The following is a 56,741-nucleotide window of genomic DNA, read 5'->3' as shown; positions in this document are numbered from 1 at the left end:
CGTAGGACGGATGTGCGCCGCCAGGTACATGGCACACGGCGGTCAGGGCCCAGGTCGGCAGCACGCAGCTGTTCATCGGCGCATTCAGGTCGTCGACGATTTCCTCGACGGTAACGATGCAGCGCTTGGCTGCCAGGGCCGCTTCCTTCTGCACACCGAGAATGCCCCAGAGCAGCACGTTGCCCTTGCGGTCGGCTTTCTGCGCATGAATCACCGTGATGTCCGGGCGCACCGAGGGCACCGCCGCCAGCACTTCGCCGGTAAATGGACAGGTCACGGTCTTGATCAGCGGGTTGACCTTGGGCAGGTCGGAACCGGCGTAGGCGCGCAGCACCGCGAAGGGCAGCCCGGAGGCTCCTGCAACGTAGGCGTTGGCGAGGTCTGCATGGCTGTGTTCTTCGATCTCCAGCGGCTGCGGCCACTGTTTTTCCACCGCGTCACGCAAGCGATGCAGAGAGCCCACACCCGGATTGCCGCCCCACGAGAAAATCAGCTTGCGCACACAGCCGGCACCGATCAACTGATCGTAGATCAGGTCGGGCGTCATGCGCACCAGCGTCAGGTCTTTCTTGCCCTGACGAATGATTTCATGGCCTGCGGCCGTAGGGATCAGGTGGGTGAAGCCTTCGAGAGCGACGGTGTCGCCGTCGTTCACGAAGCGCTTGACCGCATCACGCAGGGTGAGAATGTCAGCCATGGGGTGGGGCTCCCGGTGTGGATCGAAAAAGGCGCTGAGGTGGCGCCGAAGTGCCTGAAGATTAAGCCGAGGGCATGGCGCCAAACAATCCGATAATCGACTAACCGTTCGATAATCGAACATTTGTTAGCGAGCTAACTCAATCCAATGTGGGAGGGGGCTTGCTCCCGATAGGATTGTGTCAGCCCAGGATGTGCTGACTGATACACCGCTATCGGGAGCAAGCCCCCTCCCACATTTTTAAACGCCACCACCCCTCAGGTGGCATCCGCATGGCTGACCATGCCCTTGATGATCACGGCCGCAGTGGCCAGCGCGGCCGGGATCACCAGCGCAGTCAGCACCTGCTCGAAGTTCCAGCCCAGGCCCAGCAGCGTGGCGCCCATCCATGCACCGAGGATCGCGCCGAACCTGCCGATTCCGAGCATCCACGACACCCCCGTGGCGCGGCCCTGCGTCGGGTAGAAACGCGCGGCCAGAGACGGCATCGCCGATTGCGCGCCGTTGACGCACATCCCGGCAATCAGCACCAACGTCGCCAGCAGGGTGATATTGCCCAGGCTCTGCCCTACTGCGTAGGCGAAGACCCCCGCCAGCAGGTAAAACGTGCCGATGACCTTGTGCGGATTGAAGCGGTCCATCGCCCAGCCCACACCGACCGCACTCAACACGCCGCCGAACTGGAACAGCGCGCCGATGAAGGCGGCCTGCTCCATGCTGGCGCCGCTGTCGCGCATCAGGGTCGGCAGCCAGCTGGTGAGCAGGTACACAATCACCAGGCCCATGAAATAGGTAAGCCACAGCAACAAGGTGCCGGCGCTGTAGGTGCCGGAGAAGATCACCGCGAACACGTTGCGTGCCTTGACGGTTTTTTGCTCGGGCACACTGAAGGCGCTGGCCTGGGCGACCACCGTGGGCTCGATGGGAGACAGCGCTTCGCGCACCTTGTCGGTGCCGCGATTGCGCACCACCAGGTAGCGCGCCGATTCGGGCAGCCACAGTATCAGCGCCACCACCAGGACCAACGGCAGGATGCCGCCGATCATCAACAAGGCGTGCCAGCCGAACGCCGGAATCAGCTTGGCCGAGATAAACCCGCCACCGGCCATGCCCAGGTTGAAGCCGCAGAACATGCTGGTCACCAGCAAAGACTTGTGGCGCTCGGGGGTGTATTCGGACAGCAGGGTGGTGGCATTCGGCATGCCGGCGCCCAGGCCCAGCCCGGTCAGAAAGCGCAGCACCAGCAGTTGGTCGACATTCGAGCTGTAAGCCGACGCCAGGCTGAAGGCGCCGAACACCAGCACCGCCCCCACCAGCACAACCTTGCGTCCGAAGCGATCCGCCAGCGGCCCGGAGCCGAGGGCGCCGAACACCATGCCGATCAACGCGGCGCTCATCACCGGGCCGAGGCTGGCGCGATCAATACCCCAATCCTGGGACAGCGCCGGAGCGATAAAGCCCATGGCGGCAGTGTCGAGGCCATCAAGGAAGACAATCAGGAAACACAGGATCACCACACGCCACTGGTAGCGTGACAGTGGCTGGGCATTGATGAAGGACTGGACGTCCAGGGTGGAGCCGACAGAAGGTTGCGTCATTATTCTTATTCCACACCGATGGCGGGCCAACGACCTGAGGTCGTCATTATTATTGGGTGCGCCCGGAAGCGCTGCCGCACCTTAATCAGCGCGGGCAAAGACCGTCAATTCATCGCGCCCGGATCTGTGCGGTCACCGAACAGCTTAGGCAAACAGTTGGGTACTCAGCTCGCGACTGGCACTGAGCATGCTCGGCAGGAAACGCTGCTCCAGCTCGCTGCGACTGACCCGCCCGGCATGGGTGCTGACATTGAGCGCGGCCAATACCTGGCCGGAGGCGTCGTACACCGGCACGGCGATGGAACGCAGGCCCTGCTCGAGTTCCTGATCGACGATGCACCAGCCTTGCTGGCGCACCTGTTGCAGGCATTCGAACAGCGCTTGAGGAGTGGTCAGGGTGCGACTGGTCTTGGTGGGCAAGTCGGCATGGTCGAGGTAATCCTGCAGCGAAGCGTCGTCCAGCGCCGCCAGGAGGATGCGGCCCATGGAGGTGCAGTAGGCCGGCAGGCGCCCGCCCACCGACAGGTCTATCGAAATCAGGCGCTGCGTGGTGGCGGAACGGGCAATGTAGAGAATGTCGTCGCCTTCGAGCGTGGCCATGTTGCAGGCTTCGTGCAGTTGCTCGCTCATGCGGTCCAGGTACGGCTGGGCGGACACGGCCAACGGGGTCGACGACAGGTAGGCGTGGCCCAGGGTCAGGACTTTGGGCAACAGCGAATAGGTGCGCCCATCGGTGGTGGCGTAGCCGAGCTTGATCAGCGTGTGCAGACAACGGCGCACGGCGGCGCGGGGGATTTCGGTGCGATGGCTGATCTGGGCGATGGTCAGGTGGCGCTTGCGCTCCTGGAACGCCTGCACCACGGCCAGACCGCGGGCCAGGGAGGTCATGAAGTCCGGATCGCCGGTGAACGCCTGGATGCGCTTGGCCGGTGAAGCCACGATTGGCGGCGCCACCGATGCGAAGGCGTTACGCAATTGGTCGTTCATTTGGGGTCCTTTTTTCTTGTTCTGCAAGCGCAGGGAGGGCTGCTCGCCATTACAAACCGCACCGACCCGGCAGACAAGACGAGGCCGGCGTCATTGGGCGATTATCGGACGAGCAGTCGATTATCGCAATTTGTCCCGCTATAACGCCTTGAATTAATCTGTCTTCATCGGCGATGAAAACAACTAGTGATGACGTCAGCTTCTTCAGCCAATACTGACTCCCGTGTAACAAATCCCTCACACGAAGTTAGGGCTTTTTAACTTTATGCCAGTAGTGTTATTCAAATGCGCCGCTATAATGCAGGCTGTGCAGAGGTCAGCCCGGTATCAGTATCGGCTTTGGAGCTCGCCTGACGGCGCCCGTTGAGTGCTTCGTCGGTTACACGCAAGGTGTTAAACGAAGTCCTCTCGGGCATTAATGTTCCACTTGAACGGTTCAACTGTTCAATTCGAACCCTCGATCGCGAGTTTCTGCCTTATCGCTGCACATTAATTAAACTCAACTCAATTAGGTAACAACTGTGACGAAAGACGAACTGCGCGCGGAACTTGAGCGCCAGGAACAACGTTACAAGGACGTTTACGGCGGGGAAGTCACCACCTACGCCGCGCAGCCTGAGCCGGAGCGCAAGCCTTGGCGCAAGCGTGCCAGCTTGCTCGATCAGGCATTTGCTCAGGAAATCGAGAAGATTGAACAGGAACTCAAGGCCGAAGAGTCATAAGTCCTTCGGTGTGAGCGGCCAGGGTGTTGCGGTCTTTGCCGGTCGAGCGTCGGCTGAGAGCACCTGTCTTTTTCTGCATTTCAGTTAGCGGCCTACGGACCTCTGGGAAATTTCATACAAATATTTCAGAAGTGACGATTTTGTGACAAAACCGCGTCATTGCAGCCCCGCGCGTTATAAATCAACGACTTGTCAAAGCCCCGGAAACGCTGGGATGCGCGCGTTTCCCACAGATTTTTTCCGGGAAGATTGCTACCGATGAGCAGCTAGTGCATCGATTACCGAGGTTTTCTGGCATAATCGCGCCCCCTTACGACCGGGTCAGAAAACCTTCATGATCGATTTATTCAGCGGACTGGATGCGTGGGTGCTAGTGAGCCTGTTGCTCGCCCTGGCCTTTGTCCTCGCCTTCGAGTTCATCAACGGCTTTCATGACACTGCTAACGCGGTGGCCACAGTCATCTATACCAAAGCCATGCCGCCACACCTGGCCGTGTTCTTCTCCGGGGTGTTCAACTTCCTCGGCGTGCTGCTCGGGGGTGTGGGTGTCGCCTACGCCATCGTGCATCTGCTGCCGGTGGAGTTGCTGATCAATGTGAACACCGGCCACGGTCTGGCCATGGTCTTCTCCTTGTTGGCAGCGGCGATCACCTGGAACCTGGGCACCTGGTACTTCGGTATTCCGGCTTCCAGCTCCCACACGCTGATCGGCTCGATCCTCGGCGTCGGCCTGGCCAACGCCCTGATCAACGATATTCCGCTGGCGGACGGTGTGAACTGGCAGAAGGCAGTCGATATCGGCGCCTCGCTGGTGTTCTCGCCGATGGCCGGTTTCATCGTCGCAGCCCTGGTGCTGATCGGCCTGAAGTGGTGGCGTCCGCTGTCAAAGATGCACAAAACCCCGGACCAGCGCCGCAAGCTCGACGACAAGAAACACCCGCCATTCTGGAACCGCCTGGTGCTGGTGATCTCGGCCATGGCCGTGAGCTTCGTGCATGGCTCCAACGATGGTCAGAAAGGTATCGGCCTGATCATGCTGGTACTGATCGGCATCGTGCCGGCGCAGTTCGTTCTCGACCTGGGCAGCACCACCTACCAGATCGAACGCACCCGCGACGCCACCGTGCATTTGAGCCAGTTCTACCAGCGCAACAACGCCACCCTTGGCGAGTTCCTGGCACTGGGCAAAAGCGTGAAGGGCGACCTGCCGGGCAAGTTCCAGTGCAACCCGCAGCAGACCGAGCCGACCATCAATGCGCTGGTCGACACCTTGAAAGGCGTGTCCGACTATCATTCGCTGAGTGCCGACCACCGCATCGAAGTGCGTCGCTACCTGCTCTGCCTGGACGACACTGCGAAGAAAGTCGGCAAGTTGCCTGGCCTGGATGCGCGTGAGAAGTCCGACCTCGACAAGCTGCGCAAAGACCTGACCGCCACCACCGAATACGCGCCGTTCTGGGTGATTCTGGCAGTCGCCCTGGCCCTGGGCCTGGGCACCATGGTGGGCTGGAAGCGGGTGGTGCTGACCATCGGCGAAAAGATCGGCAAACAGGGCATGACCTACGCCCAGGGCATGTCGGCGCAGATCACCACCGCCACCATGATCGGCTTCGCCAACATCTTCGCCTTGCCGGTGTCGACCACCCACGTATTGTCGTCGGGCGTGGCGGGCACCATGGTCGCCAATAAAAGCGGCCTGCAAGGTGGCACGGTCAAGACCATCCTGATGGCCTGGATATTGACCCTGCCGGCAACCGTGGCCCTGTCGGCCGGGTTGTTCTGGCTGGCGTCCAAGGCGCTGGGCAGCTGATAAGCCGCCTGCAATAAAAAGGTGCGATCCGCGAGGGTCGCACCTTTTTTATTGGCTGCACCGAATCCTGTGTGCAGAGCGAACTCATTGTGGCGAGCGGGCTTGCCCCGCGTTGGGGTGCGAAGCGCCCCCAATCGAGCAAAACGCGGTGTACCTGATACGGCTCAGCGCCTGGCTTTGGGGCTGCTGCGCCGCCCAACGCAGGACAAGCCTGCTCGCCACAGGGAATCTGCGCTTCGACGATTCGACTTGCCCGCGAAAGCGGTGGGTCTTCAACATCAATGTTTGCTGGGCCGACGCCATCGGGAGCAAGCCCCCTCCCACATTTTGTACAGCGTTCGGCAGACCATTCCGGTCGGCTCTCAGGCCGCCGCGCTCTTGATCTTGATCTTAGGCGCCCCGTCAAACACGCTGGCCGAACGCAGGTTTTGGAGCGTGGCCCACGCTCCACAGCCTGCGTGAGGGCACACCGAGCCTGGGCGAGGTGCCGAGTGTTGGAGCAGGAGCGTTTTGCTTACTTTTGCGCTTTTCAAAAGTGAGCCGCCGTAAGGGCGGAACCCTAAGTCGTCGTTACCGCAGAAACAGATATGTACACCGAAAAGTCGCACCGCTCGTTGCTTCGAGCATCACGCTGGCTTAACTGAACGGCATTAGGGCTTGCCACAGGGATGGGGTCACCCCGCAAATACTCGGCAGCTGAATTTCAGGCAAAAAAAGGCGACCGAAGTCGCCCAAAATGCCTTGCGTGCCCTGTAATCCGCAAAGACCTTTGCGGATAAACATCAATAGGGCCACGTTAACGGAGACGGTGGAGCGAGGAATTGACCGGGGTCAATGGATGCACATTGTTTCAGCGCTTTTTCGGCTTGCCCTTCGGTTTTTTCTTCGGCTTTGCCAAAGGCATTGCCTGTTCAAACGCCTGGCGCACTTCATTCAAGCGCTTGTCATTGAGGTCATGCACGCGCTTGGCACGTTCGGCATTCAGATCGATCAGCTTGTCATCGTCACTCATGGCTTGGCTTACGTTGTGGCGGGGATGGCGCAATAATGCGGCCTGCCCCGCGTGACCGCAAATACACCTTCACACCTCGACGTCCACCCACAGCCCCTGACGTGGCTCATCCTCGATCAGAGGGATGACGGGAACGGTGTTGTCGGCGTTGAGCACATCGCCTGGAATCGCCAGATGCTGTTCCGGATCTTCATCGGCTTCGCGGCGGCGCTTCTGCTGTTCCTGCTGGCGGCGTTGTTCTTCACGCAGGAGGAAATTCGACTGCTCAGCGTCGCCCTTTTTCAGGTCGATGGTGCTTTCGTTGGAACTCGGCTGTACCGGCACCACGGGCGGGATATCCGGCTTGGGCCTTACCGGGTCCAGTTGCGACGTGACCGGTACGACGCTGACGGGCAACATGGGTGGCAGCATAATAATTACTCTCCTGATCTTCAGGCTGTCGGCGCGCTGCGCACCAACTTGAGCGCAGCATCGCCAACCTGTGACTCAGTCGACACTCACAAGTGCCCGCCACCCGTCGATTGAAGGCACGCGCGCCCACTCAAACGGAGTAGTTTTCGTCAGAGTCCTTGGGGGTCGGACCTTGTTCCGTTAAGATAGTCGGCTTTTTCACGGCGGGAGTCAGGCAGCATGTCGCAGCAGTATCAACCGGGGCAACGCTGGATTAGTGACAGCGAAGCAGAGCTGGGGTTAGGCACCGTTCTGGCACAGGACGGACGCTTGTTGACCGTGCTCTATCCGGCCACTGGCGACACACGCCAGTATGCGCTACGGAATGCGCCCCTCACTCGCGTGAGGTTTTCGCCGGGGGACTCCATCACCCATTTCGAAGGCTGGAAAATGACCGTACAGGAAGTCGACGACGTCGACGGCCTGCTGGTGTACCACGGCCTCAATGGGCAGAACGAGCAGGTCACCCTGCCGGAAACCCAACTGTCGAACTTCATTCAGTTCCGCCTCGCCAGCGACCGCCTGTTCGCCGGCCAGATCGACCCGCTGGCCTGGTTCTCGCTGCGCTACCACACCCTGGAACACACCAGCCGCCAATTGCAGTCCTCGCTGTGGGGCCTGGGCGGCGTGCGTGCGCAACCCATCGCGCACCAGTTGCACATCGCCCGTGAAGTCGCCGACCGCATCGCGCCACGGGTATTGCTGGCCGACGAAGTGGGCCTGGGCAAGACTATCGAAGCGGGCCTCGTCATCCATCGCCAGTTGCTGTCGGGCCGCGCCAGCCGCGTGCTGATCCTGGTACCGGAAAACCTGCAGCACCAGTGGCTGGTGGAAATGCGCCGCCGCTTCAACCTGCAGGTGGCCCTGTTCGACGAAGAGCGCTTTATCGAAAGCGATGCCTCCAACCCCTTCGAAGACACCCAGCTCGCGCTGGTGGCGCTGGAGTGGCTGGTGGACGACGAGAAGGCCCAGGACGCGCTGTTCGCCGCCGGCTGGGACCTGCTGGTGGTCGACGAAGCCCACCACCTGGTCTGGCACGAAGAAAAAGCCAGCCAGGAATATTCGCTGGTCGAACAACTCGCGCAAGTGATCCCGGGCGTGCTGCTGCTCACCGCCACCCCGGAGCAACTGGGCCAGGACAGCCACTTCGCGCGGCTGCGCCTGCTCGACCCGAACCGCTTCCACGACCTGCACGCCTTCCGCGCCGAGAGCGAGAACTATCGCCCGGTGGCCGAGGCCGTGCAGGAGTTGCTGGACAAGGGTCGTCTGTCACCCAAGGCGCACAAGACCATCCAGGGTTTCCTCGGCAACGAAGGCGAAGCGCTGCTGACCGCCGTCAACGATGGCGACAGCGAAGCCAGTGCGCGCCTGGTGCGTGAGCTGCTCGACCGTCACGGCACCGGCCGCGTGCTGTTTCGCAACACCCGCGCCGCCGTGCAGGGCTTCCCGGAGCGCAAGTTGCACGCCTACCCGCTGCCCAACCCGGACGAATACATGGAGCTGCCGCTGGGCGAACACGCCGAGCTGTACCCGGAAGTCAGCTTCCAATCGCAGCCGGACGTCGAGGAAGAACACCGCTGGTGGCGCTTCGACCCGCGCGTCGAGTGGCTGATCGACCAGCTCAAAATGCTCAAGCGCACCAAGGTCCTGGTGATCTGCGCCCACGCCGAAACCGCCATGGACCTGGAAGACGCCCTGCGCGTACGCTCCGGCATTCCGGCCACGGTGTTCCACGAGGGCATGAACATCCTCGAGCGCGACCGCGCCGCTGCCTACTTCGCCGATGAAGAATTCGGCGCGCAGGTGCTGATCTGCTCGGAAATCGGCAGCGAAGGCCGCAACTTCCAGTTCGCTCACCACCTGGTGCTGTTCGACCTGCCGTCCCACCCCGACCTGCTGGAGCAGCGCATCGGCCGTCTGGACCGGATCGGTCAGAAGCACATCATCGAACTGCACGTGCCGTACCTGGAAACCAGCCCGCAGGAACGTCTGTTCCAGTGGTACCACGAAGCGCTGAACGCCTTCCTCAACACCTGCCCCACCGGCAACGCCCTGCAGCATCAGTTCGGCCCGCGCCTGCTGCCGCTGCTGGAGAGCGCCGACGACAGCGAATGGCAGGCCCTGATCGACGAGGCCCGTGCCGAGCGCGAGCGTCTGGAGCAGGAACTGCACACCGGTCGCGACCGCCTGCTGGAGCTCAACTCCGGCGGCGCGGGTGAAGGCGATGCGCTGGTGGAGGACATTCTGGAACAGGACGATCAGTTCGCCCTGCCGATCTACATGGAAACCCTGTTCGACGCGTTCGGCATCGACAGCGAAGACCATTCGGAAAACGCGCTGATCCTCAAGCCCAGCGAGAAAATGCTCGACGCCAGCTTCCCCCTGGGCGACGACGAAGGCGTGACCATCACCTACGACCGTAACCAGGCACTGTCGCGCGAAGACATGCAGTTCATCACCTGGGAACACCCGATGGTGCAGGGCGGCATGGACCTGGTGCTGTCGGGCTCCATGGGCAACACGGCGGTGGCGCTGATCAAGAACAAGGCACTCAAGCCGGGCACCGTGCTGCTGGAACTGCTCTACGTGAGTGAAGTGGTCGCGCCGCGTGCGCTGCAACTGGGGCGCTACCTGCCGCCGGCGGCGCTGCGCTGCCTGCTGGACCCCAACGGCAACGACCTGTCCGGGCGCGTGTCGTTCGAGACCCTCAACGACCAGCTCGAAAGCGTGCCACGGGCCAGCGCCAACAAGTTCATCCAGGCCCAGCGCGATCAACTCACCCCGCGTATCAACGCCGGCGAAGAGAAGATCAGCCCGCGTCATGCCGAGCGTGTGGCCGAAGCCAAGCGCCGCCTGGCGGCGGACACCGACGAAGAACTGGGGCGTCTGACCGCGCTGCAGGCGGTCAACCCGACGGTGCGGGACAGCGAGCTGGTGGCGCTGCGCAATCAGCGCGAGCAAGGCCTGGCGATGCTGGACAAGGCGGCGCTGCGACTCGAAGCGATCCGGGTGCTGGTGGCGGGTTGATTGCCACCCTGCCCTGCTGACAGGAAGGCCCGCACCGTGCGGGCCTTTTTTATTCACTTGGGAATATCAGGGACTTTGACGGCCGCATCGGGAGCAAGCCGCCTCCCACATTTTTTGCAGGTGTTCACCGTTCAACCTGTGGGAGGGGGCTTGCTCCCGATAGAGTCAACCCGGCCTCAAGCCACCACTGCATCCGGCACCCCAACAGCTCCCAGCCCCTCCTTCATCTTCCTGGTATCGCGCACAAAACTGCGCGACGCCTGAAACAGAAACAGCATGGTCAGAAACAGCGCCACCGGAATCAGGTACATGGCGTCATGCAACCCAACTGCCTTGTAAGCCTCGGTCATCTGCTGCGCCCCCGCCGCATACATCGCTGAATGCGCAAAGTGATCGGACAGCCCGCCCACCACAATCGGCCCCATCCCACCGCCCAGCAGGTACAGTCCGGCGAAAAACAACGCCATCGCCGTAGCGCGCAAACGCGGTTCGACCACGTCCTGGATCGCCGTGTACACGCAGGTGTAGAAGTTATACGCAAACAGCCAGCCCACACTGAACAGCGCCACGAACACGCCAATCTCGATGCGCCCGGCGTGCAAGGCCCAGGCGGTGGTGACGGTGGAAATGATCAGGCTGAACGCCGCAAACAACAACCGCCCGTTGGCGACCCGCTGGTGAATCTTGTCGGCCACCCAGCCCCCCAGCGTCAGACCCACCAGCCCCGTCAGGCCGACGATTACGCCGGTGGCCACTGCAGCCTCCTGCAGCGGCAGCAGAAAATAGCGCTGCAGCATCGGCACCAGAAACGAGTTGCACGCATAGGTGGCGAAGTTAAAGCACAGCCCGGCCAGCACCAGCCAGAGGAAGGTCGGCACCGCCAGCACGCGGCGAATCGGGCGGTCGATATGTTCCTGAGAGACTTGCACGGTTTCCGCCGCGCCGCGCTTGGGTTCCTTGATGTAAAACATGAACACCGCAAGGATCATCCCCGGTACCGCCGCAATAAAGAACGGCGCGCGCCAGCTGTCGAACGCCTTGACCATCCAGCCGATGGTAAAAAACGCCAGCAACAGGCCCAGCGGCAGGCCGAGCATGAAAATGCCCATGGCCCGCGCCCGGCGGTGCGCCGGAAACAGGTCGCCAATCAGCGAGTTGGCGGCCGGCGCATAACTGGCTTCGCCGATGCCGATGCCCATGCGCACCAGCAGGAAGGTCCAGAAACTACCGACCAGACCGTTGACGGCGGTCAGCCCGCTCCAGGCAAACAGGCCCCAGCCCATCAGTTTGCTGCGTGAGCCGGTGTCGGCCAGGCGTCCGAGTGGCAGGCCGGCAATGGCATACACAAGGGTGAACGCGGTGCCGATGATGCCGAGCTGGAAGTCGCTGAGGTGCCATTCCATACGAATGGGCTCGATGATGATCGCCGGAATGGTGCGATCGAAGAAGTTGAACAGGTTGGCCAGGAACAGCAGGAACAGAATGCGCCAGGCATTCGCCGCTTGGGTCGAGTTCTGCATGGGGTCCGTCTCTTTTTATTGTTATGAGCGCAGCGATGCCCGATGCATCCTGCTCAGGTCACTGCAACATAGTCAGGCAAGCGGCGCTTGTCTGTAATGATTCGTAAAGCTGATAGGGCATGATGTGACCCGGCGTTCCGGGACTTTTCCTACAAAAAATATAAGTGCGTCCCCTCTTCCCAACGGCCACGGCCCGGATAGAATGGCGAGCCTTCCCGTTGTACCTCCCCCTTACCTTTCTTATCGATGACGCCCATGTCCGAAGCCAGTCCGTGTCTGAATTGCGGTGCCTGCTGTTCATACTTTCGTGTGTCTTTCTTCTGGGGTGAGTGCGCCTCATCCGGCGGCACGGTGCCCGATGACCTGGTGGTACAGATCAACCCGACCCGCGTGGCGATGATCGGCACCGACCAGAAACCCGCGCGTTGCTGCAGCCTGGAGGGTGAAGTGGGCAAAGGCACCAGCTGTTCGATTTATGAACTGCGCTCGAGCCCGTGCCGCGAGTTTGACGCGTCGTGGAGCCAGGGCGAGCAGAACGTCGATTGCGATGCGGCCCGCGCGGCGTTCGGCCTGTTGCCACTGGAAGCGCCCCCCTTCGAACTGGCGTTGCCCATCAGCGCTTAGCACCAAACGTTATGCCCGGCATGCCAAAATCAAATGAAAGCAATATGCCATTACGCCTTGCGAATTCCATGAGCCTTCTATACTCGTCTCCATAGGTCATCGCCGTAGGCCGTGACGCAACTACGCAATGACGGGACATGCTATGGAATGGCTGGGTCTGCACTTTTTCACCGACCTACCGCACAACGGTCACTTATTACTCAATTGCAGCCATAACCCTTTTCTGGTGCTGCTGTCCTACCTCGTCGCCTGTGCGGCCGGTTTCGGCACGCTGGACATGGCCGAGCGCGTCGGCCACGTCGAAGACCCCACCGCGCGTCGCCACTGGCGCTGGCTGGGTGCCGGGTGCCTGGCGGGCGGCATCTGGTCCACCCACTTCATCAGCATGCTGGCCTTTCAGGTGCCGATCGCCATTCACTATGAACTGATCACGACGTTCGTCTCACTGCTGATCGCACTTGTCGCGTCGCTGTTCGCCATGAAAACCCTCAGCCACGCGACCCTGCGCTTTGATCAGTACCTGCTGGCGTCGCTGTGGATGGGCATGGGCATCGCGCTGATGCACTACGTGGGCATGGCGGCCATGCGCTCCCAGGCCCAGGTGTATTTCGGCGCCGGGCTGTTCATGGCCTCGGTGGCCATTGCTATCGGCGCCAGCCTCGCGGCCCTGTTGCTGTCGAGTTACCTGCGCAACGGCGCGGGGGTGTTTCACCAGTTGCTCAAATACGCCGCCAGCCTGGTGCTTGGCGCCGGCATCATCAGCATGCATTTCACCGGCATGGCGGCCATGCAGATGGTGGTGCCTGCCGGGGCCGACCTGTCCGCACCTTCGGACAATAATCCAATCCAAATGGGCCTCTCGGTGGCAGTGATCACGCTGCTGGTGATCGGCAGCAGCATCAGCGCCGCCCTGGCCGACAAGAAACTGCAGCACAAGGAGCGTGACCTGCGGCGGGTCAATGCACTGCTCAGCGAACTGGACCAGGCGCGGGCTTCACTGCAGCAGGTGGCCCATTACGACGCACTCACCAGCCTGCTCAACCGCCGGGGCTTCAACCAGATCTTCGCGGAGAAGCTCGCGGAGAAAACCGCTGCCAGTGGCATGATGGCGGTGATCTTCCTTGATATTGACCACTTCAAGCGCATCAACGACAGCCTCGGACACGACGCCGGCGACCAGTTGCTGACCGTGCTGGCCAGCCATATCAAGAGTTCGGTGCGCAGCCATGCCGATGTGGTCGCGCGCTTTGGCGGCGATGAATTCTGCATCCTCATCAGCATCCACCATCGCGACGAAGCGCGGCACCTGGCCCAACGCATCATGCAGCAGATGAAAGAGCCCATCGAACTGGCCGGGCGGCGCATGGTGATGACCACCAGCATTGGTATCAGCCTGTTTCCCGATGACGGCGTAACCTGCGAAGAACTGCTGAAAACCGCTGACCTGGCGCTCTACCAATCCAAGGATGCGGGGCGCAACAGCCTGAATTTCTTCAGCGCCAACCTGAAGACCCGCGCCTTCCTCGAGCTGCAGCTGGAGGAAGAGTTGCGCGCAGCCTTGCGCGAGCGCACGGGACTGGTGCTGTTCTATCAACCGATCTTCGACATGAAACTGGGCAAGGTCACCCGCCTGGAGGCACTGGTGCGCTGGCAGCACCCGCAACACGGCCTGCTGGCACCCGACCGTTTTATCGGCATCGCCGAAAGCAATGGGCTGATTGCCGAACTGGATAACTGGGTGTTGCGCCAGGCCTGTCACGACTTGAGCGTTTTTTCCGACAAGGGCTATGGCGACCTGAACATGACCGTGAACTGCTCGGCGCTGAACCTGGCACGTGATGAGTTGGCCGATGAAGTCGAGGACGCCCTGCGTTTCAGCGGGATCGCCGCTACCCGCCTGGAACTGGAAGTCACGGAAAATGCGTTGATGGGCAATATCAGCAGCACGCTGGCACTGCTGCGGCACATTCGTGCGCTGGGGGTATCCCTGGCCATCGATGACTTCGGCACCGGTTATTCGTCCCTGGCGTACCTCAAGCGACTACCGCTCAACACGTTGAAGATTGACCGCTCGTTTATCCAGGACCTGCCCAAGTCCGCCGCCGACATCGAGATTGTCCAGGCCATTATCGGGATGGCGCACACGCTGCATCTGAACGTGGTAACCGAGGGCGTGGAAACCCAGGCGCAGTTCGACTTATTGCACAAGCATGGTTGCGATTTTATCCAGGGCTATCTGTTGAGCCCGGCGGTGCCCGCGAACGAGGTGATTGGGGTGATTCAGGGGATTCACCTGCGTAATCCACTGGCGCCCGAGGCTTCGCTGGTCAAGGAGCCGGCGCCGAACCAGCCGGGACCTGCTGCCTTGGTCAGGCCGATTCGGTGACGCTGCGGGTATTCAATGAGGGCTGCGGCGCCGTTTATATTTTCGCGGACAAGCCCGCGCCCACAATTTGACCGCATTCATCCTTCAGGAATGCGATCACGTGTGGGAACGGGCTTGCTCGCGAAGACAATCTGACAGCCGACCAATAATGATCGCTCTGCCACATTCTGAAACAATCTCTACCGACTGCGCTCCCGCTCAAAACTGTTCCCGTGACGTTAACGTCACCCTATCTGTGACCTTTTGCCACGGCAAGGTGCCATCACCGCTGCAGCGGTTACTCCGCTACACACTTCACCCGCGAAAAATAACGCACCTTTTCTGTGCGGCTATTTATTGCGCCGCCCTTTCCTGGATCAGAATCCACGGCGAGACCACCACCGCCCACAGGCTCGGGTCGCGCTCAACCAGGTCCAGCGCCCGCGTCGCAGACACTTCGCCAAGGTGGCCTGCGGCCAGCCAGGCGGCGACCTTGTCGCGGTTATCCTCGGCCATTCCCTCAGCGGCCTCGATCAAATCCAGGCCGGCATCGACCCACAATAGGGCACCCTTGGCGAAGAACGGCTCGAGCTCCTTCCAGGATATTTCGGCGGTTTCACCGAGCAGCTTGGCATAGAGGGTGCTAGGTTCTTGCGTCATGGGAGTTCACCTGAAGAAAAAATCGGCGCAATCATAACGTTGAGCTTCAGTCAGAAAAACCCAGTTGCAAATGCGTCATCGAAAGAAAGTGTCAGGAAAGCCAAGGATTGCGCAGAATGCTGGCATTACCCCGCCGCAATTCTATCTTTTACTTTCATTTAAGCGACACCCCCTGGATTTGCCCCCAGCACCCAGCTTTTCAAGCGATCAACCGGCGCTCTACACTGTACCGGTACAGTTGCCAGGGCACCGCCGGGGGGATATCCGCATATCCGATCCGGTTCTGCAGCCCACAAGGCCGCTGGAACTATAAAAAATACAACAGCATGAGTGGAGCACTATGAATAAGGCTACTAAGCAGATTTCCAAACTGTTTGCCGCTATGGTCCTGGCTGGGGTTGCCGGCCATTCGTTCGCAGCCGACACCATCAAGATCGGCATCGCCGGTCCCAAGACCGGTCCTGTGACGCAGTACGGCGACATGCAATTCATGGGTGCCAAGCAGGCGATCGCCGACATCAACGCCAAGGGCGGCGTCGATGGCAAAATGCTTGAAGCCAAGGAATACGACGACGCCTGCGACCCTAAACAGGCCGTGGCGGTCGCCAACAAAGTGGTCAACGACGGCGTCAAGTTCGTGGTGGGCCACCTGTGCTCCAGCTCCACTCAGCCGGCATCGGACATCTATGAAGACGAAGGCGTCATCATGATTACCCCTGCCGCCACCAGCCCGGAAATCACCGCCCGTGGCTACAAGCTGATCTTCCGCACCATCGGCCTGGACAGCGCCCAGGGCCCGGCGGCCGGCAACTACATCGCCGATCACGTAAAACCGAAAATCGTCGCTGTATTGCACGACAAGCAGCAGTACGGTGAAGGCATCGCCACCGCCGTCAAGCAGACCCTCGAGAAGAAAGGCGTGAAAGTGGCCGTTTTCGAAGGCCTGAACGCCGGCGACAAGGACTTCTCCTCGGTCATCCAGAAGCTCAAGCAAGCCAACGTCGACTTCGTCTACTACGGCGGCTACCACCCGGAGCTGGGCCTGATCCTGCGTCAATCCAAAGAGAAAGGCCTGAACGCCAAGTTCATGGGTCCGGAAGGCGTGGGCAACGACTCCATCTCGCAGATCGCCCAGGGCGCCTCCGAAGGCCTGCTGGTCACCCTGCCGAAATCCTTCGACACCGACCCTGCCAACAAGGCCATCGTTGAAGAGTTCGCCAAGAACAAGCAGGACCCGACCGGTCCGTTCGTGTTCCCGGCCTACTCGGCAGTTGAAGTGATCGCCGCCGGTATCACCGCCGCGAAGAGCGAAGACACCGCCAAAGTGGCCGAAGCCATCCACGCGGGCACCTTCAAGACCCCTACCGGCGATCTGAGCTTTGATGCCAAGGGCGACCTGAAGGACTTCAAGTTCGTGGTCTACGAATGGCACTTCGGCAAACCAAAAACCGAAGTTTCCCCTCAGTAAGCCAGGCGTTACTGCCCCAACAAGCCCACTGTGAGAGCAGTGGGCTTTGTTTTACGAGGTTTATGGGCCTGTCACCCGCGATCCGGGCGCTGGCTCACCTGAAAATCTTAAAACCGTCACCAGCGGTTCGCTGGCAAACGCTTTGTGCAAATGTGCTCACAGAACACAGCGCAAGGCCGGAACATGACTCCACCAGTGAAATGCGTATCGGGTTTTTAGGAGCGCTGTAATGCCTGAGATCTATCATTTTTTCCAACAGCTGGTTAATGGCCTGACCATTGGCAGCACCTATGCCTTGATAGCCATTGGTTACACCATGGTTTACGGCATCATTGGAATGATCAACTTCGCCCATGGCGAGGTGTACATGATTGGTTCCTATGTGGCCTTCATCGCCCTTGCCGGGCTGGCCATGATGGGCATCCACTCACTGCCGCTGCTGATGACCGCTGCGTTCCTCGCATCGATCATCGTGACCAGTGCCTATGGCTACAGTATCGAGCGCGTTGCCTACCGCCCCCTGCGTGGCAGCAACCGTCTGATCCCGCTGATTTCCGCCATCGGCATGTCGATTTTCCTGCAGAACACCGTATTGCTGTCCCAGGACTCCAAGGATAAATCCATCCCCAACCTGATCCCGGGGAGCTTCTCCTTCGGTCCGGGTGGCGCACAGGAAGTGCTGATTTCCTACATGCAGATCCTGGTCTTCGTCGTCACCCTGGTGGCCATGCTGGGCCTGACCCTGTTCATCTCCCGCTCCCGTCTGGGCCGCGCCTGCCGGGCCTGCGCAGAAGACATCAAGATGGCCAACCTGTTGGGCATCAACACCAACAACATCATCGCCCTGACCTTCGTCATCGGCGCCGCGCTGGCGGCCGTTGCGGCGGTACTGCTGAGCATGCAGTACGGCGTGATCAACCCCAATGCCGGTTTCCTGGTGGGCCTCAAGGCCTTTACCGCAGCGGTATTGGGCGGCATCGGCAGTATTCCGGGCGCCATGCTCGGCGGGCTGGTGCTGGGTGTGGCCGAAGCGTTTGGCGCCGACATCTTTGGCGACCAGTACAAGGACGTCGTCGCGTTCGGCCTGTTGGTTCTGGTGCTGTTGTTCCGTCCGACCGGCATTCTGGGCCGTCCGGAGGTTGAGAAAGTATGAGCAGATATCTTAAATCGGCGTTTTTCAGCGCCTTGCTGGTATGGGCCGTGGCCTTTCCGGTGTTGGGTCTCAAGCTGAGCATTGTGGGCATCAACCTGGAGGTGCATGGTACCGGGCCCGTGACGCTGACCATCATCGCCCTGTGTTCGGTGCTGATGTTCCTGCGCGTGCTGTTCACCCAGCAGGTCGGTGCCTTGTTCAAGGGCAACCGTGGCCCGCTGGTGTCGCCCAAGGTCAGCCAGTTCCTGACCCTGCCGCGCACCCAGCGCTACATCATCATCGGCCTGATCGTGGCCGCGCTGATCTGGCCGTTTTTCGGCTCGCGCGGTGCGGTCGATATCGCCACCCTGATCCTGATCTACGTGCTGCTGGGCCTGGGCCTGAACATCGTAGTGGGTCTGGCCGGTCTGCTCGACCTCGGTTATGTGGGCTTCTACGCCGTGGGTGCCTACACCTACGCGCTGCTCTCGCATTACCTCGGCTGGGGCTTCTGGATCTGCCTGCCACTGGCCGGCATGGCGGCGGCCACGTTCGGCTTTTTGCTGGGTTTCCCGGTGCTGCGCCTGCGCGGTGACTATTTGGCGATCGTGACCCTGGGCTTCGGCGAAATTATCCGCCTGTTCCTGCGTAACCTTACCGATATCACCGGCGGCCCCAACGGCATCAGCAGCATCCCCAAGCCGACGTTCTTCGGGCTGTCGTTCGACCGCACCGCTGCCGAAGGCATGCAGACCTTCCACGAGTACTTCGGGATCGCCTACAACCCGGTAAGCAAAGTGGTGTTCCTGTACCTGGTGGCGCTGCTGCTGGCACTGGCGGCACTGTTCGTGATCAACCGCCTGCTGCGCATGCCAATCGGTCGCGCGTGGGAAGCCTTGCGCGAAGATGAAATCGCCTGCCGCGCACTGGGCCTGAACCCGACCATCATCAAGCTTTCCGCGTTCACCCTCGGCGCCGCATTTGCCGGTTTTGCCGGCAGCTTCTTCGCCGCGCGCCAGGGTCTGGTGACCCCGGAGTCGTTCACCTTCATCGAGTCGGCGATCATCCTCGCCATCGTCGTGCTGGGTGGCATGGGCTCGCAACTGGGTGTGATCCTTGCGGCCATCGTGATGATCCTGCTGCCGGAAATGATGCGTGAGTTCAGCGAATACCGCATGTTGATGTTCGGCGCCATGATGGTGCTGATGATGATCTGGCGCCCGCAAGGCCTGCTGCCCATGCAACGTCCCCACATGGAGCTGCGCAAATGAGCCGCGAGATCCTGAAAGTCGACAATCTGAGCATGCGCTTCGGCGGCTTGCTGGCGGTCAACGGCGTGGCCCTGACCGTAAAAGAGAAACAGGTGGTGGCGCTGATCGGCCCCAACGGCGCCGGCAAGACCACGGTGTTCAACTGCCTCACCGGCTTCTACAAGCCGAGCGGCGGCAACATCCTGCTGGATGGCCAGCCGATCCAGGGCCTGGCCGGGCACGAGATCGCCCGCAGGGGCGTGGTGCGCACCTTCCAGAACGTGCGCTTGTTCAAGGACATGACGGCGGTCGAGAACCTGCTGATCGCCCAGCATCGTCACTTGAACACCAACTTCTTCGCCGGCCTGTTCAAAACCCCGGCGTTCCGCAAAAGCGAGCGCGAGGCCATGGAATACGCGGAGTACTGGCTGGACAAGGTCAACCTGACCGAATTCGCCAACCGCCCCGCCGGCACCCTCGCCTATGGTCAGCAACGTCGCCTGGAAATCGCCCGCTGCATGATGACCCGTCCGCGGATCCTCATGCTCGACGAACCGGCCGCCGGCCTGAACCCTAGGGAAACCGAAGACCTCAAGGCGCTGATCAGCGTGCTGCGCGAAGAACACAACGCCACGGTGCTGTTGATCGAACACGACATGAAACTGGTCATGAGCATTTCCGACCACATCGTGGTGATCAACCAGGGCACGCCCCTGGCCAATGGCACGCCGGAGCAGATCCGCGACAATCCTGAAGTGATCAAAGCCTATCTGGGGGAAGCGTAAAATGCTGCAATTCGAAAACGTTTCCACTTTCTACGGCAAGATCCAGGCCCTGCACAGCGTCAACGTGGAAGTACGTCAGGGTGAAATCGTCACGCTGATCGGCGCCAACGGCGCCGGCAAGTCGACCCTGCTGATGACCCTGTGCGGATCGCCCCAGGCCCACAGCGGCAGCATCCGCTACCTGGGTGAAGAACTGGTGGGTCAGGAATCGTCGCACATCATGCGCAAGAGCATCGCGGTGGTGCCCGAGGGCCGTCGTGTGTTCTCACGCCTGACCGTGGAAGAGAACCTGGCCATGGGCGGGTTCTTCACCGACAAGGGCGACTACCAGGAACAGATGGACAAGGTGCTGCACCTGTTCCCCAGGCTCAAGGAGCGCTTCAGCCAGCGCGGCGGCACCATGTCCGGCGGCGAGCAGCAAATGCTCGCCATCGGCCGCGCGCTGATGAGCAAACCCAAGCTGTTGCTGCTGGACGAACCTTCCCTGGGACTGGCGCCGATCATCATCCAGCAGATCTTCGACATCATCGAACAACTGCGCAAGGACGGGGTGACGGTGTTTCTGGTGGAGCAGAACGCCAACCAGGCGCTGAAAATCGCCGACCGCGCCTACGTGCTGGAAAACGGCCGGGTGGTGATGCAGGGCACGGGGGAACAGTTGCTCACCGATCCGAAAGTGCGTGAGGCCTACCTGGGCGGCTAGCCCGCATTCGCTGGCGAAACCGGTTCTGAACGGTGGGAGGGGGCTTTGCTCCCTCCCACATTGGTTTTGGGTGACAGGCAGTTTTTTTGAATGCCCTTGTAATGAATATCGTCCTACCGCCTCTAGTGGTGCAGGCAGGCAATCGAGCCTGCTACTTCAACCCACTGCTGGAGACACACCATGACCACCAAACTGTCTGCCACCTCCCTTGTCCTGGCGCTGAGCCTGGCCGCCCTCACCGCCCCTGCCTTTGCCGCCGACAATATGCAGAAATGCTTCGGCGTCGCAGAAGCCGGCAAGAACGATTGCAGCGCGGGCGCCGGCACAACCTGCGCCGGCACCGCCAAAACCAAGGACCAGGCCAACGCCTGGAAACTGGTCCCGGCCGGCACCTGCGGCCAACTCCCCAGCACCACGTCACCGACCGGCTTCGGCCAGGAAAAGGCCTTCACCGCCAAGTCCTGATTCCCGCCAACCTGAGTGCCGATGATGACGCATTTACCCCACCACACGGTCTCACCGGCTCAGGTGCCCGGCTTGCCTTTACGGGCCGGGCTGGGACTGAAAAGCGAGCACTTCATTGAAGTGCTCGAAACCCGCCCTGACATCGGTTTTTTTGAAGTGCACGCCGAAAACTTCATGGTGGCCGGCGGGCCTTTTCATCACTACCTGGGCTTGATTCGCGAGCACTATCCGCTGTCGTTGCATGGCGTAGGCCTGTCCATCGGCGGCGAAGGCCCGCTCAATTGCGCGCACCTGGCGCGCCTGGCCACGCTGATCGAACGCTATCAACCCCAGTCTTTTTCCGAGCACCTGGCCTGGTCCAGCCATGGCCCGGTGTTCCTCAATGACTTGCTGCCGCTGGCCTACGACAACGCCACCCTGAACCGGGTGTGTGCGCATATCGATCAGGTACAAAGCACGCTCAAACGGCCGATGCTGCTGGAAAACCCGTCGACCTACCTGTTGTTCCAGCGTTCTACCCTGGACGAGACCGACTTCATCAGCGAGGTCATCCGCCGCACCGGCTGCGGCCTGCTGCTGGACGTCAACAATGTCTACGTGTCCTGCATCAACCACCAGCGCGATCCGTTGGCCTATATCGACGCTTTGCCCTTGCAGGCGGCGGGCGAGATTCATCTGGCCGGTTTTGCCGAAGACATCGACAACCTCGGCGACCGGCTGCTGATCGATGATCACGGCGCCCCCATCGACAACGCGGTGTGGCAGTTATACGAGCAGGTGCTGGAGCGCACGGGCCCGGTCGCTACGTTGATCGAGCGCGATAATCAGGTGCCGGCCTTCAACGTGCTGCAGGCCGAGGCGCAGCAGGCCGAACGACATTTATCGCAGGTGACGGCATGAGTACCCAGCACGCGTTTTGCGCCGCCCTGCTCGCCCACGAACCGGGTTGCCCCGAGGGCGTGTTCAGCAGTAACGGCGCCGACCCGGCCAGCCGTTTTGCGGTGTATCGCAATAATGTGCACAGCTCGTTGATCAATGCGCTGGCGACCAGTTACCCAGTGACACGGCAGTTGGTGGGCGATGAATTCTTCCGCGCCATGGCCGGCCTCTACGTGCAGACATGCCCACCCGGCAGCCCCTTGATCAGCGAGTACGGCGGCACGCTGGCGGATTTTATCCAGGCATTTGAACCGGCCCAAAGCGTGCCCTATCTGGCGGATGTCGCAAGACTCGAGCGCCTGCGCGTGCGCGCCTATCACGCAGCAGACATGCCGGCGCTGGATCAACCGCGCATGCTTGAGCAACTCAACGGCCAGTCGCGCCTGCAACTGCACCCGTGCGTCGCCACGCTGCACTCGCCCTACGCGGCCGTGACGATATGGGCCGCCCACCAGACCGAGGGCGCCATCGCCAGCGCAAACCCGTGGCAGGCGCAAGGTGCACTCGTGCTGCGCCACGGGCTGGCGGTCAAGGTCTTCAGTATCGACAGCAGCTCGGTGGCGTTTATCAACAGCCTGCGCCGAGGCAAGGCGCTTGAAACGGCCGTGGAGCATGCCCTCCAAGCCTCAAGCGAATTCGACCTGCATCAATGCCTTGGGCTGTTGATCAGCCACGGCGCCATCACGCATCTGCAACAGAAGGTATCGCCATGAACACATCAGCACCCTGCCCGGTAAAGCGTGCCATTGCCCTGTTCGAACGCATCCCCTACAGCCTGATCGCGTTCCTCGCGCGTTTCTCGATAGCGGCGGTGTTCTGGAAGTCCGGGCAAACCAAGGTTGAAGGCTTTGCCATAGACCTGATCAGCGGCACCTTTGAACTGGGCGCGCCCACACTTGCCGCATCGACCGTGCCGCTGTTTCGCAGTGAATATGCGGTGCCTCTGCTGTCGCCGGAAGTGGCCGCCCCTATGGCGGCGTTCGCCGAGCATCTCTTCCCGGCACTGATCCTGATAGGGTTCGCCACGCGCTTTTCGGCCCTGGCGCTGATCGGCATGACGCTGACCATTCAACTGTTCGTCTACCCCGACGCCTACCCCACACATGGCACCTGGATCGCACTGTTGTTGCTGCTGGTCGCCAAGGGCCCGGGCTGGCTGTCCATCGACCACTTGATCGGCCGTCGCTGCGGTTAAAGGCGATTCAATGCCTCGCCGCCGCGCCTGAACCACTCCACCAGATAATCGGCCAATACCTGAGTGCGCTTCGGCAAGCCACCCTGGTAGGGATGAACCAGGTACATCGGCATGCTCCGCGTCTGGTAATCACGCAGGAGCCAGCGCAATCGTCCGTCAGCCAGTTCCGCCGGCAAGGCGTAGGACGGCAGACGGGCGATACCGGCGCCGACCAACGCGGCTTTCTTCAGCAGATTGTAGTGGTTGGAGGCAAACGTGCCGCTCACGCGCACCCGCAGTAATTCGTGCTGCTGGTGGTACAGCCATTCCTCGCGGCCGCTGTAGTGGCTGTTGAGCAAACAGGTGTGGGCGGCAAGATCCGCCGGGGTCTGCGGTTCGCCGTACTGCTCGAGGTAGGCGGGGCTGGCGCAGGTCATCTCGTGCCAGGCCAGCAAGGGCCTGGCCACCAGCCGCTCATTTTCGATATCGCCCGCGCGTACCCCCAGGTCAAATCCGTCCCGCGCCAGATCGCGGTAGCTGTTGTTGAGCTCCAACTCGACCTGCACCTGCGGGTATTGCCTGGAAAACTCCAGCAACAGGCCGTCAAAGAAGGTTTCGCCCAATGAAACCGGAACCGTCATGCGCACCGGCCCGACCACATCGTCCTTGAGCCGCGCCAATGCCTGACGCGCGCACTCCATCTGCACCACCAACGCCTGCGCCTGGGGCAACAAGGCCACGCCGGCAGCGGTGAGGCTCAGCTTGCGCGTGGTGCGGTGCAACAGCACCACGTCAAATTGTGCTTCCAACTGGCTGATGCGCTTGGACAACTGCCCCTTGCTGCAGCCCAGACGCGCGGCCGCCACGGTAAAGCTGCCCGCTTCGATCAACACGGCAAAGGCCGCCAGGTCATCCATCTCGCTCATGGACTGTTTCCAATTGAAAACCAAAGGTTGCCTATTAGCGCGTTTATCCGTTTCAAAAGCCAGCCTAGACTGGGCCTCCCAACATTTATTTCGACCCAGAGGAACAGCGCGATGAAAATCCTGTTGATAGGCGCCGGCGGCACCATCGGCTCGGCGGTCAAGGCAGAATTGGCACAACGCCACGAAGTGATCAGCGTCGGCCGCCACAGTGGCGACTTCCAGGCCGATATCAGCGACAGCGCCTCGATCCGGCGACTGTTTGAACACACCGGCACGTTCGACGCACTGGTCTGCGCGGCCGGCAGCGTGAACTTTGTCGCGCTGGGCGACATGAGCGACAGCGATTTTGAACGGGGCCTGCGCGATAAATTGATGGGTCAGGTCAACCTGCTGCTGATCGGTCGCGAGTACGCCAACGACGGCGCCTCGTTCACCTTCACCAGCGGCATCCTCAACCGCGACCCAATCCGCACCGGTGCCTCGGCGGCACTGGTCAACGGTGCACTCGACGCGTTTGTGAAGGCAGCGGCGATCGAGTTGCCACGGGGCCTGCGTGTCAACTCGGTGAGCCCGACGGTATTGGTAGAAGCCATGGACAGCTATGCGCCCTACTTCCGGGGTTTCAAACCGGTCCCGGCGGTCGATGTAGGACTGGCCTACGCCAAGAGTGTTGAAGGCTTGCAGACCGGGCAGACGTTTATCGTAGGTTGAATTCAACGTCTGTAAGAAACACCTGAAGCTCGGCATCGGGCTTGTGATGCAGAGTCAGTCTGCGTAACGTGGCGGCACTTGTCAGGAGACCCGAAAATGCGTGCCGCCCGTACCCTTGCTCTGTGTGCCTTGCTCCCTCTGTTCGCCGCCTGCCAGATGTTCGAGCGGGAGCCTGCGAAACCGTCCACCGTCGGGCTGACCCGCATGCAAGGCGAACTCACGGCAGTGGGCGGCAAGCTGTTGTTCCAGCCATGTCGCGACCAGCGTAACTACGTGGTCAAGGACACCGGCGGCACCAGCATCCTGCAGGAGGCCGCGTCGCTCGCCGGCCAGCAAGGCGCGCTGTTTGCCGACCTGCGCGGCAAGTTTTCCGGGGTGGCCAGCGGCACCCAGGGTGAAGTCGAACTGCAACAGCTTTACCGCGTCGAGCGCTCGACGTCGGCCTGCGATGACCCCGATTTCAAGCGCATGATCCTGCGCGCCAACGGCCACAAGCCGGCCTGGGCACTCAACGTCACTGCCAAGGGCATGGTGCTGGAACGCGAAGGCCAGCCGCCGTTGCCGGTGCCCTATGTTGAAGAGCAACTGGGTGATGGCCGTTTCAACCTGATGACCGAGGCCAATAACCAGCACATCGAACTGTGGGTAGCCCCGCAACGCTGCGTCGACCCGGTCAGCGGCAGCCTGCAACACATGACCGCCGAATTGCGGATCAACGGTCAAGTCCAGCGTGGCTGTGCCGCTTTCGGTGGTTCGCGGGACGACTGATGGGCGCCTGCGCTGTTTTAGCATGACGGGAAACCGTGGTTGGGGCTTATAATCGCCGGTTTGCAAAACAGCCGGCCTGTTTGCCCGCCGCCTACCGGATCCTGTCATGTTACGAATCACCGAACTCAAGCTGCCCATCGACCATCCCGAAGAAGACCTGCGGCCCGCCATCGTGCAGCGCCTGGGGATCGCCAGTGATGACCTGCTCGATTTCACCCTGTTCAAGCGCAGCTACGACGCCCGCAAGAAAACCTCGGAGCTGTGCTTCATTTACACCATCGACCTGAACGTGGTGGGCGAAGCCGCCCTGCTGCTCAAGTTTGCCGATGACCGCAACGTCAACCCGGCACCGGACATCAGCTACAAGGTGGTGGGCCAGGCCCCGCAGGGTTTGACCGAGCGGCCGGTGGTGGTCGGCTTTGGCCCGTGCGGCATCTTTGCCGGGCTGTTGCTGGCACAGATGGGCTTCAAACCGATCATCCTCGAACGCGGCAAGGAAGTGCGCCAGCGCACCAAGGACACCTGGGGCCTGTGGCGCAAAAACGTGCTCAACCCTGAATCCAACGTGCAGTTTGGCGAAGGCGGTGCCGGGACCTTTTCCGACGGCAAGCTCTACAGCCAAATCAAGGACCCGAAATTCCTCGGCCGCAAGGTTTTGCACGAATTCGTCAAGGCTGGTGCGCCGGAAGAAATTCTCTATGTCAGCAAACCGCACATCGGCACCTTTCGCCTGACCGGCGTGGTGGAAAACATGCGCCAGCAGATCATCGCGCTGGGCGGTGAAGTGCGTTTCGAGCAGCGCGTGACCGACGTGCTGATCGAGGACGGCCAGTTGCACGGCGTGGTCATCGACGGCGGCGAGCAGGTCCTCTCCCGGCACGTGATCCTCGCCCTGGGCCACAGCGCCCGCGACACCTTCCGTATGCTGCATGGTCGTGGCGTGTACATGGAAGCCAAGCCGTTCTCGGTGGGCTTTCGAATCGAACACCCGCAATCGCTGATCGATGCCGCGCGCCTGGGCAAGTACGCCGGGCATCCGAAACTCGGCGCCGCCGACTACAAGCTGGTGTACCACGCCAAAAATGGCCGTTCGGTTTACAGCTTCTGCATGTGCCCAGGGGGCACAGTGGTTGCGGCGACCTCCGAGCCCAATCGCGTGGTCACCAACGGCATGAGCCAATACTCGCGTAACGAGCGCAATGCCAACTCCGGCATCGTGGTCGGTATCACACCGGACGTGGATTACCCGGGCGGTCCGCTGGCAGGCATCGAGTTGCAGGAGCGCCTGGAGTCGCATGCCTATGTGCTCGGCGGCAGCAACTACGAAGCACCGGCGCAACTGGTGGGCGACTTCATCGCGGGCAGACCGTCCACCGCCATCGGCAGCGTGGAGCCGTCCTACAAACCCGGCGTGTCACTGGGCGACCTGGCGCTGGCGCTGCCTGAGTTTGCCATCGAGGCTATTCGCGAAGCATTGCCGGCGTTTGAAAAGCAGATCAAGGGCTACTCGCTGCACGACGCCGTGCTGACCGGGATCGAAACGCGCACCTCGTCGCCACTGCGCATTACCCGTGACGATTCGCTGCAAAGCATGAATGTGAAAGGCCTGTTCCCGGCCGGCGAAGGTGCCGGTTATGCCGGTGGCATCCTGTCGGCGGGCGTTGACGGGATTCGGATTGCCGAGGCGCTGGCACGGGATATGTTGGGTATCGAGGCCTGATTGTGTTGTGGCGAGCGGGCTTGCCCCGCGTTGGGGTGCGAAGCGCCCCCCATCGAGCAAAACGCGGTGTACCTGATACTGCTCAGAGCCTGGTTCTGGGGCTGCTTCGCACCCCAACGCAGGGCAAGCCTGCTCGCCACAACAAGCCTTCTTGCCACAAAAAACGCGCTTGCCACAGGGGGCAGTTGCCTGCGCAGAGTGTGGGTGGTGTCAGATATTGGCGCGCCGGACGCTGTCCGGTAACGGCTCACCCTGTTCCACACTGGCTGCCACAATCGCGATCAGACCTTGCAGTGCGTACCCCTGGGTCGCCAGCCAGGTCTCGTCGTAATAAGTTGTGGCATAACGCTCCCCACCATCACACAAAATAGCCACGATCGAGCCCGACTCCCCCGCCGCTTTCATCTGCTGCGCGGCCATCAGTGCGCCAATCAGGTTGGTCCCGCTGGACCCACCCACCCGGCGCCCAAGCCGCGCCGCCAGGTAGTGCATGGCCGCCAGCGACAGCGCGTCCGGCACCTTGACCATCGCATCAATCACCTTGGGCAGAAACGACGCTTCGACCCGTGGCCGGCCAATGCCTTCGATCCGCGAACCGCAGTCCAGGCGCAATCCGGCATCGCCGCTCAAATAATAGTCGAAGAACACCGAACGCTCGGCATCGGCGCACAACACGCGGGTGCAATGCTGGCGATAACGCACGTAACGCCCCAGCGTCGCGGTGGTGCCACCGGTGCCTGGGCTGGAGATCAGCCAGCTCGGTTCCGGGTGCTGCTCAAAGCGCATCTGCTGGAAGATCGATTCGGCGATGTTGTTGTTGGCACGCCAGTCGGTGGCGCGCTCGGCAAAGGTGAACTGGTCCATGAAGTGCCCGCCGCTTTCCTGCGCCAGCCGTTCGGACTCGGCATAGATCTGCATCGGGTCATCGACCAGATGGCTCTGGCCACCATAGAAGGCAATCTGGGCAATCTTTTCCCGCGACGTAGTGCTCGGCATCACGGCAATGAACGGCAGCCCGAGCAGGCGTGCAAAATAAGCCTCCGACACTGCCGTCGAACCGCTGGAGGCCTCGATCACCGGTGCGCCGGGTTTGAGCCAGCCGTTGCACAGCGCATACAGAAACAGTGACCGCGCCAGCCGGTGCTTGAGGCTGCCGGTGGGGTGGCTGGACTCATCCTTGAAGTACAACTCGATGCCCGGCAGGCCCGGTAATGGCAGAGGAATCAGGTGTGTGTCGGCGCTGCGCTGGAAGTCCGCTTCAATGATGCGAATGGCTTCGCGGGCCCAGGTACGGTGGTCGCTCATCAGGAGGTTCTCAAGGGATTTCAACCAGGATATTAGGGGGTTTCCTACGTATCACACAGATACAGTGACGACTCAATTGGACACACAATTGCTAGGCTCAAGCGCGACCCCGACTCAGTCCCTTTCTTATAACAAATAAGAATATAACTTTTGTTTTAACAACTAACGGTACGGGTTAGGGTAGCCGCCTATTGACTCTGGATTGGAGAGCATCCCTTGCCTCTGCGTAGCTCGTTTACCCGTTTTTTCCAGCTGGAAGCCTCCAGTGGCCTGTTGCTGATCGCGGCCGCCGCCCTGGCGCTGATCATCAACAACTCACCGTTGTCGCACCTGTACGCCGCGTTTCTCGATGTGCCGGTGGTGGCGCAGATCGGCGCGCTGAAAATCGCCAAACCGGCCCTGTTGTGGATCAACGATGGCCTGATGGCCCTGTTCTTCCTGCTGATCGGGCTGGAGGTCAAGCGCGAACTGCTTGACGGCCACCTGTCCAAACCGTCCCAGGTGGTACTGCCGGGCGCAGCCGCCATTGGCGGCATGGTGGTGCCGGCGCTGATCTACTGGGCGATCAACAAGGACTACCCCGCCGCGCTTGCCGGCTGGGCAATCCCCATGGCCACCGACATTGCCTTTGCATTGGGCGTGCTGGCGCTGCTGGGCAAGCGCGTGCCGGTGTCGCTGAAACTGTTCCTGATGACCTTGGCCATCATCGATGACCTGGGGGCGATCATCGTCATTGCGTTGTTCTATTCGGCCGAGCTGTCCAGTGCTGCGCTGGCCGGTGCAGCCGCCTGCCTCGTGGCCCTGATCGCAATGAATCGGCTGGGCGTAGTCAAGCTTGGGCCGTACCTGATCATCGGTCTGATTCTGTGGATCTGCGTGCTCAAAAGCGGCGTGCACGCCACCCTCGCCGGGGTGACGCTGGCGCTTTGTATTCCGCTGCGCACCAAAAATGCCGAAACTTCACCGCTGCTGAGCCTGGAGCACGCGCTGCACCCGTGGGTGGCCTATGTCATCCTGCCGCTGTTCGCCTTCGCCAATGCCGGGGTTTCCCTGACTGGCGTCACCCTCGACAGCTTCACCCACCACGTCCCCATGGGCATTGCAGCCGGCCTGCTGATCGGTAAAACCGTAGGCGTCTTCGGTCTCACCTGGCTGGCCATCAAGACCGGCCTCGCCGCCCTGCCCGCCGGTGCCAACTGGGGCCAGGTATTCGGCGTGGCGATCCTGTGCGGAATCGGTTTCACCATGAGCCTCTTCGTCGGCTCGCTGGCGTTTGTGCCAGGCGCCAGCGAGTTTGCCGGGGAGGATCGAATGGGGATCCTCACCGGGTCGATACTCGCGGCGTGTATTGGTTATGGGGTGACGGCGATGGCGAGTCGCAAGAAGGCCTGACCCATTTAGCAGGAGCCGGTGAGCCGGCTCCTGCTTCATCCAATTCCTCCTTCTTTCGCAGTTCCGTCCTACATCTACCCTCCTAGGCTTCCTCTAACGTCGGCACCCGGCTTCTACGTCGGATTTCGTTAAGCACCGCGCCATCGATTACTACCATCCGACCGGGTATGTCTCTCTGGAGAAAATATTGGGAGATACCAAATGACTATGCGATACCACGACCCATCATTGGATCACGATGAAGCAGTACGTTATTTAGCAACGACGGATAGAAGCAAGGTAACGGAGGCATTGATCTCAATTGGGCTGGATGAAATGGACGGAGAGTGGGCACAAAACACGTGCCTCCAGTTTATCGGGCACCCTGACGATGACATCGCATCAGCCGCTATCGTAGCGATAGGTCACATCGCACGTCGATTCGGTGAGATAGACATGACGAAAATCATCCCTGCGTTCGAACAAGCAAGAAGAAGGGGCACCGCCTTATCCGCATCCGTGAATGATGCGATGGATGACATAGAGATGTTTACCTGACGTCCGGAAATAAACGCCGCGGAAAGCATCAGAAACGAAAAAACCCCAACCAGTCACCCGGTTGGGGTTTTGTGTTTCCACGACTGACGTTTAGCGCGTAACGCGGCTGGTGCCATCAACCGTCATGATGCGCACGCGATCACCGATGCGGAAAATTTCATTTTCCTGCACGGCCTGCACATAAGCGCGGGTGCTGCCGTCGTCTTCGCGAACGGTAATTTCCACACCCTGAGTGCGGGTCAGGCCTTCTTCGGTGGCCGAGCCCAGCAGGCCGCCGGCGACGGCGCCGATGACGGCGGTGACAATGCTGCCACGGCCGCCGCCGATGGCGCTGCCGCCCACGCCGCCGATGACTGCGCCTGCAGCGCCGCCGATTGGGGTCTTGGTGCCTTCGATTTTCACCGGACGCAGGGATTCGATGGTGCCCATGCGAACGGTCTGCACACGACGTGCTTCGTCACGGGAGTACGAGTCGCCGGTCAGACTCGAGGCGCAGCCACCCAGCAGCAACGACAGGGTGGTAAAGCAGGCAACCAGTAAAACGGACTTACGCATAGCATCAACTCCAAAGGACAGGTATTCATTAGACGCTGCCACTTGCCGCCTGTCACGACACGCGCGGCAGAAAATTGCTTTCATTCAGCCAGAGTACAGACTGCCATCACCCGAAAACTCGACGAACGGTTTTCCGTCCCGTTGCGGATAACACTGCAACAACGCTCTTCACCAGTGTAGCCGCACGGCCGAAAGCGCCCGGAATCTGTTGAGTCGAGATTCCAGTGCAGCAGGCATCATTCAAGTCGAGTGACGAAAGGTGACGCTCAGGGCGCCAGGCGCTCGCGTGTCCAGTCGATGCCTTGCAGGCGGTAGTTCAGCCGATCATGCAGGCGGCTGGAGCGGCCTTGCCAGAACTCGATACGCTCCGGCAGCAAGCGATAGCCTCCCCAGTGCTCGGGGCAGTCGGGCTGCGTATCGCTGAAGCGCTCTTCGGTGGCCTTGAGCAGAGCCTGCAGTTCTTCACGGTCACGAATGACCTTGCTCTGCGGAGAAGCCCAGGCACCCAGCCGGCTGCCCAGGGGACGGACCTGATAATAAGCATCCGACTCCTCGTGCGAAACCTTGACCACCCGCCCCTCGATGCGCACCTGGCGCTCCAGGGTCGGCCAGAAAAAGGTCATGGCCGCGAACGGACGCGCCGCCAGTTGCTCGCCCTTGGCGCTCTGATAGTTGGTAAAGAAGGTAAAGCCCTGCGCATCCAGGCCCTTGAGCAACAGGATGCGGCAGTGCGGGCGACCATCCTCGTCGACCGTGGCCAGGGTCATGGCATTGGCCTCGACCGGGGCCTGCTCGGTGCTCACCGCATCGGCAAACCACTGGCGGAACAAGGCAAACGGCTCGCTCGGGGCGTGGGCCTCGCTCAAACCGTCCCGTGTGTAATCACGGCGCATATCGGCCAGTGCCTGGGTCATGCGGCTTTATCCTTGTGGTTCAACGACTCAGTTTTTCGCCTGATCAGCCGCAGCGGGTGCATCGGCCTTGGCCTTGGCCGGAGCGGTTTTCTTCGCAGCCGGTTTGGCCGGGGCCTTTTTGGCGGCTGGCTTGGCAGCGGCTTTCTTGGTGGCAGCCTTTTTCGCTGGAGCCTTGGCCGCAGGTTTGGCAGCCGGCGCCGGTGCAGGAACATTCTGCACGGCAACCATTTCAGCCACAGGCGGGGTCTTGCCCGAGTTGTACTTGCTCAGCAGCGCCAACATGGTTGTACGCTGCGTGAACATGATTTCCATGCGACGGTTCAGCGCACGGCCCTGGTTGCTGTCGTTGGCCGCACGCGGCATCAGGTCGCCCATGCCGCGCAGCATCAGACGATCCTGCTTCAGGCCGCTGAGGCTGAAGATCGAAGCGATGGACTGTGCACGTTCCTTGGTCAGTGCCTGGCTCGCCGGGGCGGTGCCGGTGGCATCAACGTGACCGAGCACCAGTACGGCTGTTTTGGGATCGGCTTCAACGGCCTTGGCCACCCGAGTGAACGGGCCCAGGGTCACCGGCAGCAGCATGGCCGGACGCTTGGGGTTGTAGGAGCCGTCAACCGGGGCGATCACCACCAGTACATTGTCGCGACGTTCCAGCTGCAGGTTGCTGTCCTTGATCGCTTCACGCAGGCGTGGCTCGTAGTCGTCCAACCAGGCCTGGGTAATTTTCGGGTCAGGCATCTGTACGTTGCTGACGTCGACCTTGGCCAATGGCTTGGGCTTGCTTTCGAACGGCCACCACCAGTGCGTGTCGGTGTCGGTCTTGGCGACGGCAGGCGCAGCGTCCGATGCCGGGGTGGCGGCTTTGACGTCGGCTTTCAGATCAGCCTTGTCGGCAGCGGCCTTGTCGTCGGCGCTCTTGGCGCCGAACGGCCACCAGTTGAAGCCGCTGTCGGCTTTGGCCGCCGGCGCAGGAGCGGCAGCGGTGGCAGGTGCCGGGGCAGCTGCAGCGGCCGCTGCGGCTGGCTTGGCGCCCGCAGCTGGCTTGGCGTCCGGCTTGGCGTCGGTTTGGGTCACTGCGTCCTTGGTAGCAGCCTTGTCGGATCCAAATGACCACCAGTGCCCTCCTTCGGCATCATTTTGTGGCGTTTGCGCGCAACCTGTAATAGTGAGGCACAGCGCCAGTGCCAAGGACTTGTTCGATAACATGAGATATCCACACAATGAGAAAAACCGAAGGGTCAGGCTGACCCGTTAAACAGACGCGTACAGAACATTGAAATTACATTATTCCGTCAGCGTCTTCTTATAGTCGCATTTGTAACAAAAAATTGTGAAACGGCAAGCGGTTTACAGACAATCGGCCAATATTCCGACCAACTTCTGTGCACGCGGGTCCATAAGTACGTAGGGACCTAATGTATTAGTCACGAAACCAAATGCAACATCATGCTCCGGATCGGCAAACCCCACCGAACCACCCGCGCCAGGGTGCCCGAACGCACGCGGGCCAAGGCCAAAAGTGGCATTGGGCAGTTGCGGCTGATCCAGCATGCAGCCCAGGCCGAAGCGGGTTTGGGTCAATAATGTTTTATCCGGCCCGACACTGTGTTCGCGGGTCAATTCTTCGAGCATGTCGGCTTCCAGCAAACTACCGTCGAGCAAGCCACTATAAAAACCCGCCAGACTGCGCGCATTACCGTGACCATTAGCCGCCGGCTGCTGCATGCGTCGCCACTCGGGTTTATTAGTGCTGGTCAGAATGGAGGGAGGATTGGCAAAGGCGCGTGTCGTCATGGCCGCCGGTTCACGCATCATTACTTGCAATAAACGTTGTGCGGCCGCGTCGCCCATAGTGCCTTTACTGCGCGCTATATGGGCAACACGATAAAACTCTTCATCTGCCAGGCCGATATGAAAGTCCAGGCCCAATGGCCGTGCAACCCGTGCCACGATGGACTCCCCCGGCCCACGCCCATCGGCGCGACGCAGCAGCTCACCGACCAGCCAGCCGTAGGTAATCGCCTCATAGCCATGGCCCTGGCCCGGCGTCCACCACGGGGCCTCGGCCGCCAGGGTATCGACCATCAGTTGCCAGTCATAGAGCGCCTCGGCGGGCAGCATCTCGCGGATCGCCGGCAACCCGGCCTGATGGCAGAGCAACTGGCGCAGGGTGACGGCTTGCTTGCCGGCGGCAGCAAATTCAGGCCAGTAGTTGGCCACTGGCGCATCCAGCCGCAGCTTGCCCTCGGCCACCAGTTGCAGGGCCGCAACCGCCGTAAAAGTCTTGGTGCAGGAGAACAGGTTGACGAGGGTGTCGCTGTGCCAGGCCTCGGCCCCGTCCTTGTCGGCGGTGCCGGCCCACAGGTCGACGACCGTTTCGCCACCGATCTGGATGCAGAGCCCGGCACCACGCTCCTGCGGGTCATCGAACAACGCGGCAAACGCTTCGCGCACGGCTTCAAACTGGAGCGCGTAATGACCCTGAACCTGCACCGAAGCCCCCTCGGAAAACGCCGTTAAAAGTGGCGGACATTGTTCCAGCCCTTGCAGGATTTGTGAACCCATCAGCACCGAATCAATGGCCATTCCCGGAATGCCCACCGGCATGCCCGGCCCCCTTACCCGCGCCCTCGCCCGCCGGCCCGGCCTTGCCGCCTTCATGCTCACGCACCGCGCCGGCAGCCCTGGCTTGCCCAGCCGCCTTGCCCAGTTGTTCGACCGCCGCCAGGTTGCTCTTGCGCGCGCTGTCGACAAAGCCCTGGAACGGCACATCGGTTATACCCACCAGCCCAAAGTGTCCGTTTTCGCCATCCAGCAAGCGGCCGGTCACCGGCTGGTCCAGGTACTGAAACCAGTGCACGCCAACAATCGACGGCTCGGCCATCGCCTGCTTGAGAAAGGTGGCGTACGCCGCACCACGATCCTCTTCCCGGGCCAATTGCGTCACGCCGCCCCAGAACGGGCCACGGTCGGCGGAGCCGACGTTGAATTCGGTGATCAGCACCGGCTTGTCCAGCGCACGCAACGCGGCGAAGTCGTAGCCGTCCTGAGGCTTGAGCGTATACATGTTGAAACTCAGCACATCGCAATACTGCGCACACGAGGCCACGGCTTCGGGCGTGCTCACCGCATAGCGCCCGCCCAGCAGCAACTGGTTGGGCGCATGCCATTTCAGCGAATCGGAAATGGTCTTGAAGTAGGCATCGGCGAAGGTCTTCTGGAAATACTTGAAGTCGGCTTCGATTTCCGGGTACTCAGGGTTGGGCATCGGCGGTTCAAAGCCCGGATCTTCCATCAATTCCCAGCCCGCCAGTTGAATGCCCCAGGCTTTGGAGAGGCCTTCTTCGTTGCGGTATTTGTCGCGCAGTTGCTTGAGGAACGCACGCTTGGCCGGGACGTCGGTGGTCATGCGCAAGGTGCCGTAGGCGAGCGCATAGCGGGATTTGGGATCATCACCGGGACCGGCCCAGGCCAGTTCGTTGTCGGCAAAATAGCCGATCAGCCAGGGGTCGTCGCGATGGTCGCGGGCTGCAATGGCCACGGCGCGCTCGGTGGCCATGGCGAAGCGCGGGTCGAACGGATCGGGCATGCCACCCCACCAGTCGGTGCCGGTGCTGATGCTGGCGTAATCGCCGACGATCGACAGCGGCAAGGTGTACGGCACGCGTTCGGCGTCGGCCAGATCCTCGTCGCTCCAATTACCAATGGTGTTGAAACCCCAGGCTTGCAGGCGGTCGAGGGTGTGGTTGACCCAACGCTTGTGGTCAAAGTGTTCGCTGCCGTAGGTACGTTGCAGGTTGGCGCCGTAGAAATCGTACCAGCGCCCCGAGGCGAAGTTGCGGCCTTCGCCCGAGCCGTTGCCGGTGCGGTTGTCGCTGCTGCCGTAATATTTGTCGAAGGGTTCACCAGCCTTGGGCAGCGCAGCGAACATCCATTCGCGACCGCCCACGTAGGTCTGGTTGTTGTCCGCAGCCACGGTGTTGACGCCCAGCGAGTAGAACGGATGGCCCTGCGGCGTCACCAGGTACCAGCGCCCGTCGCGCTTCTCGGTGCGGAAAAAACCGCTGGCCTCGAAGGCCGGCCCCTTGTTCCAGCCCCCGAATGTGTCCAGTGAGGACGTGTCGCGCTCAGCCAGCCAGCCCTTGAGCTGTTGTTGCTCCCGGGCAGCGGCGGCCTTGAGTTGCTCGTCACTGCTGACCTTTTCCGGCCAGCGCGCACGGGTGGACTGCCCATAGGCGTCGACCAGTTCGCCATAGGCCGCCTTGATCACCGGTTCGATATCCTGCACGCCAAAGCGCTCCAGCAGAATGCTTTGGGCGGCATTGGGCTTGAGCATCGACAAGGTCACCGACACCACCTGGCTGCGGTCGATTTCTCCACTGCTGGCGGCGAGCAACACGCGCTGGCCGTCGAGGCTGATCGGCATCGGCGGGCCGGCCTTCATGCCCTGGCTCAAGGGCGAATTGGCCTGCAGCGGGACCAGCAAAGTCTGCGCCGGGCCGGCCGGCAGGTCGATGCGGCTGACCAGGGTCTTGCCGTCGCTGCTCTGCACCTTGACGTAGAGGGTCAGCGCCCAGTCCATGGCGCTCTGGATACGCAGGCTCATGGCGCCGGACTGCGACCAGTCCCAGGTGCCGCTCTGGGGGCTGAGCACCAGGCTCGGTTCGTCCGCAGGGCTGAAGGTGATGCGGCGCAGCACCTCGCCTTCGGCCGTTTGCTCGGCGTTGTACTGCGGCAGGCTGGCGTCCTGGGTCGCCACCTTGACCACATCGGCGGGGCGCACGAAGTTGAACAGCGTTTGTTGCCCGGACGGCGCGGCCATCAAGGGCGCGGCGAACAGCAGGGCAAAAAGAGCGGGCAGCGTGCGAATCATACGAGCAAGGTTCTCCAGACGGCCGATGAATGGCCTGATGAAATACGTCGATAACAGAGACCACGAAGTGGGCGAATTCGCCCACAGTGGCTTAGGAAATTTCACGCCGGAACGGCGGCAAGGCATTCAGAATAGCCTTGCCATAGCGCTGGGTGACCAAACGCCGATCAAGCAGCGTGATGGTGCCCCGGTCTTCCTCGGTACGCAGCAGGCGACCGCAGGCCTGCACGAGCTTGAGTGAAGCATCCGGCACCGAGATTTCCATGAACGGGTTGCCGCCGCGCGCCTCGATCCATTCGGCCAGTGCCGCTTCGACCGGGTCATCCGGCACCGAAAACGGGATCTTCGCGATCACTACGTGCTCGCAGTAGGCTCCCGGCAAGTCCACGCCTTCGGCAAAGCTGGCGAGGCCGAACAGCACGCTGGAATCGCCGCCATCGACCCGCGCCTTGTGCTTGTTCAGGGTTTCCTGCTTGGACAGGTTGCCCTGGATGAACACTTGCTTGCGCCAGTCACGGTCCAGACCATCGAATACGTCCTGCATCTGTTTGCGCGAGGAGAACAGCACCAGAGTACCGCGCGACCCTTCAACCAGGCCCGGCAGGTCACGGATGATTGCGGCGGTGTGGGCCGGCGCATCACGCGGGTCAGCCTTGAGGTCCGGCACGCGCAGCACGCCGGCGTCGGCATGATGGAAGGGGCTCGGCACCACGGCCGTGACCGCCTTTTTTGGCAGGCCGGCACGCATGCGGAAACGGTCGAAGGTGCCCAGGGCGGTCAGCGTGGCCGAGGTCACCAGGCAGCCATACGCCACGTTCCAGAGGTTGCGGCGCAGCATTTCGGCGGCGAGGATCGGGCTGGCATTGACCTCGATATCAAACAACGCGCCGCTTTCCGACAGGGTCAGCCAACGGGCCATGGGCGGGTTGTCTTCCGGGTCTTCAACGGTGAAGGCGGTCCACAGCTCCCAGTTACCCTGGGAACGGGACAGCAGGCTGCCGAACAGCGGGTACCACTCCTCGGCCTGATTGCTGGCGATGCCGATGTTGACCTCGCCGTCCATGCCTTCCTTGAGCAGATCGGTGAGGCGCGTGAACAGATCGGTCAGGCGCGAAAAGCCCTTCTTCAGTTCAATCCCCATTTCGCGCATGTGCTCGGGGATCAGCCCGCCAACGAAGCGATGGCGCGGGCGCTCACGGCCTTCCACGTCTTCGCCGGGCTTGAAATCGGCCACCTGCTCGCAGGCGCTGAACATGAACTGCTGCTGGGTCTTGATCTCGCGCGCCAGCTCCGGCACCTGTTCGATCAGCTTGCCCAGGTCGCCCGGCAGCGGGTGCTGGGCGAGCAACTTGGTAAGGTTCTTGGCGGTGGTTTCCAGCCAGTCGGCGGTGGAACGCAGGCGCGTGTAATGGGCGAAGTGACCGATAGCCTTGTCCGGCAGGTGGTGGCCTTCGTCGAATACGTAGAGGGTGTCGCGCGGGTCCGGCAACACGGCGCCGCCGCCCAGGGCGAGGTCGGCCAGCACCATGTCGTGGTTGGTGACGATCACGTCGACCTTGCCCATGCCTTCGCGGGCCTTGTAGAAGGCGCACTGGCCGAAGTTGGGGCAATGACGGTTGGTGCACTGGCTGTGGTCGGTGGTCAGGCGTGCCCAGTCGGCATCTTCGAGGGCGGTGGGCCAGCTGTCGCGGTCACCGTCCCATTTATTGCCGGCCAGTTTCTCGATCATGCTGGTGAACAGTTTCTGGCTGACCTCATCGACTTCGATCTTGAAGCCTTCCTCTTCGAACAGCGAGGCGGTAGCGGTTTGCGCATGACCTTCCTGCAACAGCACGTCGAGCTTGGACAGGCACATGTAGCGGCCGCGCCCCTTGGCCAGGGCGAAGGTGAAATTCAGGCCGCTGTTGCGCATGAGGTCGGGCAGGTCCTTGTAGACGATCTGCTCCTGCAGGGCGACGGTGGCGGTGGCGATCACCAGGCGCTTGCCGGCGGCCTTGGCCGTGGGAATCGCGGCCAGGCTGTAGGCCACGGTCTTGCCGGTACCGGTGCCGGCTTCAACGGCCACGACCGCAGGGTCACCCTCGCGGCGACCTTCGTCGTCGGTGGCGATATCCCCGAGGACTTTCGCCACTTCGGCGATCATCAGGCGCTGGCCGTAGCGCGGTTTCAAGCTCTTGGCTTCGAGAAAACGCGAGTAGGCGCCCTGGATCGTGGTTTTGAGTTCAGTGCTGATCATGGATAGTCGGGCGCAAAAAACGCTGGATAAATTTTCAGTGGTTCGGATCGGCCGCTATCATACCCCGCTAATTAATCCCGCGCAGAACGGAGTACCACAATGACCGTCTTCAGCCTCGCTTACACCCTGCATGTACTGGCCGCCCTGATATGGGTTGGCGGTATGTTTTTCGCCTGGATGATCCTGCGCCCCGCCGCTGTGGCGGCACTTGAGGGCCCTGCCCGGCTCAGGTTGTGGGCGAATGTGTTTCAACGTTTTTTCGTGTGGGTATGGGTGGCGGTGCTGGTTTTGCCGATTAGCGGTGTGGGACTGCTGCAACTGCGCTTCAGCGGCTTTGAAACGGCGCCGCGTTACGTGCAGGTCATGATGGGGTTGTATCTGGTGATGACGGCGTTGTTTATCCGCATCCAGGCGTTGAAGTTCCCGCAATTGCGCGCGGCGGTGGCGGCCGAGGACTGGCCGGCGGGCGCTGCTGCGCTGGGGCAGATTCGCAGGCTGGTGGGGATCAATTTGATTGTGGGGTTGGTGGTGGTGGCGATTGCTTCGGCTCGGCCGATGTTCTGAGGCGGCCTTTAATCCGCTATCGGGAGCAAGCCTCCTCCCACATTTGAAGGTATTCACAGTTCAAAATGTGGGAGGGAGCTTGCTCCCGATAGCATCAGGCCAGGCAACTCACAGCCGCTGGAGGGTCACAGACCCCGCAGGCCCGGCCGGCCCCGGCTGCCCTTCCAAACCAGGCCGGCCCTTGTCGCCGCCATCGGCGCGGTACACCACGCATCCCTTCGATTGGCCGCCCTTGCCTGGTTTACCCGCGGTACCGGCCAAGCCACCAGGCCCGCCATCGACCCAGACCTTGATGCTCTCGGCCGGGAAGTCCTGCGGCAGTTCAACCCGCACCGTCGCCCCTGCTGCACCCGGCAAACCGTCGCCGCCGTTATCACCGTTGAAACCGCGGCCGGCCGAACCCCAGGTGCAACCCGGGTCTTCACCATTGGCGCCATCGAGCCCGGCATAACCCTGGGCTCCGGCGCCGCCACGGGCGTCCACCAACAACGTTTCAGCCGTCAGCGAATTGATCCGCAACGTGAGATCGCGCCCTGCCCTGGCTGGTTTTTCATGGGTGCCCGGGGCTCCGCGCGAGGTGATCTGGCTGCCATGTTCCAACTGAGCCTGGCGCACCTGCAACTGCAGGGCGCTATTGCCCGGCACGATGGCGATGCGTGCTTCGCGGCCCAGGTGCAGTTCATCCACCGTCACCTGGCTGATCGTCGCCGGAATCAGCAAAGTGCCGTAATCCGCTACGTCCAGGCGCTCGAGTTGCAACACGCTGGTGCTGCTGGGCAGGCGCATCAATGAGTTGGTTTCGACACTGACGCTCTGGGCCAGGGCAATGGGGCTGACCAACAGGGCCAACAGAAAAACCTTACGCATCATGGGGCTCCTGACTCTTTTCAAATTGTTATCCGGGCCACAGTAACGACTTCTGCAGGCTATTTGCCAGTGAAGCATCAAAAAACTTCAGCAGCGTTTTTTCTGTCTCCCTGGCTCTAGGCCCACGGGCGCAGCCGCGCTAGTCTCTACGGCTCTGATGTGAGGATCTGTGATGACCGCCGGTATTTCTGCCCATACTCCCCAGCAAGCCTTGGCCGCGCTGCTCGACCTGCACCAGCCCAAACGCCTGTTGCTGTTGGGCGCCAGCCGCTTTCCGGCGCTGGAGGCGTTTAAACAGGCGCACCCCGACACGTTTATCGCCGTCGCCGAACCCGGTCCGCTGCCTGCGCACCTGGCGGCGCAGCGCTTTGACCTGGCGCTGGCGGTCGATTGCCTGGAACACCTTTCCAAGCCACAGGGCCTGACGCTGCTCGGCGGCATCCGCAACCTCAATGCCAGTCGCATCGCAGTGCTGGCAGACCTCGATGCCTGCGGCTGGAGAGACACCGACTTCTTCTCTTTGGCCCTGCAGGCCGGCGAGCGTTTCCAGCGCGACGAACAAGTGCTGACGCTGTTCACCTACGATCTGCTTGACTATAAACAGGTGCCGGACTGGCTCAATGCCCGCTTCTGGGCCAACCCGGAAAATTTCGGAAAGTATTGGTGGTAACCCATGAGCACACCCATTTGCCCCTGCGGCAGTGGCAACCTGCTGGATGCCTGCTGCGGCCATTACCACAACGGCCACCCGGCTCCCTGCGCCAGCGCGCTGATGCGCTCGCGCTACAGCGCCTATGTGCTGGGCCTGGTCGATTACCTGGTGGCGACCACGCTGCCGGCCCAGCAACCCGGCCTCGACAGAGCCGCCATCGCTGCCTGGAGCGCGCAGAGCACCTGGCTGGGGCTTGAGGTGGAGCGTTCCGAAGTGCTCGGCGGCCAGCCGGAACATGCCTTTGTGACCTTTACCGCTCGCTGGCATGACAGCACGGGTGAACATAGTCACCGCGAACAGTCTTCTTTCGTACAGAATGACGGGCGTTGGTACTTCATCGATCCCACCGTTGAGGTGAAGGTCGGGCGCAATGATCCGTGCCTGTGCGGCAGCGGACAAAAATTCAAGAAATGTTGCGCAGGCTACCTCTAACACCACCAGAACAGGGACACGCCATGCTTCGTATATTCAGCTTGATGCTGGCGTTGACCCTGGGTCTTACCGGCTGCGCCTCCTGGTTCGAGGACGATTCGCCGCCGCCTCACGTCTCGCTGGTCAAGGTCGAAGTGGTACGCGCCAAGTTGCTGGAGCAGAAATTCAGGCTGTATTTTCGCGTGGACAACCGCGACGACGCCGACCTCACCGTGCGCGGCCTGATCTACAAGGTCAGCCTGGGCGACTTCGTGTTGACCGAAGGCGAGTCCAACGAATGGCTCACCGTGGCGCCGCGCAGCCATGCGGTGTTCAGGGTGTCAGTGCGCACCAACCTCTGGCCGCAGATCCGCGAGGTGGTGCATATGCTCAAAAACCCCGACCGGCCCGTGCCCTATCGCCTGGAGGGCGAGCTGAAAACCGGCTTGTTCATCGGTAATGACGTGCAGGTGGCCCACAATGGCGAGATAATCCCCGGCGATTTTATTCCGGAGCGACATCGATGACTCAGCAACCCCATGTCCATGGTCCTGACTGCAACCACGATCACGAGCACCATGATCACGACCACGGCCATGTCCACGGCCCCAATTGCGGCCACGCTCATCAGGAGCCGGTGCGCAATGCATTGAAGGACGTTGGCCGCAACGATCCCTGCCCCTGCGGCAGCGAGAAAAAATTCAAGAAGTGCCACGGGGTCTAAGTCACCCTGAAGCTGTAAAGGTGGGAGGGGGCTTGCGCCCGATGGCGGTGGACCAGTCAACAGATGCAGCGACTGGCACTCAGCCATCGGGCGCCAGCCCCCTCCCACGTTGATGTGCGATGTTTTACCCAAAACTACCCCCGCAGGAGCTTTGCCATGGCCTCGCCAGCCCTCTCACGTTTTCTTCCCCGGTTCGGCGTTGCCGCGGCAGTGGCCAGTGCGTTAAGCCTGGCCGGTTGCCAGCTCCAGAGCACCCAGGACACCCTGCCGCCCGTTGCCGGCGTGCAGCCGCTCAAAGGTCTGGCCCAGAATGTGTCGATACGCCGCAACGCCCAGGGCATGCCGCTGATCGAGAGCAATACCTTCCACGATGCGCTGTTCAGCCTCGGCTATGTGCACGCCAGCGACCGCATCAACCAGATGGTCACCCTGCGCCTGCTGGCCCAGGGCCGTCTGGCGGAAATGGCCGGCCCTGACGTGCTGGATGTCGATCGCTTGATGCGCGCCGTGAACCTGAAAAAAAGCGCCGGCGAGCTGTATAACGCATCGAGTCCACGCCTCAAGCGCTTCTTCGAAGTGTATGCGCGCGGGGTCAATGCCTACCTGTTCCGCTACCGCGACAAGCTGCCGCCGGACCTGGCCCAGACCGGCTACAAGCCCGAATACTGGAAGCCGGAAGATTCGGCACTGTTGTTCTGCCTGCTCAATTTCAGCGAGTCGGCCAACCTGCAGGAAGAGCTGTCTTCGCTGGTGCTGGCGCAAAAAGTCGGCGTCGACAAACTCGCCTGGCTCACCCCCAGCGCGCCGGACGAACCCATCCCGCTGGCCGAGGCAGAGAAGCTCAAGGGCGTGAACCTCAGCCAGATCACCGGCCTCGCCGGGCTGGACACGGTCAGCCAGCAGTTGAGCACGCTCAATGCGCTGGCGGTGACCACCTCGAGCAACTGGGCAATCGGCCCGCAACGCAGCCGCAGCGGCAAGAGCCTGTTGGCCAACGACCTCGCGGCCCAGCCGCAAGCGCCGTCGCCGTGGAGCTACGTGCAGATCCGCGCGCCGAAATACCAGGCCGCGGGCGCCTCGATTGCCGGCCTGCCGACTCTGTTGTCCGGTTTCAACGGCAAAGTGGCGTGGAGCATGAGCACGGTCAAGGGCGACACTCAGGACCTGTTCCTGGAGAAGGTCAAACGCCAGGGCAGCGCGTTGTACTACGAGAACAACGGCAAGTGGCTGCCGGCCGGCGTGCGTAACGAAACGTTCTTCATCAAGGGCCGTGGCTCGATTCGTGAAGTGGTGTACGAAACCCGCCACGGAGCCCTGCTCAACAGCAGCCAGGCACTCACCAGTAGTTTTGGCCTGGCCCTGCAAACGGCCGACCTCAAAGACGACAAGAGCCTGGACGCGTTCTTCGACCTGTCCCGCGCGCAAAACATCGGCAAGGCGTCGGACGCCACCCGCGAAATCCGCGCGATTGCGCTGAACATGGTGTTCGCCGACGCCAGCAGCATTGGCTGGCAGGTCACCGGCCGCTTCCCCAACCGCCGCGAAGGCGAAGGCCTGCTGCCCTCGCCGGGCTGGGACACGCGCTTTGACTGGGACGGCTACGCCGACGCGATGCTGCACCCTTATGACCAGGACCCGGTCCAGGGCTGGATCGGCACCGCCAACCAGCGCACCGCGCCGCGTGGCTATGGCATGCAACTGTCCAATTCCTGGGACGCACCGGAGCGCAGCGAGCGCCTGGCGCAACTGGCCAACGCCGGCAAGCATGACAGCCGCAGCATGATCGCCATGCAGTACGACCAGACCACCCCATTCGCCGCCAAGCTCAAGACCATGTTCCAGGCGCCAGGCATGGCCCAGCCCTTGAAACAGGCGATCGCTGCGCTGCCTGCGGCCGAGCAGGCCAAGGCGCGTGAAGCGCTGGGCCGCCTGATGGCGTTCGATGGGCGCCTTGCGCCATCCTCCGCCGACGCGGCGATCTACGAGCTGTTCCTGCAAGAGAGTACGCGGCAGATCTTCCTCGACGAACTCGGCCCGGACACCAGCGCCAGTTGGAAAGCCTTTGTCAGCAATGCCAACCTCTCTTACTCGGCCAACGCCGACCACCTGCTGGGCCGCGAAGACAGTCCGTTCTGGGACGATGTGCGCACGGCGCAAAAAGAAGACAAGCCCACTATCCTTGCCCGCAGCCTCGCCGCCGCGATCAGCGCCGGCGACAGCCAACTGGGCACTGATCACAAGGCCTGGCAGTGGGGCAAACTGCACAGCACCACCTGGAAGAGCACCAGTGGCCAGGTCATCCGTGGCCCGTTTGCCAGTGGTGGCGACCACAACACCCTGAACCCGGCGCCGTACAGCTGGGGCCAGAGTTTCGACACCACGCAGGTGCCGGCACTGCGCATGATTGTCGACTTCGGTCAGGTGGAACCGATGCTGGGCCAGGGCGGCAGCGGCCAGTCCGGCAACCCGGCCAGCCCCGACTATGCCAATGGCATCGACCCGGCGCTCAAGGCGCAGTACCTGAGCTTCCCGATGCAGCCGCAGAACTTCGAAAAGGTGTATGGCAAAACCCGGCTCACCCTGACGCCTGGCAAGTAACCCGGAAACTGAAGAAACCGAGTCACCATGTGGGAGGGGGCCTGCTCCCGATAGCAAAGTATCAGTCACTGCATTTATTGACTGATCCACCGCTATCGGGAGCAAGCCCCCTCCCACCGTTGAACCCCATGCATTCAGATAGAACTTACCCGCGCGCCCCCGCCTCAAAATAGACAAGCCCACCTCCCCGGTCACCCCATGGACCTTGTCATCGCCCGCCCCGAAGGCCTCTACTGCCCCGCCGGAGATTTCTACATCGACCCCTGGCGCCCGGTGGAACGTTCCGTCATCACCCATGCCCATGGCGACCACGCCCGCACCGGCAACCAGCATTACCTGGCTGCGGCGCCCGGCGAAGGCATTCTGCGCTCGCGCCTGGGCCAGGACATCAACCTGCAAACCCTGGCCTACGGCGAACGGCTGGTGCACCACGGCGTCACCCTGAGTTTTCATCCGGCCGGGCACGTACTCGGCTCGGCCCAGGTGCGCCTCGAATACCAGGGTGAAGTCTGGGTCGCATCCGGCGATTACAAGGTAGAACCCGACGGCACCTGCGCGCCGTTCGAACCGGTGCGCTGCCACACGTTCATCACCGAATCCACCTTCGGCCTGCCGATCTACCGCTGGCAGCCCCAGGCGCAGATCTTCGCCGGCATCAACGACTGGTGGCAGGCCAACGTCGCCGCCGGCAAGGCCAGCGTGCTGTTCTGTTATTCCTTCGGCAAGGCCCAGCGCATTCTGCACGGCATTGACGCGAGCATCGGCCCGATCCTCAGCCATGGCGCCGTCGAGCCCTTGAACCGGGTGTACCGCGAGGCCGGCATTTACATTCCCGAAACCCTTTACGCAGGTGACTTCAAAAAAACCGACCCGCTGTTGCGCAAGGCGCTGATCATTGCTCCGCCATCGGCTGGCGGCAGCAGCTGGATCAAGCGCTTTGGCGACTACAGCGACGCCTTCGCCAGCGGCTGGATGCGCCTGCGCGGCACACGGCGGCGGCGCGGGGTGGACCGGGGGTTTGTGCTGTCCGACCACGCCGATTGGCCGGGCTTGCTGTGGGCCATCGAACAAACCGGCGCCGAACGGGTGATGGTCACCCACGGCTCGGTGGGTGTATTGGTGCGCCACCTGCGGGAAAAAGGCCTGGATGCCCAGGGCTTCACCACCGAATACGGTGACGACGAAGAAGAGGCCACCGCATGAAGGCCTTCGCCGAGCTGTACGCCAACCTCGACGCCACCACCTCCAGCAATGCCAAGCTGGCTGCATTGCAAGCCTACTTCCTGCAGGCGCCGCCAGAGGATGCCGCCTGGGCGGTGTACTTTTTATCCGGTGGCCGACCCCGGCAACTGGTGCCGACGCGCCTTTTAAGGGACATGGCCACGCAAGCGTCAGGCATCGAAGCCTGGCTGTTCGAAGAGAGCTACCAATCGGTCGGGGACCTGGCCGAGACCATTTCCCTGCTGTTGCCCGAATCCACCTACACCTCGCAGGATGGCCTGGCCGTTTGGCTGGAAGAAAAACTGTTGCCCCTGCGCGGCCTGTCGCCAATGGACCTGGCCGAACGCCTGCCCGCGCTGTGGACACAGCTGGACCAGCCCAGCCTGATGGTGTGCATCAAGCTGATCACCGGCAGCTTTCGCGTCGGCGTGTCCAAGCTACTGGTCACCCGTGCCCTTGCCGCCATGGCCGATCTGGACAGCAAGCGCGTGGCGCAGCGGCTGGTGGGCTACACCGATTTGTCCAATCGTCCTACGGCCGAAGGCTACCTCAAGCTGATTGCGCCTGAATCATCCGACGAACACGCACAACGCGGCGGGCAGCCCTATCCGTTTTTTCTGGCCCATGGTCTGTCGCAGCCGGTCGAGCAATTCGACACGCTGCTCGGCTCGCCGAATGACTGGCAAGTGGAATGGAAGTGGGACGGCATCCGCGCACAACTGGTCAAGCGCGAAGGCCGTTTGTGGATCTGGTCGCGAGGTGAGGAACTGGTGACCGAGCGCTTTCCCGAGCTGCACAGCCTGGTCAGCGGCCTGCCGGACGGCACGGTGATCGACGGCGAGATTGTGGTGTGGAAAGACGCTGTGCAACCCTTTGCCCTGCTGCAGCAGCGCATTGGTCGCAAGACGTTGAGCAAAAAAGTCCTGGAGGATGCCCCGGTCGCGGTACTCGCCTACGACCTGCTGGAATATCAGGGCGAAGACTGGCGCAACCATGTCCAGGCCGAACGCCGCGCGCAACTCGAACAGGTCATCCGCGCGTGCGACCAGCCCGTGCTGCTGCCCTCGCCGTTGTTGCAGGCCGATACCTGGGAAGCACTGGCCGAACAGCGTGAAGCTTCGCGCAGTCTTGGCGTGGAAGGCATGATGCTCAAGGATCGCAAAGGCCTCTACGGCGTTGGCCGCACCAAGGACATGGGCCTGTGGTGGAAGTGGAAAGTCGATCCGTTCAGCGTCGATGCCGTTTTGATCTACGCCCAACGCGGCCACGGCCGCCGCGCCAGTCTGTACAGCGACTACACCTTCGCCGTGTGGGACGGGCCGCCCGGCACCGAGCGCACGCTGGTGCCGTTTGCCAAGGCCTATTCGGGACTGACCGACGAAGAAATGCGCAAGGTCGACGCCATCGTGCGCAAGACCACCGTGGAAAAATTCGGCCCGGTCAGCAGCGTGACGCCGAGCATGGTGTTCGAGCTGGGATTTGAAGGTATTGCCCTGTCCAAGCGGCACAAGAGCGGGATTGCGGTGAGATTTCCACGGATGCTGCGCTGGCGCCAGGACAAGGCGGTGGAGGAAGCCGATAACCTGGCCACCCTGCAGGACCTCCTCGCCTGATACAAATCCCTGTGGGAGCAAGCCCCTCCCACAATTTGATGCTCGTTAATGGTCCGAATGAGTGCACGGTATTTTCGATGCCCATTTTTGGGCATCGCCTACACTCCCAACGCCCTCGCCTTGCCTTTTAAAACGCTCATTCGGAACTATGGTGCAGAAATTGCTACTTGAGAGCCGTCTGACACCGTTCAGTAACAGTCCTAAACGCGCCACAAGCGCTTATCTTGGTTTCCAGGGATTACCTAATGAAAAAAGCATTGCTGACCCTTTCTGCACTGGCCCTGTGCATGGCCGCCGGTGTAGCCACGGCCAAGGAATACAAGGAATTGCGTTTTGGTGTGGATCCTTCTTACGCGCCGTTTGAATCCAAGGCCGCCGATGGCAGCCTGGTGGGCTTTGATATCGACCTGGGCAACGCGATCTGCGCGGAACTGAAGGTCAAGTGCAAATGGGTCGAAAGCGATTTTGACGGCATGATCCCGGGCCTCAACGCCAACAAGTTCGATGGCGTGATTTCGTCGATGACCGTGACTGCAGCCCGTGAAAAGGCGATCGACTTCTCCAATGAGCTGTTCTCGGGCCCAACCTCCCTGGTGTTCAAGAAAGGCGCAGGGTTCTCTACGCCGGAGTCCCTCAAGGGCAAATCCGTGGGCTACGAGCAGGGCACCATCCAGGAAGCCTACGCCAAGGCCGTACTGGATAAGGCCGGTGTGACCACCAAGGCCTACGCCAACCAGGACCAGGTGTACGCCGACCTGACCTCCGGTCGTCTGGATGCTTCGGTGCAGGACATGCTGCAAGCCGAACTGGGCTTTCTGAAGTCGCCGGCCGGCGCCGGTTACGAAGTCAGCGCCGCCATCGACGACCCATTGCTGCCGTCGAAAACCGCGATCGGTATCAAAAAAGGTAACAAAGACCTCAAGGCCCTGCTCGATAAAGGTATCAAAGCGTTACACGATGATGGCACCTACGCCACCATCCAGAAGAAACACTTCGGCGACCTGAACCTGTACAGCGGTAAATAACACGCTGGCGCCCATCGCTTGCGGTGGGCGCTTTTTTATCGCCATAGGTCCTGAATTCATGTTTGAAGATCTTCTGAACACCCTGGGGCTGAGTGCCTTCAGCTTGAAAGGGTTCGGCCCGCTGTTGCTGCAAGGTACGTGGATGACCATCAAGTTGTCGGTCGCATCCCTGGCCGTCAGCGTCCTGCTGGGCCTGCTCGGTGCCAGTGCCAAATTGTCCAGCCTGCGCCTGCTGCGCATTCCTGCCCAGCTTTACACCACCCTGATTCGCGGCGTGCCCGACCTGGTGCTGATGCTGCTGATTTTCTACAGCCTGCAAATCTGGCTGACCGGTTTTACCGACTTCATGGAATGGGACTACATCGAGATCGACCCATTCAGCGCCGGGGTCATCACCCTGGGCTTTATCTACGGTGCGTACTTCACCGAGACGTTTCGCGGCGCGATCCTCGCCGTGCCCCGTGGCCAACTGGAAGCCGCGACCGCCTACGGGCTCAAGCGCGGGCAACGCTTTCGCTACGTGACCTTCCCGCAGATGATGCGTTTTGCCCTGCCGGGCATCGGCAATAACTGGATGGTGATGCTCAAGGCCACGGCGCTGGTGTCGATCATCGGCCTGGCCGACCTGGTCAAGGCCGCCCAGGATGCCGGCAAGAGCACGTATCAACTGTTCTATTTTCTGGTCATCGCCGCGTTGATCTACCTGCTGATCACCAGCGCGTCCAATTTCGTCCTGCGCCGGCTTGAACGGCGCTACTCGGCAGGCTTACGGGAGGCAGTGCGATGATCGAGCTCCTGCAGGAATACTGGCGTCCCTTCCTTTATAGCGACGGCCAGCACATCACCGGGCTGGCCATGACCCTGTGGCTGCTGAGCGCGGCGCTGGTCATCGGGTTTATCGTGTCGATCCCGCTGTCCATCGCGCGGGTGTCGCCCAAACGCCGGGTGCGCTGGCCGGTGCAGTTCTACACCTATCTGTTTCGTGGCACGCCGCTCTATATCCAGTTGCTGATCTGCTACACCGGTATCTACAGCATCGCAGCGGTACGCGAGCAGCCGCTGCTGGGGGCGTTCTTTCGCGATGCGATGAACTGCACCATCCTCGCCTTCGCCCTCAACACCTGCGCGTACACCACCGAGATTTTCGCCGGCGCCATTCGCAGCATGGCCCACGGTGAAGTGGAGGCGGCCAAGGCTTACGGCCTCAGCGGCTGGAAGCTGTATGCCTATGTGATCATGCCGTCGGCCCTGCGCCGTTCGCTGCCTTACTACAGCAACGAAGTGATTTTGATGCTGCACTCGACCACCGTGGCGTTTACCGCAACGGTGCCAGACATTCTCAAAGTCGCACGGGACGCCAACTCGGCCACTTACATGACCTTTCAATCGTTCGGCATCGCCGCGCTGATCTATCTGACGGTGACCTTCGCCCTGGTCGGTCTGTTTCGACTGGCGGAGCGTCGTTGGCTGGCCTTCCTCGGGCCGAGCCGCTAAGGAGTGTTCATGCGTCATCAGGTACATGATCTGATCGCGCCGGTGCCCGGCACGGCGCGGCAGATTCACAGTTTTCACTTCGGCCCGGAACAGGCCGTCGGCAAAATCTACATCCAGTCGTCGCTGCACGCTGATGAGCTGCCGGGCATGCTGGTGGCCTGGCATCTGAAACAGCGCCTGGCCGAGCTGGCGGCAGCCGGGCGCCTGCGCAGCGAAATCGTGCTGGTGCCCATCGCCAATCCGGCCGGCCTGGAACAAGTGTTGATGGACACCCCGCTGGGACGCTACGAGCTGGAAAGCGGGCAGAACTTCAATCGCCATTTTGTCGACCTCAGTGCGCAGGTCGGCGACCAGGTGGAGGCGCTGCTGGACGACGATCCCCGGCGCAATGTGGAGCGGGTGCGCACCGCGCTGTCAGGCGCCCTGGCCGAGCAAACCGCCGACACCCAGTTGCAGTCCCAACGTTTGGTGCTGCAACGCCTGGCCTGCGATGCCGACATGGTGCTGGACCTGCATTGCGATTTCGAAGCCGTGGCGCACCTGTACACCACGCCCGCGGCCTGGCCGCAGGTGGAGCCGTTGGCACGCTATATCGGCAGCGAAGCCAACCTGCTGGCCACCGACTCGGGCGGGCAGTCCTTCGACGAGTGTTTCACGCTGGTGTGGTGGCAGTTGCAGCAACGCTTCGGCGAGCGCTTTCCGCTGCCCATGGGCAGTTTTGCGGTCACCGTCGAGCTGCGCGGCCAGGGTGACGTCAACCACGGCCTGGCCAGCCTCGACTGCCAGGCGATCATCGACTACCTGATTCACTTCGGCGCAATTGCCGGCCAGGCGCCGCCGCTGCCCGACCTGCCCTACCCGGCCACCCCGCTGGCGGGCGTGGAACCGGTGGCCACGCCAGTGGGCGGCTTGCTGGTGTACAGCGCCCTGCCGGGGGAATACCTGCACGCCGGGCAACGGATCGCCGAGATCATCGACCCCATTACCGACCGCGTAACGCCCGTGCACTGCCGGCACGCAGGCCTGCTTTACGCCCGTTCGCTGCGCCGCATGGCCACTGCCGGGATGGTTATCGGCCATGTCGCAGGCGCACAGGCCTACCGCAGCGGCTATCTACTTTCGCCTTGAGGATGCACGCCCCATGTACAAACTGACCGTTGAAGGCCTGCATAAAAGCTATGGCGACAATCAAGTGCTCAAAGGCGTCACGCTCAAGGCCAATACCGGTGACGTGATCAGCCTGATCGGCGCCAGCGGCTCGGGCAAGAGCACGTTTTTGCGCTGCATTAACTTTCTGGAAACCCCCGACGACGGCGCCATGACCCTGGATGGCAAGGCGATCCGCATGGTCAGTGACCGCCACGGCATGCGCGTGGCCGACGATGCCGAGTTGCAGCGCCTGCGCACGCGGCTGGCGATGGTATTCCAGCACTTCAACCTGTGGAGCCACATGAGCGTGCTGGAAAACATCACCATGGCCCCGCGCCGGGTGCTGGGTTGCAGCAAAAAGGACGCCGAAGAGCGTGCCCGCCGCTACCTGGACAAGGTCGGCCTGCCGGCGCGGGTGGCCGATCAATACCCGGCCTTCCTCTCCGGCGGCCAGCAACAGCGGGTGGCCATCGCCCGCGCCCTGGCCATGGAGCCGGAAGTGATGCTGTTCGACGAACCCACCTCGGCCCTCGACCCCGAACTGGTGGGCGAAGTGCTCAAGGTGATCCAGGGCCTGGCCGAGGAAGGCCGCACCATGATCATGGTGACCCACGAGATGAGTTTTGCGCGCAAGGTATCGAGCCAGGTGCTGTTCCTGCATCAGGGACGAGTGGAAGAGGAAGGCACGCCGGACGCGGTGCTGGGCAATCCGCAGAGCGAGCGTCTGCAGCAATTTTTGAGTGGCAACTTGAAGTAAACCTTTATGCCGCGCGAAGGGTCTGTGGAATAGACCCTTCAGGACGTCAGCTGCCGCATGGCAAAACCCCACGACTTCGCCAGGCAATGGTTCGCCGCCAAGGGTTGGAAGCCCTTCGCGTTTCAGAAAGACGTGTGGGCGGCGGTCAAGCAGGGCCGGTCCGGCCTGTTGCACGCCAGCACCGGGGCCGGCAAGACCTACGCCTTGTGGTTTGCCGCGCTCAACCGCCTGGCCATCACCCGTCCGCCGGCCACCGGTAAACGCAAGCCGCCGGCCGAACCATTGAGCGTGCTGTGGATCACCCCCATGCGTGCGCTGGCCGCCGACACCGCCCGCGCCCTCGAAGCACCGCTTGCTGAGTTGCAGATCCCCTGGAGCGTCGGCCTGCGCACCGGCGATACCAGCAACAGCGAACGCGCCCGCCAGACCCGCCGCCAGCCCACTGCGCTGGTCACCACCCCGGAAAGCCTGACCCTGATGCTCGCCCGCGCTGACAGCGAGGCCAGCCTGGGGCACCTGCGCATGGTGATCGTGGATGAATGGCATGAATTGATCGGCAACAAGCGCGGCGTGCAGCTGCAATTGGCGTTGGCCCGTTTGCGGCGCTGGCACCCTGAGTTGATGGTGTGGGGCATTTCCGCGACCCTGGGCAATCAGGCCCACGCGCTGGAGGTTTTGGTCCCACAGGGCGATGGGATCAATGTGCAGGGGCAGACTGCCAAGCAATTGATCATTGACACGCTGTTGCCGCCCGTCACCGAACGTTTCCCATGGGCCGGGCATATTGGCTTGAAAATGCTGCCGCAAGTGGTGGCCGAAGTGGACTCGAGCAGCAGTTGCCTGGTGTTCACCAATACCCGTGCGCAATCGGAGATCTGGTACCAGGCCTTGCTGGACGCGCGGCCGGACTGGGCCGGTTTGATCGCCCTGCACCACGGCTCACTGTCGCGGGAAACCCGTGACTGGGTGGAGCGCGCCTTAAAAGACGGGCAGCTCAAGGCCGTGGTGTGTACGTCGAGCCTGGACCTGGGCGTGGACTTTTTACCGGTGGAGCGCGTGCTGCAGATCGGCTCGGCCAAAGGCGTGGCGCGCCTGATGCAACGCGCCGGGCGCTCCGGCCATGCGCCGGGGCGGCCGTCACGGGTGACGCTGGTACCGACCCATAGCCTGGAGCTGGTCGAGGCCGCGGCGGCGCAGGATGCAATCGCCGAACGGCGCATCGAGGCGCGGGAATCGCCCCACAAGCCGTTGGATGTACTCGTACAACACCTGGTGAGCATGGCCTTGGGCGGCGGCTTTACGCCAGATGCCTTGCTGGCCGAAGTTCGCGCTGCCTGGGCGTACCGCGAACTCACGGAGGAGGACTGGGCCTGGGCGCTGGGCTTTGTGCGCCACGGCGGCCTGTCGCTGACCGCCTACCCGGATTACCGCCGCGTGGAACCGGACGAACATGGCATCTGGCGCGTGCCCGATGCGCGCCTGGCGCGGCGTCATCGCATGAGCGTGGGCACTATCGTCAGCGATGCGAGTATCCATCTCAAATACTGGAGCAAGGGCGGCGGCGGCAAGAATCTGGGCAGTGTCGAGGAAGGTTTTATTGCGCGGCTCAAGCCGGGGGACGGGTTTCTGTTTGCCGGCCGCTTGCTGGAACTGGTGCGCGTGGAGAACATGACCGCCTACGTACGCCGCAGCACCGCGAAAAAAGCCGCCGTGCCGCGCTGGAATGGCGGGCGCATGCCGCTTTCCAACGAGCTGGCGCAGGCGGTGGTCGAACGCTTTGACGCGGCGGCGCATGGGCGCTTCGACGGCCCGGAGATGCAAGCGGTGCAACCGTTGCTGCAAACGCAATTGCGCTGGTCGGGCCTGCCCACCCACGATCACCTGCTGGCCGAAGCGCTGAAGTCGCGCGAGGGCTGGCATCTGTTTCTCTACCCTTTCGCCGGCCGTCAGGTGCACCTGGGACTGGCAAGCCTGCTGGCATGGCGGGTCAGCCAGCAACAGCCGGTGACGTTTTCGATTGCGGTGAACGATTACGGGCTGGAGCTGCTGAGCGCCACCGAGGTGCACTGGCCACGTCTATTGAACGAGGCCCTGCTGAGCCCGGAGCATCTGCTGGCGGACGTCGCCGCAAGCCTGAATGCAGGGGAACTGGCGCTGCGCCGCTTTCGCGAGATCGCGCGGATTGCCGGGCTGGTGTTTGCCGGATACCCGGGAGCGCCGAAGAGTACCCGGCAGGTGCAGGCCTCCAGTGGTTTGTTTTTCGAGGTGTTCAAGCAATACGATCCGCACAACCTGCTGCTGACCCAGGCCGGGGAAGAAGTCCTGCGTGATGAGTTGGATATTCGACGGCTGGAAGAAACGTTGCTGCATCTGTCATCGCTCAAACGCGACCTGCATATGATTGAGCGGCCTACCCCGCTGGCCTTTCCGCTGCTGGTGGAACGGATGCGCGAGAGCATGAGCTCTGAAAAACTGTCGGAGCGCATTGCGCGGATGGTCAAGGACCTGGAAAAAGTCGCGGATAACGGGAAACGTTGATGTATTGCTCAGTCACGCTTGAGGGGGAAGAGCTCTGGCTGCTGGCGGACAAGGCCGTGTACTGGCCCGCCCGCCGTACGCTGCTGATTGCCGACGCGCATTTTGGCAAGGCATCGGCCTACCGCAGCCTCGGGCAACCGGTGCCGCAAGGGACCACCACGGCCAATCTGCACAGGCTTGACCGTGTGCTAAGCGGGTTTGCCTGCGAACAGGTGATCTTTCTGGGTGATTTTCTGCATGGCCCCGGCTCCCACGCCAGCGGAACACTGGGCACCTTAAGGGCCTGGCGTGATCGCACGCCTGATCTGGCCATGACGCTGATTCGCGGCAATCACGATAAACGTGCAGGCGATCCACCTGCCGATCTACGTATTGAGGTGGTCACCGAACCGCTTCTGATGGGCCCCTTCGCTCTGCAACACGAACCGGACGCCCACCCCAGCCACCACGTGCTGGCGGGGCATGTGCATCCGGTGTATCGATTGCGCGGCAAGGGCCGGCAAAGCCTGCGCCTGCCGTGCTTTCTGATAGGCACGCAGGTCAGCCTGCTGCCGGCCTTCGGCGCATTTACTGGCGGCTATGCGGTTGAGCAGGACGTTGATTGCCGACTGTTTGTGATCGGCGATCACGAGGTATGGCCCGTTCAGTGAGGCACTGACTGGCCGCGCATCTATCAGGCGACCGGTGCGGGCGGTGGCTCATCCGGGAGGACGGGCTCGCCTGGCTCGGTCGGCTGGGGATAATCCGGTTCAGGTTGGCCGGGAATGCCACCCGCGTGAGCAGGGTTGGCCATCAGGGACCAGGCTAAAACACCAATCTGGTTGGGTTCAAGCCGGGCAAGTTCAGCGCTGATTCGCGGGTCAATCTTCATAAGGTACTCCTCAAGCGTGGCTCGGCGCGCTTTACACGCACCGAGGCAGTACACCCAATAGAGTCACTTCTTGCAGACTAATTCCCTTAACGTGTAAGACCTTTCGATCAAGCGCGTGGGAGAGTGACGCCACGCTGGCCCTGGTACTTGCCGCCACGGTCCTTGTAGGACACTTCACAGGCTTCATCGGACTGCAGGAACAGCATCTGCGCGACACCTTCATTTGCGTAGATTTTCGCCGGCAGCGTGGTGGTGTTGGAGAACTCCAGGGTCACATGGCCTTCCCACTCCGGCTCAAGCGGCGTCACGTTGACGATAATGCCGCAACGCGCGTAGGTGCTTTTGCCCAGGCAGATGGTCAACACATCGCGGGGGATACGGAAGAACTCCACGGTACGCGCCAGCGCGAAAGAGTTGGGCGGGATGATGCACACGTCGCTCTTGATATCGACGAAGCTCTTTTCGTCGAAGTTCTTTGGGTCGACAGTGGCCGAATTGATGTTGGTGAACACCTTGAATTCGTCGGCGCAACGCACGTCGTAGCCGTAGCTGGAAACACCGTACGAGATCACGCGGTCATTGCCTTCGCCACGGATCTGGCGCTCGACGAAGGGTTCGATCATGCCGTGCTCTTGCGCCATGCGGCGAATCCACTTGTCCGATTTGATGCTCATGGCGGGTGTCCTGAATAGCGAGGTAGAAAAAAGGCTGTGGGGCATCTTACCGGGGCCGGCGATGGGGTTCAAAGGGCGCGGGGCATTTCTTCGCGGCTGCGCGCGTGGCTGCAGGCCACAGCCAGCGGGGGCGGGCTCTGACTGCCGCAAGAGCGCGCTGTAAATACCGCCGTCAGTCACGAATTTATAGAAACCTGT

52 protein-coding genes (1 of these 52 cut by a window edge) are annotated in these 56,741 nt (G+C 61.8%); 34 read left to right on the top strand and 18 right to left on the bottom strand.

All coding sequences use genetic code 11. The features are described from left to right. The 3 genes from JOE32_RS23810 to pcaR form a co-directional block, all read right to left on the bottom strand. Positions 1 to 697, bottom strand: the 5' portion of a protein-coding gene (locus tag JOE32_RS23810) for a CoA transferase subunit A (protein WP_209989716.1). Its footprint begins 161 nt before the window's first position; 697 of the gene's 858 nt are visible here — the first part of the coding sequence; its start codon is at positions 695 to 697; the stop codon falls past the left edge of the window. Positions 698 to 954: 257 nt separating this feature from the next. Beyond that, positions 955 to 2,295 carry an MFS transporter gene (locus JOE32_RS23805; protein ID WP_209989713.1) on the bottom strand — a complete coding sequence of 447 codons (1,341 nt, stop codon included), beginning with the start codon at positions 2,293 to 2,295 and terminating at the stop codon, positions 955 to 957. A 144-nt stretch (positions 2,296 to 2,439) separates the two neighbouring features. Further along, positions 2,440 to 3,282 carry a pca regulon transcriptional regulator PcaR gene (gene pcaR, locus JOE32_RS23800; protein ID WP_209989709.1) on the bottom strand — a complete coding sequence of 281 codons (843 nt, stop codon included), beginning with the start codon at positions 3,280 to 3,282 and terminating at the stop codon, positions 2,440 to 2,442. 521 nt (positions 3,283 to 3,803) lie between these two features. Here pcaR and JOE32_RS23795 point away from each other — a divergent pair. Then, positions 3,804 to 4,004: a hypothetical protein gene (locus JOE32_RS23795; protein ID WP_003231079.1), complete on the top strand. Its 201-nt coding sequence runs from the start codon at positions 3,804 to 3,806 to the stop codon at positions 4,002 to 4,004. A gap of 334 nt (positions 4,005 to 4,338) precedes the next feature. Beyond that, positions 4,339 to 5,814, top strand: coding sequence for an inorganic phosphate transporter (locus JOE32_RS23790; protein WP_209989706.1), 1,476 nt, complete (start codon positions 4,339 to 4,341; stop codon positions 5,812 to 5,814). A gap of 850 nt (positions 5,815 to 6,664) precedes the next feature. Here JOE32_RS23790 and JOE32_RS23785 read toward each other — a convergent pair. Together JOE32_RS23785 and JOE32_RS23780 are read right to left on the bottom strand one after the other, a co-directional pair. Beyond that, positions 6,665 to 6,826: a hypothetical protein gene (locus JOE32_RS23785; RefSeq protein ID WP_209989703.1), complete on the bottom strand. Its 162-nt coding sequence runs from the start codon at positions 6,824 to 6,826 to the stop codon at positions 6,665 to 6,667. 69 nt (positions 6,827 to 6,895) lie between these two features. Then, positions 6,896 to 7,237 (bottom strand): aspartate-semialdehyde dehydrogenase, encoded by a 342-nt coding sequence (locus JOE32_RS23780; RefSeq protein WP_209989700.1) that lies wholly within the window; start codon positions 7,235 to 7,237, stop codon positions 6,896 to 6,898. Positions 7,238 to 7,456: 219 nt separating this feature from the next. Here JOE32_RS23780 and rapA point away from each other — a divergent pair, with 219 nt between their 5' ends. Continuing rightward, on the top strand, positions 7,457 to 10,303 hold the full coding sequence (gene rapA / locus JOE32_RS23775; protein WP_209989696.1) for an RNA polymerase-associated protein RapA: 2,847 nt from the start codon (positions 7,457 to 7,459) through the stop codon (positions 10,301 to 10,303). Between the two features lie 176 nt (positions 10,304 to 10,479). Here rapA and JOE32_RS23770 read toward each other — a convergent pair whose 3' ends face one another. Then, positions 10,480 to 11,823 (bottom strand): MFS transporter, encoded by a 1,344-nt coding sequence (locus JOE32_RS23770; RefSeq protein WP_209989693.1) that lies wholly within the window; start codon positions 11,821 to 11,823, stop codon positions 10,480 to 10,482. Positions 11,824 to 12,078: 255 nt separating this feature from the next. Between JOE32_RS23770 and JOE32_RS23765 the strand changes: the two genes are divergently transcribed. After that, positions 12,079 to 12,447 (top strand): YkgJ family cysteine cluster protein, encoded by a 369-nt coding sequence (locus JOE32_RS23765; protein WP_209989689.1) that lies wholly within the window; start codon positions 12,079 to 12,081, stop codon positions 12,445 to 12,447. A 142-nt stretch (positions 12,448 to 12,589) separates the two neighbouring features. Next, complete coding sequence (locus JOE32_RS23760; RefSeq protein ID WP_209989686.1) at positions 12,590 to 14,833, top strand: bifunctional diguanylate cyclase/phosphodiesterase; 2,244 nt, start codon at positions 12,590 to 12,592, stop codon at positions 14,831 to 14,833. 333 nt (positions 14,834 to 15,166) lie between these two features. On the opposite strand, the gene JOE32_RS23755 is transcribed toward JOE32_RS23760, so the two are convergent. Next, on the bottom strand, positions 15,167 to 15,472 hold the full coding sequence (locus JOE32_RS23755; RefSeq protein WP_057007837.1) for a DUF2288 domain-containing protein: 306 nt from the start codon (positions 15,470 to 15,472) through the stop codon (positions 15,167 to 15,169). 340 nt (positions 15,473 to 15,812) lie between these two features. On the opposite strand from JOE32_RS23755, the gene JOE32_RS23750 reads away from it, so the two are divergent. The 9 genes from JOE32_RS23750 to JOE32_RS23710 all read left to right on the top strand — a co-directional run bounded on the left by JOE32_RS23750 (position 15,813) and on the right by JOE32_RS23710 (position 23,409). Then, positions 15,813 to 16,940 carry a branched-chain amino acid ABC transporter substrate-binding protein gene (locus JOE32_RS23750; RefSeq protein ID WP_209989684.1) on the top strand — a complete coding sequence of 376 codons (1,128 nt, stop codon included), beginning with the start codon at positions 15,813 to 15,815 and terminating at the stop codon, positions 16,938 to 16,940. A gap of 229 nt (positions 16,941 to 17,169) precedes the next feature. Then, positions 17,170 to 18,093, top strand: a complete 924-nt coding sequence (gene livH, locus JOE32_RS23745; RefSeq protein ID WP_209989679.1) for a high-affinity branched-chain amino acid ABC transporter permease LivH — start codon at positions 17,170 to 17,172, stop codon at positions 18,091 to 18,093. Beyond that, a complete protein-coding gene (locus JOE32_RS23740; RefSeq protein WP_209989676.1) occupies positions 18,090 to 19,343 on the top strand; it encodes a high-affinity branched-chain amino acid ABC transporter permease LivM in 1,254 nt (417 codons plus the stop codon). Before livH ends, JOE32_RS23740 begins: the two co-directional genes overlap by 4 nt. Next, positions 19,340 to 20,107, top strand: a complete 768-nt coding sequence (gene livG, locus JOE32_RS23735; RefSeq protein WP_209989673.1) for a high-affinity branched-chain amino acid ABC transporter ATP-binding protein LivG — start codon at positions 19,340 to 19,342, stop codon at positions 20,105 to 20,107. Before JOE32_RS23740 ends, livG begins: the two co-directional genes overlap by 4 nt. A 1-nt stretch (position 20,108) precedes the next feature. After that, positions 20,109 to 20,810 carry an ABC transporter ATP-binding protein gene (locus JOE32_RS23730; protein WP_003231107.1) on the top strand — a complete coding sequence of 234 codons (702 nt, stop codon included), beginning with the start codon at positions 20,109 to 20,111 and terminating at the stop codon, positions 20,808 to 20,810. A 180-nt stretch (positions 20,811 to 20,990) separates the two neighbouring features. Beyond that, positions 20,991 to 21,275 (top strand): DUF2282 domain-containing protein, encoded by a 285-nt coding sequence (locus JOE32_RS23725; RefSeq protein ID WP_209989667.1) that lies wholly within the window; start codon positions 20,991 to 20,993, stop codon positions 21,273 to 21,275. 21 nt (positions 21,276 to 21,296) lie between these two features. Further along, complete coding sequence (locus tag JOE32_RS23720) at positions 21,297 to 22,175, top strand: DUF692 domain-containing protein (RefSeq protein ID WP_209989664.1); 879 nt, start codon at positions 21,297 to 21,299, stop codon at positions 22,173 to 22,175. Further along, on the top strand, positions 22,172 to 22,927 hold the full coding sequence (locus JOE32_RS23715) for a DNA-binding domain-containing protein (protein WP_209989661.1): 756 nt from the start codon (positions 22,172 to 22,174) through the stop codon (positions 22,925 to 22,927). Before JOE32_RS23720 ends, JOE32_RS23715 begins: the two co-directional genes overlap by 4 nt. Beyond that, a complete protein-coding gene (locus JOE32_RS23710) occupies positions 22,924 to 23,409 on the top strand; it encodes a DoxX family protein (protein ID WP_209989657.1) in 486 nt (161 codons plus the stop codon). Before JOE32_RS23715 ends, JOE32_RS23710 begins: the two co-directional genes overlap by 4 nt. Here JOE32_RS23710 and JOE32_RS23705 read toward each other — a convergent pair. After that, positions 23,406 to 24,314: a LysR family transcriptional regulator gene (locus JOE32_RS23705; protein ID WP_209989653.1), complete on the bottom strand. Its 909-nt coding sequence runs from the start codon at positions 24,312 to 24,314 to the stop codon at positions 23,406 to 23,408. The two genes, JOE32_RS23710 and JOE32_RS23705, sit on opposite strands and share 4 nt — an antisense overlap. Positions 24,315 to 24,425: 111 nt before the next feature. On the opposite strand from JOE32_RS23705, the gene JOE32_RS23700 reads away from it, so the two are divergent. The 3 genes from JOE32_RS23700 (at position 24,426) to JOE32_RS23690 (ending at position 27,513) form a co-directional block, all read left to right on the top strand. Next, a complete protein-coding gene (locus JOE32_RS23700; protein WP_209989651.1) occupies positions 24,426 to 25,025 on the top strand; it encodes a short chain dehydrogenase in 600 nt (199 codons plus the stop codon). Between the two features lie 96 nt (positions 25,026 to 25,121). Further along, entirely contained in the window at positions 25,122 to 25,793 is a 672-nt protein-coding gene (locus JOE32_RS23695) for a hypothetical protein (protein WP_209989648.1), read from the top strand. A 106-nt stretch (positions 25,794 to 25,899) separates the two neighbouring features. Continuing rightward, entirely contained in the window at positions 25,900 to 27,513 is a 1,614-nt protein-coding gene (locus JOE32_RS23690) for an NAD(P)/FAD-dependent oxidoreductase (RefSeq protein ID WP_209989645.1), read from the top strand. A 210-nt stretch (positions 27,514 to 27,723) separates the two neighbouring features. On the opposite strand, the gene JOE32_RS23685 is transcribed toward JOE32_RS23690, so the two are convergent. Further along, positions 27,724 to 28,821: a PLP-dependent cysteine synthase family protein gene (locus JOE32_RS23685; protein WP_209990718.1), complete on the bottom strand. Its 1,098-nt coding sequence runs from the start codon at positions 28,819 to 28,821 to the stop codon at positions 27,724 to 27,726. A gap of 213 nt (positions 28,822 to 29,034) precedes the next feature. Between JOE32_RS23685 and nhaA the strand changes: the two genes are divergently transcribed. Beyond that, positions 29,035 to 30,210 (top strand): Na+/H+ antiporter NhaA, encoded by a 1,176-nt coding sequence (gene nhaA, locus JOE32_RS23680; protein ID WP_209989641.1) that lies wholly within the window; start codon positions 29,035 to 29,037, stop codon positions 30,208 to 30,210. A 201-nt stretch (positions 30,211 to 30,411) separates the two neighbouring features. Beyond that, positions 30,412 to 30,747, top strand: a complete 336-nt coding sequence (locus tag JOE32_RS23675; RefSeq protein WP_209989639.1) for a hypothetical protein — start codon at positions 30,412 to 30,414, stop codon at positions 30,745 to 30,747. Positions 30,748 to 30,837: 90 nt separating this feature from the next. Here JOE32_RS23675 and JOE32_RS23670 read toward each other — a convergent pair whose 3' ends face one another. The 6 genes from JOE32_RS23670 to dinG all read right to left on the bottom strand — a co-directional run bounded on the left by JOE32_RS23670 (position 30,838) and on the right by dinG (position 39,325). Further along, positions 30,838 to 31,302, bottom strand: coding sequence for a glycine zipper 2TM domain-containing protein (locus JOE32_RS23670; RefSeq protein ID WP_003231137.1), 465 nt, complete (start codon positions 31,300 to 31,302; stop codon positions 30,838 to 30,840). A 266-nt stretch (positions 31,303 to 31,568) separates the two neighbouring features. Then, positions 31,569 to 32,216 (bottom strand): pyridoxamine 5'-phosphate oxidase, encoded by a 648-nt coding sequence (gene pdxH / locus JOE32_RS23665; RefSeq protein WP_209989636.1) that lies wholly within the window; start codon positions 32,214 to 32,216, stop codon positions 31,569 to 31,571. 27 nt (positions 32,217 to 32,243) lie between these two features. Further along, positions 32,244 to 33,422, bottom strand: a complete 1,179-nt coding sequence (locus JOE32_RS23660) for an OmpA family protein (protein WP_209989633.1) — start codon at positions 33,420 to 33,422, stop codon at positions 32,244 to 32,246. A 141-nt stretch (positions 33,423 to 33,563) separates the two neighbouring features. After that, positions 33,564 to 34,709: a serine hydrolase domain-containing protein gene (locus JOE32_RS23655; protein ID WP_209990716.1), complete on the bottom strand. Its 1,146-nt coding sequence runs from the start codon at positions 34,707 to 34,709 to the stop codon at positions 33,564 to 33,566. Positions 34,710 to 34,791: 82 nt separating this feature from the next. After that, positions 34,792 to 37,089 (bottom strand): beta-galactosidase, encoded by a 2,298-nt coding sequence (locus JOE32_RS23650; protein WP_209989630.1) that lies wholly within the window; start codon positions 37,087 to 37,089, stop codon positions 34,792 to 34,794. Between the two features lie 91 nt (positions 37,090 to 37,180). Next, positions 37,181 to 39,325 (bottom strand): ATP-dependent DNA helicase DinG, encoded by a 2,145-nt coding sequence (dinG, locus tag JOE32_RS23645; RefSeq protein ID WP_209989627.1) that lies wholly within the window; start codon positions 39,323 to 39,325, stop codon positions 37,181 to 37,183. Positions 39,326 to 39,424: 99 nt separating this feature from the next. On the opposite strand from dinG, the gene JOE32_RS23640 reads away from it, so the two are divergent. Next, a complete protein-coding gene (locus JOE32_RS23640) occupies positions 39,425 to 39,889 on the top strand; it encodes a CopD family protein (protein WP_209989624.1) in 465 nt (154 codons plus the stop codon). 108 nt (positions 39,890 to 39,997) lie between these two features. On the opposite strand, the gene JOE32_RS23635 is transcribed toward JOE32_RS23640, so the two are convergent. Further along, positions 39,998 to 40,756: a collagen-like protein gene (locus tag JOE32_RS23635; RefSeq protein WP_209989621.1), complete on the bottom strand. Its 759-nt coding sequence runs from the start codon at positions 40,754 to 40,756 to the stop codon at positions 39,998 to 40,000. A gap of 172 nt (positions 40,757 to 40,928) precedes the next feature. On the opposite strand from JOE32_RS23635, the gene JOE32_RS23630 reads away from it, so the two are divergent. From JOE32_RS23630 to pdeM, 14 genes are all read left to right on the top strand, one after another. Further along, positions 40,929 to 41,426 (top strand): DUF6231 family protein, encoded by a 498-nt coding sequence (locus tag JOE32_RS23630; RefSeq protein WP_209989618.1) that lies wholly within the window; start codon positions 40,929 to 40,931, stop codon positions 41,424 to 41,426. A gap of 3 nt (positions 41,427 to 41,429) precedes the next feature. Further along, the gene (locus JOE32_RS23625) at positions 41,430 to 41,900 is read left to right on the top strand and encodes a YchJ family protein (RefSeq protein WP_209989615.1); all 471 of its coding nucleotides are present in this window, start codon (positions 41,430 to 41,432) and stop codon (positions 41,898 to 41,900) included. A 23-nt stretch (positions 41,901 to 41,923) separates the two neighbouring features. Beyond that, complete coding sequence (locus JOE32_RS23620) at positions 41,924 to 42,406, top strand: LEA type 2 family protein (RefSeq protein WP_057007815.1); 483 nt, start codon at positions 41,924 to 41,926, stop codon at positions 42,404 to 42,406. Then, positions 42,403 to 42,603, top strand: a complete 201-nt coding sequence (locus JOE32_RS23615; protein WP_003231158.1) for an SEC-C metal-binding domain-containing protein — start codon at positions 42,403 to 42,405, stop codon at positions 42,601 to 42,603. The genes JOE32_RS23620 and JOE32_RS23615 overlap by 4 nt, the downstream gene beginning before the upstream one ends. A gap of 156 nt (positions 42,604 to 42,759) precedes the next feature. Continuing rightward, positions 42,760 to 45,201, top strand: a complete 2,442-nt coding sequence (locus tag JOE32_RS23610; protein WP_209989612.1) for a penicillin acylase family protein — start codon at positions 42,760 to 42,762, stop codon at positions 45,199 to 45,201. A 198-nt stretch (positions 45,202 to 45,399) separates the two neighbouring features. Next, a complete protein-coding gene (locus tag JOE32_RS23605; protein ID WP_057007813.1) occupies positions 45,400 to 46,404 on the top strand; it encodes a ligase-associated DNA damage response exonuclease in 1,005 nt (334 codons plus the stop codon). Beyond that, complete coding sequence (locus tag JOE32_RS23600; RefSeq protein ID WP_209989609.1) at positions 46,401 to 48,035, top strand: ATP-dependent DNA ligase; 1,635 nt, start codon at positions 46,401 to 46,403, stop codon at positions 48,033 to 48,035. Before JOE32_RS23605 ends, JOE32_RS23600 begins: the two co-directional genes overlap by 4 nt. Positions 48,036 to 48,280: 245 nt before the next feature. After that, on the top strand, positions 48,281 to 49,060 hold the full coding sequence (locus tag JOE32_RS23595) for a transporter substrate-binding domain-containing protein (protein WP_003231167.1): 780 nt from the start codon (positions 48,281 to 48,283) through the stop codon (positions 49,058 to 49,060). A gap of 58 nt (positions 49,061 to 49,118) precedes the next feature. Beyond that, positions 49,119 to 49,847, top strand: a complete 729-nt coding sequence (locus JOE32_RS23590) for an ABC transporter permease (RefSeq protein ID WP_209989606.1) — start codon at positions 49,119 to 49,121, stop codon at positions 49,845 to 49,847. After that, on the top strand, positions 49,844 to 50,554 hold the full coding sequence (locus JOE32_RS23585; RefSeq protein WP_057007810.1) for an ABC transporter permease: 711 nt from the start codon (positions 49,844 to 49,846) through the stop codon (positions 50,552 to 50,554). Before JOE32_RS23590 ends, JOE32_RS23585 begins: the two co-directional genes overlap by 4 nt. Positions 50,555 to 50,563: 9 nt before the next feature. Then, entirely contained in the window at positions 50,564 to 51,682 is a 1,119-nt protein-coding gene (locus JOE32_RS23580) for a succinylglutamate desuccinylase/aspartoacylase family protein (RefSeq protein ID WP_209989603.1), read from the top strand. A 13-nt stretch (positions 51,683 to 51,695) separates the two neighbouring features. Continuing rightward, positions 51,696 to 52,460, top strand: a complete 765-nt coding sequence (locus tag JOE32_RS23575) for an ATP-binding cassette domain-containing protein (RefSeq protein ID WP_209989600.1) — start codon at positions 51,696 to 51,698, stop codon at positions 52,458 to 52,460. A gap of 57 nt (positions 52,461 to 52,517) precedes the next feature. Beyond that, positions 52,518 to 54,998 carry a ligase-associated DNA damage response DEXH box helicase gene (locus JOE32_RS23570; RefSeq protein ID WP_209989596.1) on the top strand — a complete coding sequence of 827 codons (2,481 nt, stop codon included), beginning with the start codon at positions 52,518 to 52,520 and terminating at the stop codon, positions 54,996 to 54,998. Then, the gene (gene pdeM / locus JOE32_RS23565) at positions 54,998 to 55,648 is read left to right on the top strand and encodes a ligase-associated DNA damage response endonuclease PdeM (protein ID WP_209989593.1); all 651 of its coding nucleotides are present in this window, start codon (positions 54,998 to 55,000) and stop codon (positions 55,646 to 55,648) included. The genes JOE32_RS23570 and pdeM overlap by 1 nt, the downstream gene beginning before the upstream one ends. 23 nt (positions 55,649 to 55,671) lie before the next feature. Here pdeM and JOE32_RS23560 read toward each other — a convergent pair whose 3' ends face one another. Together JOE32_RS23560 and dcd are read right to left on the bottom strand one after the other, a co-directional pair. Then, positions 55,672 to 55,869 (bottom strand): hypothetical protein, encoded by a 198-nt coding sequence (locus tag JOE32_RS23560; RefSeq protein ID WP_003231179.1) that lies wholly within the window; start codon positions 55,867 to 55,869, stop codon positions 55,672 to 55,674. Positions 55,870 to 55,976: 107 nt separating this feature from the next. After that, the gene (dcd, locus tag JOE32_RS23555) at positions 55,977 to 56,543 is read right to left on the bottom strand and encodes a dCTP deaminase (protein ID WP_003231181.1); all 567 of its coding nucleotides are present in this window, start codon (positions 56,541 to 56,543) and stop codon (positions 55,977 to 55,979) included. Positions 56,544 to 56,741: the final 198 nt, after the last annotated feature.

Origin of the sequence: Pseudomonas sp. PvP025, assembly GCF_017832155.1 — a bacterium.
GTDB lineage: Bacteria > Pseudomonadota > Gammaproteobacteria > Pseudomonadales > Pseudomonadaceae > Aquipseudomonas.
Note: the sequence above shows the minus strand (reverse complement) of the source record. Positions and strands in the feature narration are given on the sequence as shown.

Excerpts from the sequence above, each read along its gene's own strand:
- JOE32_RS23650 (WP_209989630.1), bottom strand. The coding sequence starts at position 37,089 with ATGATTCGCACGCTGCCCGCTCTTTTTGCCCTGCTGTTCGCCGCGCCC.
- JOE32_RS23700 (WP_209989651.1), top strand. The coding sequence starts at position 24,426 with ATGAAAATCCTGTTGATAGGCGCCGGCGGCACCATCGGCTCGGCGGTC.
- JOE32_RS23585 (WP_057007810.1), top strand. The coding sequence starts at position 49,844 with ATGATCGAGCTCCTGCAGGAATACTGGCGTCCCTTCCTTTATAGCGAC.
- JOE32_RS23605 (WP_057007813.1), top strand. The coding sequence starts at position 45,400 with ATGGACCTTGTCATCGCCCGCCCCGAAGGCCTCTACTGCCCCGCCGGA.
- JOE32_RS23770 (WP_209989693.1), bottom strand. The coding sequence starts at position 11,823 with ATGCAGAACTCGACCCAAGCGGCGAATGCCTGGCGCATTCTGTTCCTG.
- JOE32_RS23640 (WP_209989624.1), top strand. The coding sequence starts at position 39,425 with ATGACCGTCTTCAGCCTCGCTTACACCCTGCATGTACTGGCCGCCCTG.
- rapA (WP_209989696.1), top strand. The coding sequence starts at position 7,457 with ATGTCGCAGCAGTATCAACCGGGGCAACGCTGGATTAGTGACAGCGAA.
- JOE32_RS23615 (WP_003231158.1), top strand. The coding sequence starts at position 42,403 with ATGACTCAGCAACCCCATGTCCATGGTCCTGACTGCAACCACGATCAC.
- JOE32_RS23595 (WP_003231167.1), top strand. The coding sequence starts at position 48,281 with ATGAAAAAAGCATTGCTGACCCTTTCTGCACTGGCCCTGTGCATGGCC.
- JOE32_RS23560 (WP_003231179.1), bottom strand. The coding sequence starts at position 55,869 with ATGAAGATTGACCCGCGAATCAGCGCTGAACTTGCCCGGCTTGAACCC.
- JOE32_RS23690 (WP_209989645.1), top strand. The coding sequence starts at position 25,900 with ATGTTACGAATCACCGAACTCAAGCTGCCCATCGACCATCCCGAAGAA.
- JOE32_RS23630 (WP_209989618.1), top strand. The coding sequence starts at position 40,929 with ATGACCGCCGGTATTTCTGCCCATACTCCCCAGCAAGCCTTGGCCGCG.
- dcd (WP_003231181.1), bottom strand. The coding sequence starts at position 56,543 with ATGAGCATCAAATCGGACAAGTGGATTCGCCGCATGGCGCAAGAGCAC.
- JOE32_RS23620 (WP_057007815.1), top strand. The coding sequence starts at position 41,924 with ATGCTTCGTATATTCAGCTTGATGCTGGCGTTGACCCTGGGTCTTACC.
- dinG (WP_209989627.1), bottom strand. The coding sequence starts at position 39,325 with ATGATCAGCACTGAACTCAAAACCACGATCCAGGGCGCCTACTCGCGT.
- JOE32_RS23720 (WP_209989664.1), top strand. The coding sequence starts at position 21,297 with ATGATGACGCATTTACCCCACCACACGGTCTCACCGGCTCAGGTGCCC.
- JOE32_RS23740 (WP_209989676.1), top strand. The coding sequence starts at position 18,090 with ATGAGCAGATATCTTAAATCGGCGTTTTTCAGCGCCTTGCTGGTATGG.
- JOE32_RS23790 (WP_209989706.1), top strand. The coding sequence starts at position 4,339 with ATGATCGATTTATTCAGCGGACTGGATGCGTGGGTGCTAGTGAGCCTG.
- JOE32_RS23730 (WP_003231107.1), top strand. The coding sequence starts at position 20,109 with ATGCTGCAATTCGAAAACGTTTCCACTTTCTACGGCAAGATCCAGGCC.
- JOE32_RS23625 (WP_209989615.1), top strand. The coding sequence starts at position 41,430 with ATGAGCACACCCATTTGCCCCTGCGGCAGTGGCAACCTGCTGGATGCC.
- JOE32_RS23760 (WP_209989686.1), top strand. The coding sequence starts at position 12,590 with ATGGAATGGCTGGGTCTGCACTTTTTCACCGACCTACCGCACAACGGT.
- livH (WP_209989679.1), top strand. The coding sequence starts at position 17,170 with ATGCCTGAGATCTATCATTTTTTCCAACAGCTGGTTAATGGCCTGACC.
- JOE32_RS23660 (WP_209989633.1), bottom strand. The coding sequence starts at position 33,422 with ATGTTATCGAACAAGTCCTTGGCACTGGCGCTGTGCCTCACTATTACA.
- JOE32_RS23590 (WP_209989606.1), top strand. The coding sequence starts at position 49,119 with ATGTTTGAAGATCTTCTGAACACCCTGGGGCTGAGTGCCTTCAGCTTG.
- JOE32_RS23750 (WP_209989684.1), top strand. The coding sequence starts at position 15,813 with ATGAATAAGGCTACTAAGCAGATTTCCAAACTGTTTGCCGCTATGGTC.
- JOE32_RS23635 (WP_209989621.1), bottom strand. The coding sequence starts at position 40,756 with ATGCGTAAGGTTTTTCTGTTGGCCCTGTTGGTCAGCCCCATTGCCCTG.
- JOE32_RS23570 (WP_209989596.1), top strand. The coding sequence starts at position 52,518 with ATGGCAAAACCCCACGACTTCGCCAGGCAATGGTTCGCCGCCAAGGGT.
- JOE32_RS23600 (WP_209989609.1), top strand. The coding sequence starts at position 46,401 with ATGAAGGCCTTCGCCGAGCTGTACGCCAACCTCGACGCCACCACCTCC.
- JOE32_RS23785 (WP_209989703.1), bottom strand. The coding sequence starts at position 6,826 with ATGAGTGACGATGACAAGCTGATCGATCTGAATGCCGAACGTGCCAAG.
- JOE32_RS23725 (WP_209989667.1), top strand. The coding sequence starts at position 20,991 with ATGACCACCAAACTGTCTGCCACCTCCCTTGTCCTGGCGCTGAGCCTG.
- pdeM (WP_209989593.1), top strand. The coding sequence starts at position 54,998 with ATGTATTGCTCAGTCACGCTTGAGGGGGAAGAGCTCTGGCTGCTGGCG.
- JOE32_RS23610 (WP_209989612.1), top strand. The coding sequence starts at position 42,760 with ATGGCCTCGCCAGCCCTCTCACGTTTTCTTCCCCGGTTCGGCGTTGCC.
- JOE32_RS23755 (WP_057007837.1), bottom strand. The coding sequence starts at position 15,472 with ATGACGCAAGAACCTAGCACCCTCTATGCCAAGCTGCTCGGTGAAACC.
- pdxH (WP_209989636.1), bottom strand. The coding sequence starts at position 32,216 with ATGACCCAGGCACTGGCCGATATGCGCCGTGATTACACACGGGACGGT.
- JOE32_RS23675 (WP_209989639.1), top strand. The coding sequence starts at position 30,412 with ATGACTATGCGATACCACGACCCATCATTGGATCACGATGAAGCAGTA.
- JOE32_RS23695 (WP_209989648.1), top strand. The coding sequence starts at position 25,122 with ATGCGTGCCGCCCGTACCCTTGCTCTGTGTGCCTTGCTCCCTCTGTTC.
- JOE32_RS23780 (WP_209989700.1), bottom strand. The coding sequence starts at position 7,237 with ATGCTGCCACCCATGTTGCCCGTCAGCGTCGTACCGGTCACGTCGCAA.
- JOE32_RS23710 (WP_209989657.1), top strand. The coding sequence starts at position 22,924 with ATGAACACATCAGCACCCTGCCCGGTAAAGCGTGCCATTGCCCTGTTC.
- JOE32_RS23765 (WP_209989689.1), top strand. The coding sequence starts at position 12,079 with ATGTCCGAAGCCAGTCCGTGTCTGAATTGCGGTGCCTGCTGTTCATAC.
- JOE32_RS23715 (WP_209989661.1), top strand. The coding sequence starts at position 22,172 with ATGAGTACCCAGCACGCGTTTTGCGCCGCCCTGCTCGCCCACGAACCG.
- JOE32_RS23580 (WP_209989603.1), top strand. The coding sequence starts at position 50,564 with ATGCGTCATCAGGTACATGATCTGATCGCGCCGGTGCCCGGCACGGCG.
- livG (WP_209989673.1), top strand. The coding sequence starts at position 19,340 with ATGAGCCGCGAGATCCTGAAAGTCGACAATCTGAGCATGCGCTTCGGC.
- pcaR (WP_209989709.1), bottom strand. The coding sequence starts at position 3,282 with ATGAACGACCAATTGCGTAACGCCTTCGCATCGGTGGCGCCGCCAATC.
- JOE32_RS23670 (WP_003231137.1), bottom strand. The coding sequence starts at position 31,302 with ATGCGTAAGTCCGTTTTACTGGTTGCCTGCTTTACCACCCTGTCGTTG.
- JOE32_RS23705 (WP_209989653.1), bottom strand. The coding sequence starts at position 24,314 with ATGAGCGAGATGGATGACCTGGCGGCCTTTGCCGTGTTGATCGAAGCG.
- JOE32_RS23805 (WP_209989713.1), bottom strand. The coding sequence starts at position 2,295 with ATGACGCAACCTTCTGTCGGCTCCACCCTGGACGTCCAGTCCTTCATC.
- JOE32_RS23575 (WP_209989600.1), top strand. The coding sequence starts at position 51,696 with ATGTACAAACTGACCGTTGAAGGCCTGCATAAAAGCTATGGCGACAAT.